This is a genomic window from Nostoc sp. CMAA1605 (assembly GCF_021596505.1).
GTDB lineage: Bacteria > Cyanobacteriota > Cyanobacteriia > Cyanobacteriales > Nostocaceae > Trichormus.
The window spans coordinates 1-57,671 of the sequence record NZ_PJIZ01000032.1; the positions used below are offsets into that span (position 1 = coordinate 1).

Genomic DNA, 57,671 nt, shown 5'->3' on the forward strand with positions numbered 1-57,671 from the left:
ATTCCCTAACTACCGCCTATATTCATCACCACAATCACCAATTAGCTGATACAAATTGCGTGATTTTTGGGATATGGTATTGATGCGATCGCTATCTTCAGTATCTAAGTGAAAACTAAAGACTTTGGCATTATCTTCTAGATGTTCGGCTATTCCTAGTCTGGCACCAACTATCACTCCACCAACTGCTGGTTTATCTAAAATATATCTCACAGCCACGTTAGCAATACTAACTTGGTGTTTATCAGCAATTTGTTTGAGAGTATTGAGCAACTCTTGAAATAATTGCCAACCACCCCAAGCGTCTATCATATTTTTGTATTTGCGTAAGCTGACTGTAGTTAAATCAAGACTTCGTGCTTCTGGTTTACCCAAATACTTTTCTGATAAAAATCCGCCGCAGAGTGAACCGTAAGTAAATAGTTTGATGTCATGTTGTTGACAAAATCTCACCATATTTACTTCAGGACGACGATCAACTAAAGAAAATTGTACTTGATTAGAGACAATTTTGATGCCTGCTTCAGTAATAATTTGCAGGTGTTCAGTGTCAAAGTTAGTTAATGCTAAATGTTTAATTTTGCCCTCAGTTTGCAGTTCTGCCATATATTTGAGAGCATCTAAGTAATTGCTATCTTGATATTCCCACCAATGAAACTGCATTAAATCTAGAGATTCTACAGCCATTCTTCTCAGGGAAATGTCAATATTTTCTGTTACGAATTTCTTCGTCATTTTCCCAGGACGAGGAACCCATTTAGTAAAAGCTTGAATTTGAGATAAAGCTTCTTGTCCACGTTTAGCAGCAAACTGACGACGAAATTCTCCCACAAAATCTTCTGCTGGGCCGTAGTGGTCTGCTAAGTCCCAAGTTGTAAAACCTGCATCCACATATTGAAACATACTCTCAATGGCAGCTTGAGGATTAATTCTGCCATGTGCGCCGGATACTTGCCACATACCGTTTAATATCCGACAGATGTTTAAATCAGGAGTAAATTGTAAACGACTTTCTACAGGTAATTTCATATTTAAATTTTGCTTGTTAACTATTAATTGTTGACTAAGAGATTTCCAGAAAATAAATTATCCAATTTCCTAGAGCGAATATTTTAATTTTTCCCCCTGCTCCCGTTCGGCTGACGCTCACGGCGGAAGCCTGCCCCCTGCCCTCCTGCTCACCACAGCGATGGTATATTTATTAGTTGGAAGTCCCTAATTATCGCCATCCTTTTTCTGCTTGCTCTAAAACATAAGCAGCAACATTTTGAATTTCTTGCTCAATGAGGCGGTCTTTGTAAGCTGACATATTATTTTTACCATTAGTTACAATATCTGTAACAGCTTCTATGGAGTCCATACCATATCTTTTGAGTGTCTTTTTTTGTAAGTTCTTACCGCGTCTGACAATGTTACCCCCATTAATATGACAACCAGCACAATGAACACTGAATATTTCCGCACCATTTGCTGTATCTACTGCATTGACAGGTGAAGGAAAATTAAAGGTAATCAATAACATGATAAATACTAATGTAAATATTTTTTTCACAGTTATTATTCCTATTCATGAGCATAACTATTAGCCAGGGATTATTTTCTCATAAATTGGCGATCGCCTGCACTGTTATTCTTAAGACTACTAGCAAATCTAGAACGAAGTTGAGGTTCTGAGTATTTTAACTTCTATCTAAAGGAAGTAGCTGCCATCAAATTCCCGCATCATAATATTCTTAGCAGACCTTGTTTAAAGAAGTTTATCCAAATTATCTCAATAGCAAGAATTGAAAATGGCTAATAATAATATCAAAGAGCAAATTCAATCTGATTTGCAGCAAGCAAAAGCAACTGGTCAGTTAAGAACTGAACGTATTCGTGAGATTGTCAAATCAGCAGTTGCTCAAGTAGCTTCTGAGTTTAAAGAAGGTTCTCACGAAATTCGCACACTTGTCAAAGATGCAGTTTCCGCCGTAGTGGAAAATCTGCAAGATAAAGGTACTGAATTAAAAGAGGAAGTAACCGCATCTATAGAAGGTGCTATTGAGGGAGTCAACACTAAAAGACATGAGGCTATAGTAAAAACTCAGTCAGAATTGCAAAGACTCCAAGCGCAAATAGATAGCGAAGAAGAAAAGATTCAGCAGGATGTTGATGGCATTCTCGCAGAAATTGCAGAAACCGGTAAAGAGAAAACTGCTAATACGAAAAGTGCCATTGATTCTGCCATTGATGCTATCAAAGATAGTGAAGAAGCAGCATTATTAAAGAAACGTTATGCACAATTACAAGCACAACTAGCAATTGTGCGTGCTAACTTAGCTGCACGCTACGGTGGACGCGCTGATGAAGTCCAGCATTATTTAGAGGAAGCTAACAACTGGTATAATCAAGCTCGTCCCCAAGCTGAGGCTTTAGCTACACAGGTAGAGCAGAAGCGATCGCAATTAGAACTTAAACTAGGTGAAGCTGGTACAGCTATAGCCAGAAAAGAACGTCAAATCAAACAAACATTGCGAGAATTACTACTAGCAACGGCAGATTTATTCAAAGATAAAGAGCCGAATAAACAAGATAAGGAAATAGTTCATAAATAGGTTTTCGACAATCTACTGAATAATTTCCTATATTGAAATCCCCGACTTTAAATAAGCCGGGGATTCCAATTCATCCCCTACAATGACTCAAAATCTTAGAGAATTCCAGAAAATAAACTATCCAGATTTAAGTAGCCATCATGAACTGCGTACACCAGAACAGATGTTTTCCCCCTGCTCCCTGCCCCTGCCCCCTTGCCATCAAGGTGATAGTATATTTTTTAAATTGGAACTCCCTTAGTAAACTCCTCTCTCAGCGTTTAATTGTTCTTCGCGTTTAGCAATTACCCAAATTGCATGAATACTACCAGGAAGCCAACCTAAAAGTGTCAGTAAAATATTAATCACTAAGGTCGGCCCCACTCCAACAGTTAGGAAAACACCTAATGGTGGTAGCACTAAACCAAGAATAAAACGTAATAATTTCATAAGTTTGTTGTTAAGTCTCAAGTGTATTTACATTGTCTTGAACCAACCAACTTAGTTACTCCATCTCAGGAATTATCTTCTGATTTGGTTCACTAAGTTTAAAGATGTGTAGTGTTAGCTTGATGGTAATTCGCCTTTAGTATCCACATTAGGATTCAAAGCGAGATTTCTTTCAGCAAAATACTTGCTAATAAATGTATTAGCAAAAGATAAAACAACAGGCCCCAGAATAAACGCAATCAGTCCATGAACACTGAAACCAGGGACTAGCAAGGCTGCTAATGAAAAACAAATACCGTTAACTACTAGAGAAAATGCTCCCAGAGTTAAGAAATTGAGGGTAAGGATAAGGTTGAGAGAACAGGTTTTACTGACCCATTAATTAAACCAATCACTAAAGCGGCAATTAATGCAGCCGGAAAATTAGCAATATTTACACCTGGTACAACTAAATCTACAATTAGTAGACTTAGTGCTGTAGCTAAGGTTATTAAAAAAGTTCCCAGCATTTCGTTACCTTATAGATTTAAAAATGATTTACGACTCCTTCTAGTATCTTCAATTGGTTAAATGTATGCCATCTATTACTAGGCATATTGAGTTTCTGCCAATGGGATGATTTATATGATTGATGTTGAGTATGCTGGAAACGCGTATGATGTCGCAGTCAATCTAAAATCCAAAATCCAAAATCTAAAATTGTTTGACTGCTTTCATAGAAAGACTAATACGCCTTAATTTCTCATTTACTTCTAAGACCCGCACTTTTACCACTTGTCCCACTTTGACTACTTTTTTCGGGTCATCAATAAATCTGTCAGCGAGTTGAGAGATATGTACTAAACCATCTTGGTGAACACCAATGTCAACAAATGCGCCAAAGTTGGCGACATTGGTGATAACTCCCTCTAGTTCCATTCCCTCTTGTAAATCACTGATTTCTTTAATTCCTTCTTTAAAGGTGGCGTACTTAAATTCTGCGCGGGGGTCTCTACCCGGCTTTTCTAATTCTTTCAGAATATCTCGCAGTGTAGGTTCACCAACTTGCTCATTAACGTATTTCTTTAAGTTGGTTTTTTGCAGTTTTTCCGCAATTTGTGTGACTTGATTTAATGGTACATTTAAATCAGAAGCGATCGCCTTCACTACAGGATAACTTTCTGGATGCACAGCTGTATTATCCAAGGGGTTCTCTCCCCCACGAATACGCAAAAATCCAGCCGCTTGTTCAAAGGCTTTCGGGCCTAATTTCGCTACCTTCAATAACTGTTGGCGATTTTTAAACGCTCCGTGCTGATTGCGATAAGCCACAATATTATTAGCAATTGTGGGAGTAATGCCAGAAACAAAAGTTAATAATTCTTTAGAGGCTGTGTTTAAATCTACACCAACATAGTTCACACAGCTTTCTACAGTCTCATCTAATTTCTTTTTCAATAACTTTTGGTCTACATCATGCTGATATTGTCCCACACCAATTGATTTGGGGTCAATTTTGACTAATTCGGCTAAAGGGTCTTGTAACCGTCGACCAATACTAATAGCACCCCTGACTGTAATATCTAAATCAGGAAACTCTTCAATTGCTACTTTACAAGCAGAATATATAGATGCACCAGACTCATTAACTATGACTTTAATCGGTTTTCGGTCTAGTGTTTGTAATACTTCCGTGACAAATTCATCTGTTTCACGAGAAGCTGTCCCATTACCAATGGCTATCAATTCAACTTTGTATTTTTCAATCAAATTTTTGAGAGTTTGTGCGGCTTTGTGGCGTTGTTCAGCTGCTTGATGGGGAAATATCGCCTGATATTCTAAAAATTTACCAGTTTGTTCTAAAATTGCGACTTTACAACCTGTTCTAAATCCAGGATCTATGGCTAAAGTCGGTTTCATTCCCGCAGGTGCAGATAGTAATAATTCCCGTAAATTAGCTTCAAAGGTTTTAATAGATTCTATATCTGCATAGGTTTTCTTTTCCGTCATCACTTCCCCGATAAGGGAATTTTTCATCAAGCGATTAAACGCATCTTTTAACATTGCTTGATAAAAATCGCGAATTCCACGCACTTTAGTTTTAATTTCCTGGGATTCTAGATAGGAGAGAACAAAATCTTCCTCAAAGCTAATATCAAAGCTTAATATTCCCTCAGCTTCGCCTCTGCATAAAGCCAACATATTATGAGGCGCGACATTTTTGACTTTAATTTGATAATTCCGGTACATTTCAAATTTAGTTGTACCTTCTGGATAATCATCTTTAATTCGGGAGACGAAAACCCCATCTTCTAGGAAATATTCGCGAATATAAGCACGTAAATCGGCTTTTTCTGCTACTTCTTCCGCTAAAATATCAGCCGCACCTTTTAAAGCTTCATCGGCGGTTTTAATTCCGTTAGTTTCCGAAATATATTTTGCGGCTTCTTCTTCCCATAAGGCGGAAATAGGATTTTTGACATTTAAAGCTTTGATAAAATCCGCCAATGGCTGTAAACCTTTCTCTCTGGCGATAGTTGCACGGGTGCGACGTTTTGGGCGATATGGTAGGTATAAATCCTCAAGTTCTGTTTTTTGTAAGCAAGATGAAATTTTGTTTTCTAACTCGTCGGTTAGTTTACCTTGTTCCGCGATCGCTTTTAAAATTACTGACTTTCTTTCCTCTAATTCTGATAAGTAAGTATACCTATCAGCCAATTCCCGCAGTTGGATTTCATTCATTTCTCCAGTACGTTCTTTGCGGTAACGTGCAATGAAGGGAACTGTCGCACCCTCAGCCAAAAGTTCTAGCGCGTTTTCTATCTGTTGAGGTCTTAGTTCTAGTTCAGTGGCCAGTAGATGAGGAATGTTGAGCATTACGTGTTTGAGCAAAAAAATAAAGTCCTAGAGGTAATATGCTAAATCGTTGTGCCAGTAACAGCACTGAATGTTAAGCTAATTTACTATAAGTATTTTGTAAACTTCACAAAATACATAGTTATTTTAAGTAATGTATTGTAAGCTGATCTGCTAAGTTGTAATATTAACCACAAAGAGAAAAATAACTTCAACAAGTTTTTATCAAAACTTCACATATTCGCTGTAGAGGTAAGTAGAAATGCCCTTGTTTTTTTTGATTCCTCTGGCCACAGGTCTAGCAACAGGATACATATCCCAAAAATGTCGCGATGAAACAGGCTATATTATCAGTTTATTTACGATTCTGAGTCTGATTTTGAGCCTGATTTTAGCACCTTGGCAAATACAACTTTTTCTCCTGATTGCTGTTCTAGTCAGCACCAATAGATTTTTAAAACAAAAAAATTAAGCCTACCTGAGAAAGACTTAAAAACTGCGATCGCTACAAATATAGTCTTTCTCCCAAAACTAGTAAAATATACCTAAAAATAAGAATTATCCCCAACTAAAGCATAGCTTCACTAACTAAAACCCAGTGCTTCATCACTTCACACCGCAAACTAAGTAGAACGACGTGAAAAAACCAAACTATGTGAAGTAATGTAAAAAAATTGGACTCTAGTTCGTAGTGAGGACTTTAGTCCTCTAATAAGGACTGAAGTCCTCTCTACGAGACGCTTGCGCGTAGCTTGCTTCCCCGGAGGGGTACACTACAAACCTTGAATTATCTACACCGTTCTACTTAACGTCAGTGAAGCACTTCCAATTAAAACTATTGCACCCTTGAAGCTGTGACATCCATAGGTTGCATAATTTCATTTGGCGAGCAAAACTTTCAGTAGTGCTGAGTAGTGAGTGCTGAGTGTAACCCCATAGTAAAGCGAGGGGATTGAAATCAGGACGTATTTTTTCTTGCACTATGGTTTCCAGCCAAAATTCCCCATCTAAAACCCCAAATTGGTTCAAGCTCACTTGAGATGGAAATTATACTAATTATGGCTGACTGCACAGGAGTAATGCTATTTTTTGTAAATCGCTCACAAAACCACTAACTGCATCAGTTATCTAATTCCCTATGCAAACACCAACGACAGAGAATTGGTCTAATCCCGATGGCACCAATGTATCTATGCTAGAGCAAATCACCCCACTCATTCTGACTTATAATGAAACTCCCAATATTGGTCGCACCCTTGATTGCCTGACTTGGGCAAAAAAAATTATAGTTATTGATAGCTACAGCACTGATACAACCCTAGAAATTCTCAAATCTTATCCCCAAGTCCAGGTCTTTCAGCGTGAATTTGATACCCACGGCAAACAATGGAACTACGGTCTAGAACAAGTCCAGACTCCTTGGGTACTCTCTTTAGATGCAGATTATCTAGTCACAGATGATTTAATCTCTGAAATTGCCACCTTACCAGTCGATGGGCAAATCGATGGCTACTTTGCTCAATTCAAATATTGTGTATTTGGTCAACCCGTTCGCAACACTAGAATTCTTCCTCCCCGTCAAGTCCTGTTTAAAAAAAGCAAAGCCATCTATATTGATGATGGACACACACAAGTTTTACAATTAACAGGTCAATCTACCCTACTATCTGCTTATATCTATCACGACGATCGCAAACCTTTCAGTAGATGGCTATGGGCGCAAGAACGCTACACAGTCCTAGAATCTAAAAAAATCTTAGCAACTCCCGTAAACCAATTAGACTGGGTTGACCGTATCCGCAGAAAAAAAGTTTTAGCTCCCTGGATGGTATTTATCTATTGCTTATTTGTTGAAGGCTGGATTTTTGACGGTTGGCGTGGTTGGTATTATGTCTTTCAACGTGTATTAGCAGAAACTATCCTCGCCATACGGTTGATTGAAGCCGAAAACTTAAAAAATCATTAACAAAATTTTTCCACCCATAATTTTGATCCCAATCAATTTAGGCGAGTTGCAACACACATCAACGATAATGCAGCCTCTGGGGAATGAGGGTTTATACCTGATAATCTTTGAGCTACGCGATACTTCCAAAAAGGCTTACCATAATCACCCTGTAATGCAGCTGCACCCACCTGATGATTATGAGGATAAACCTTAACCGCAAAACCCATAGGTTCGAGCATTTCGTAAAACATTTTTGATGTCACACCATCACAAGCTTTGTGGTGTACTTCTGTTGCTAAACCCCAAGATTGTTCCTCAGCAGTAGAATGTCCACCTCGTTTCATATATCGATAAATTGGCAATCGCAATTGCCACAATAATGACCCTAAACCTTTAAACTGATAAGCACTCTTTTGCGGATCATGATCTGTAATTAAAAGTCCACCAGGCCTGACTAACTTAGCCGCTTCTTTTAACACCTGAGCCATATCATCGCAATGGTGTAAACACGCATTTACAACCACAATATCAGCAAACTCAGACTTTAACGGTAACTTGTGAGCATCCGCCAAAATAGCTGTATATCCCAGTTTAGAAGCTATTTTCAAAGCCCCCAAGGAAACATCTACACCAAGTAATAACTCCGGTTCACCACAAAACTCTTTTAAAGACGCATAGACATTTCCAGGGCCACAACCAATATCCACAACTATTTTGCCCTGCCAACTACCAATTACTTCTCTCCACAGTTCAATGAAATTTTCATCTCTGTGACACGCTTCAAAGTAATTCAAACCCCATTCTGGATGTCCGAAATAGTAGCTGTTAGCCTGAATTGCTGGAGTTGGGTTGAAAATTTTGCAAACAACAACATCTTCATCACATCTTTCAATTTCTTCTGGATGGGCAAAGTACTGAAAATAGTTTTTAATTGCTTGCATCAACATAAAGTCTCTGACTACCTAACAGTATGTCTACTTAATTTAACTGTTGCCAACACGAATATACCAAATTGTTTTTGCAATTACCCATGCTTTATTGAAAATAAACAAGAATTTTATGTATAATCGTAGTTGACATTTGTTTCTAACTATGTGTTTATCAAAAAAACACAAATGAAATTAATAATTTTATGAAGTAAATACCTCTATTGGTAGATTGCATTATTGCATTATTTATAGTTTACAGTTTTGTCGAAATCAAAACCAAAATAGTTAATTGAATTACCTTTAAAAACCTAAAATAGAACGCAAATGCTACAAAAACAAGATTTACGCAACTATTATGCAGAGCAAATTTTCAATAAGCTCACAACATATAAGTCAGTTTTAAAAGCAGAATTTGCCATTACTGACAGGATTAATAGTTGCTATATAGACAATTTATTAAATGAAGACGAGGTTATTGAAATCTATAAAGCCTTTCCTCATAAAGAGGAATTATTGCAGCTTAAAGATATCAGAGAACATAAATATGTAGGCATCCAGTTGAATAAATACAATCCAATTCTGGAAGAAATCATCTATGCCTTCCAGGACAAGAGAATTGTAGATTTAATCGCAGACATCACAGGCTTTGAAAAACTCACGGCTGATGAATATCTCTATGCTGCTGGTTTTAGCCTGATGGAATACGGTTGCTTTCTCAATCCTCATCTGGATAATTCCCATGATAAAGATATTAAGAACTATCGAGTTTTGAACTTACTATATTACGTAACTCCAGATTGGCAAGAAAGTTATGGTGGTAACTTGGAACTTTGGGATCGAGGGTTAAAACAACCTGCTAGAACTATCCACAGTAAATTTAATCGCCTAGTAATTATGGTGACAAATCGGACTTCTTTACACTCTGTTAGTCCGATTAATCATCATGGACGGCGTTGTTGTGTATCCAACTATTACTTTTCACCAACACCAGCCACACCAGAAAAATATTATCACGTCACTTCTTTTAGGGGTCGTCCAGAACAACAACTCAGAGATGTCGTTTTACGAGGAGACGCTACTTTACGGAATATGGTGCGGAAGATTTTTAAGAATAAACTCAAGAAACCTCATTTCTATCAGAAATAGACTCGAAATATTAGGAATTACGCCTGATGTGAGTTAGGAAAACCTTCCATATCCAAAAAGTAGCCGATGCTTGCAGCTAATGAGACTCAGTAGGGGCCGGTTCACCGAGATCATCGTTAATTGTTCATGATACTTGATTAACCCGCCCCTACAAATATCTATGGAATTACCCGATTTTAATTCACATTAGATAAAAAAATATCCAAACTGTAGGGTGTGTCAGTGTGAGAAAACCTAACTATACCAAGAGGTTATTCATACTGACGCACCCTACTAAGCTGTTTATTTGGGACAATTGATTTTTTGGTGTTCTCTAATCTCCCTTAACCCTGGGATTGCTTCCCTACACTTCGTTTCGGATCGCAATGACATTATCGGCGTTGCGTTCGCCCTGGACTTACGATTTTTCCTAATCTTGTGTAATCTTTCTTTTCTTAATTGATTGGGCTGGATTACCGGCATAAATGGTCATCGGCTCTAAGGATCTGCCAGTTACCGAGCCTAATGCTAAAATAGCCCCACGACCAACAGTTACACCAGGGCCAATCACAGACTTAGCCGCAATCCAACTACTCTCTTGAATCAGGATGGGGGCTATCATCAATTGGAAATCAGGACGACTCCAATCATGATTGCCTGTACACAAATAAACACCTTGAGAGATACAAACATGACTTTCTATGGTGACATGAGCTAAGTTATCTATCCAAGCATCTTCTCCAATCCATACATAGTCACCCACAGTCAACCGCCAAGGAAACTTGACTCGCACTCCTGGCTTAATCCGCACACCTTGCCCAATTCTTGCACCAAACCACCGCAACACTAAAACCTTGATGCTTGATATAGGTAACAAATGACTTTCTACTAGAGGCGAACCGAAAAAATACCAAGAAAGTTGTTGCCAAAATGGTACACCAGGGCTGTATTCACCAACACTGTAGGTATCTAAACGCATAATTTTTCTCGGAAAATCACTGATACTATGAGTGAGAGCCTATCTAACGCCGTGTGCAACTTTTCTTTCAACCTAACCCCCAACCCCTTCCCTTGTAGGGAAGGGGAGCAAGATTTAAAGCCTCTACGCCACTTGCTTTAAGTCGGGAAACCCGCCCAACGCAGTGGCTCCTCCTTGTAGGCTACGGTGTACACACAAGCGATCGGATAACTATCAGTCCTCTGTTTACCCCACCCTAACCCTCCCCTTGGAAATGGGAGGGAACTAGATTTTCTTGTTTCCCCCATTTCCAAGGGGAGATTAAGGGGGGTAATTCTACTTGTGTGTACACAGTAGCCTACTAGTGCATCTGTAAGTAGCAAATTTATTGATGAAGATGCACTTTATTCCGTACAGTAGAGACGTTGCATGCAACGTCTCTACATCATTCATTCGGCGCAACTTAACAGAGAATTGGTAATAAGAACTTATTTATCAAAGTAAACATCAAGTAGGTTGGTTTCCTTGCTTCAACCCAACACCAATATTCATTGTTGAATTTCCGAGATTTATGTTAGGTTGTGCTGCGCTTAACCCAACATACACCCGATGCACTGATAATTTTATGGAGATTATTATATTTATATATAATATTTATCATAAATACTCTGATTGAGCCTAAAACCTTTACACTGCAAAGCTTTGGAGACTGTCACCTGTCAACTGCTCAATTAAAACTTTAAATTGTGACACCTCATTAAAACCTCTTATAGAAACACTTAAGAAAGCTGAACTCTAGCTTTTCTGATTCTTAGCTTTTTCACTAAGACAATTTAAATCCCTGGTGCAAAACTTGGGTGAGAGTTTTGCGTTTAGCGAGACTATCACCGGAACACAAAATAGAATTGATCGTTGTTATTTGATGTTAAGTTAGCTCAAGTGAGTTTAAACTTTTGCAAGTTCCTTGTCTTTTTTGGCATAGCGTTTTTTGAGGAAAGCACCAAAACCAGCACCTAAAGCTAGACCACCCATTGTTAGGGGTTCGGGTACAGCAGTTGCTGTCAAGCTATAGCCTCCAGTACCCGAATTAAACTCCCCGGAGATGCGAGCCAAACCAGATGTATTTGTACCAAATGTCCAGTAACCTTCTGCATTGTTAACTGTCATTAGTGATTGTAAACCTGAACCAGTTCTTACGAATGTAGCAGAAGTCAGATTGAACGTTAGTTGCTGAGGACCTGTTCCATCAAATGTCCGTAACCCAAAATTTAAAAATGGTATTACACCACCTGCTGGCAGTTGATATGAATTGAAGGTGCCAACTATCGGTACAGTCTGAGTAGCAAGAAAGTCTAGATTTAAAGCCGAGATGGTAAGCGTGCCTGTATCAAGCTCAGGGTCAAATTTATCGAATCCTGGCTGTATGTCAGTTACAGACACAGTGTTAAAATTGACAGTGAGATCCTTAGTCGTTGAGTCTTCAACGCTACTCCATCTACCACCTACACTAACCGAACCAGGAGCAATACTAATTGCCATTGCAGAAGACGGGGCAAAAGCAACAACTGCTGCTGTTGTAGCAGCAAATGTTGCGCCAAATAAGGCAGATTGAAGATGTTTCATAAGTTTCTAGTTGATTTTGATGTATCTGGTATGCAAAAGCTGATACAAGAATCAATCAATCATGTATAAAATGGCACTTTTGATGCAAGTATCATTTTAATTGCATAAATTAATTGATGTAATACTAGTAACAGTGAATACCATAGTTTCATAACTACAGTATAATCACAATAGTCACTTGTATAATTCATCAAATCTTTGCAGGAAATAAATATTAAGTTTAATTTATTTTTTAATTCCTAAAAAGAAATTATACATTTACTCCTATATGAGAATTAAAATATCCAAAATCTTTGTTATTCCTTAACCTTGTTTTGCAAAAATATACTTATAACTTTTCTTGCCCACTTAGTTAAATCACTATATATGTACTAAATCAACGTGCGCCTCCAATGGAGACATACGTTAATTTATAATCAAAATGTAGGGTGCGTCAGAAGTAGATATCCCAAGTACACCAAGAAAATATCTATACTGACGCACCCTAATAAGAGTTAGTATTTGGTGTTCCCTCAAGTCTTGAAGCCGTTAATTAGGCGCTCTTACCCCATTCGTTCCAAATGCAGAATAGTCGGCTGTCGGGAAGGCACTGGCATTACCATCTGCCCTATAATGAAATTTCTGAACAGGAACAACTTGCTTCAAAGTAACTCCCAGATCAGGAGCAGGTGATGTCCTAGCGTTTTTCCCATAAGCATCCGTATATACTACAGAACTTGGAGAATCATTAAACTGAAGACCTGAAAAGTGAGTATTGGAATGCACAGTTCCTCGGAAGGGCGAACGGGGGTCATCCCAGGTAACTCTACTTCCAGCAGCCAGAACTTCTTGACACAAAAGCGTGTTAGCAAGAGGATGGCTCGAATTATAGCAAGCATCCACCGTTCTACGGATTTTTGTTGAGGATGACGCATCATAAAAACGGGCAGGATTTGTAACATTAAAGTAAAAACTTTTGCCAGCAAAAGCGGTAAGCCAAAATTCCGTGTTTCTTCTAATAACATCTGAAGATTGTTCCTCTTTTGTACCCCGTAAATAACATTCCGTCGTGGGAATAGCGCGATGAAAACCCCCGCTTGGCTGGTTAATAGGGTTTGGTGTGATTCCAGGTAGGACTGGGAGGGTACATAACGGAGCTTGAGACTCTATGAACTGTCCAGGTCTACCAAACAAAGCAAAATGTTTTAAGTTGAAGGGAGCTAGCCCATCACATTTACCAGACGCAAACATTTCATGAGCCGTATTTGTCAGCGCATCTGGTGAATGTGTACCCATATGTACTTTTAAGCTGACATCACAGGTTTTTGTTTCACTGCTATTGTTGGCGTTGTACATACGCCAGTTATTAGCCACAAGCACCTTATGTCCAAAGTGATCTTCATGTCTATGAACAGATGGATTAGATGGATTATTCGCTGCTAATTGCTCGTTAACATAACCAAAAGCTGGCATACCCGCAATATTAAATACTTCTGAACTGCGCGGATCATCCCCATGTTCATGACCATATGTACAATAGATATTTGTTTCTGGGTTAAAATCTACAGGCGGATGCCAGGTGGGGTAAACCTTACCATCCTCGCCTCTTGTCCAATAGGTATCGTGCATCCACTTAGGACATTCCCATGTTTTACCAGGAGACCACATCCCATAGGATTTAGCCAGAATTTCGGAAACTGCTGGTAGTAGGTCTTTTGTCCGTACTGGTTTACCGGAGATTGCCAATACAGGCGCGCCTTTGTTGACAGCATCTGGTTGGACTTTTTGTATCTCGTCAATTTTCTGCACCGTATTCTGCGCCCAAAAAGCAAACCAATTAAAGCGCATCTTGCTGTTAGTTCCTGTAAACCTGATGACAAGGTTTTGTGTTCCTTTAGCAAGACTGCTATTTAAAGGACATGGAACTGTACGATAAATTGACTCAGAACCGGTACTATTGATGTTACACTTTCCTAATAGGGTGCCGCTAGCTGACCCACTACGGACTTCAACACCGTTTGTCCCAGAAGGCAAAGCGATACGTAGCATCAATGCTTGCACACCACTGCCTAAATCAAGGTTGTTATATACCGCATAGTTACCATTTGATGCCTTGGTTAGTTCCTGGGATACTTTGGTGAAACCAACAGAAGATGGATTTTCGCTACGCTCCCAGTAATCTCCCCAAACTGTCTCTAAACCAATACGAGAGGCAAAACTGAGCGCGTCTATACGGTGAAATACTGGCCAAGGCACGATCGCACTCGACGGAATTGTAGATATAGAGGTTGCTACTTCATATCTCAGTGGCACGTTCACAGGAGTGCGTGCATGGCTAATACCAGAGAAACTCAATAGTAATGCGATCGCAGCATATGCGAAAAATTTGACAATTGTATTCTTTGTCATTTAGGAATCCATTTGATTACTGAACTTAACTAATGCAGGCACGAAACAGGTAACACAAAAGAGCGAAGTTAGAGGTTTAACCAACTTCGGGAAAATCAAATGAGAGTCCTAATATTCCACTGAAATTCAGTAGCATTTGCTAAATCACAACAGGACTAAGCAATACCAGTATTCTGGCTGCTACTACGCGTGCTTAATGATTAATGCACGACACACAAGATAATATATTACAAATCGAGGTAATCACCTCAGCATTTCTTTGGATTAGAAGATGCTTTATGAAACTTTTGTCTGAAAACTTACATGGACTAAGTATTTACAGGAACGAAGTGTAGGGAAGCAATCCCAGTGTCAGGGAAGATCACGCCGCGATCGCTCGTTATGACAGAGTTACTTTAGAAACTTCTAGAAAATCAACTCTCCAAATTTATCGTCTTCAACACAGATGTTTTCCCCCTGCCCTCTTGCCCTCAACGTGATAGTATATTTTTTTAATTGGAAGTCCCTTATTTTTGCGTAAGTCCTGGAAGCAACTAACTGCACTTTAATTCTGAATGAGGAGCTATATGAGAATATACTCTAAGATTAAATGAAGATTTGATGAAAAATTTTCAGCAAGTGTTGTATTACTTGTACATTTTATGCAAAGTTATTTACATATACTATGTAGCTACTAAGGTATAGCAAATTTATGTTAACCCAGTGCATCTGACGAAAAAAATCGATTAAACGTCGAAAATTTCTTGATGGAATGCTGTCTATGGATGTATAAAATTTAGCTATATTAAGGAGGGCAGTCAGACTCTTTGCAATCTAGGAAATCACTTAAATTATTTCTATGAGTGATAGCATCAGCATCAATTCAAATATCTAATTGGGATAGTGTTGTATCAAATCTCTAATCCCTCAAAGTGTTTTTAATGACTCGCTTCATTGTAGTGTTTTCCCCTATCGTGTAAGTCTAGTTGGGCTTCTAACCAACAATATACATATGTTTTGCAAGCCTAAACTGGCTGCGATACATAGTATTATGTATGCAAAAATATTTGCACTCAAAAAAGTATAAATAAATCAAATAATTACAGGATTTAGACTATAAATAATGTTTAAACCTGGAAGATTCTTAATATTGCTTTTACTTTGCAATATAGTAGTCATCATGTTTGATTGTTGAAGTTACTTCTATAGCTAGGAAACTCTTAAAAGCAAAGATGGAATAGAGGTATACTGACTTTGCATAAATCAAATATAACTTCTCTATGTAGTTTGTGTAAACCTAACTAATTTTTACGATGAAAGCGATGCAAAATAAGTTATCTATATCACTAAAAAGTGTTGAATTATGGTTATTAGGAATAGCTGGGTCATTAATAGGAATTAACTTAACACTAGTTGCAAGGAAGGATGATCCAACAAACTTTTACATCAATGCCTTATTTTTGTTAGTGGTATATCTATCGCTCAAAGATAAGAAACATAAACTAAATTTAAATAGTGATTTTTTCTCTAGCTTGATGGGTGTATTTTTTATAATTGTAATATTTATAATTAGTTTGTTGCAAATAAATATTGGCATATTATCATTACTCCCACCCTTGATATCTGGCATTGGTCTAGCCCTACTAGCTTCTGGCTATAGAGGACTAAAGCAATACTATCAAGAGTTGTGGCTCTTGAGTTTTCTAACCATACGATATTTCCTATTGAATTTCCCAATAGATATATCAATTTTAACTGCTAAATTATCTACAGCTATACTTTGGTATACGGGTTTTAAAGTCAGTCGCTCTGGAATTGTTGTTAATTTGCCTACAGGAAGCATAGAAGTGTATTCTGGTTGTTCTGGAGTAGATATAATCGTAGATTTATTAAGCCTAGTAGTATTGTTTATTTTTATGTTTGATATTAAGTTAAAGCAGAAAATTATGTTACCAATAATATCTACGACGCTAGGATTTATTGTTAATGGTTTCAGAGTTGCACTGATGGCTATCTTAGTAGCGCAGGGTGATCAGCAAGCCTTTAAATATTGGCATGAGGGTGATGGCTCTCTGATATTTTCTATGATTGCTAGTTTCTTCTTATGCTGTTTCTGCTGGTTTCTACTCAGTAGAAATGAACAAGAAAGTAAAAATAACGCAACTTCCTTAAATTAATGTACTGGAAAGAAAATCGAATTAAATTTTTAGCTTTAATATTTGGTGCAGGGATATTAGTTTTAGGAAAGTCAATTTTATTTCCTAATCCTGATGAACCTACAGCTAATAATTTCATTTTCCCTCAAGAAGTACCTTTAGAAGAATGGCAGCCTAGTGTAGTCACACCAGCTAAATCTTTGGTGAAGGACAATCCAGATTTATTGGCGCAAAAATATTACAGGTATTCAAAAAATGATTTATCTCTAGATATTGAAATGCGCTATTTACAGAATTTTTATCATGCAGATATTGGGGTATATCTCCAGCGCAATCTCGGTATCACATCGTCTAGCGTAGTACGTTATCAGAAAGAAGTTGGGTACTACGGATTAGGAGTAGAAAAACAGACAGCTTATCTTAGCACTTGTATAAACCCACGAGGAGGTACTACCTTCACTCATCCACAGTTTAGAGATAATCGCTTTTCTCAAGATATCAACCTGAATCGTTTAATACCTATTTTGCTAGGGCAAGAAGCCCTGCTAGATAAACGCTGTTTGTGGGTATATTTATCGATGCCTTTAAAAAATTCTTCCCCTGAAGAGTCTTACCAAGTATTAGAAAAAGCTTGGTTCGCATGGTACAAGTGGTGGCAACCACGATTTCCTAAGTAAGTCGGTGCGACAAAACCAAACTACATTAAGCAATGTAAAAATTGGGAAATTCGTTTTGTAGTGAGGACTTTAGTCCTCAAATAAGGACTGAAGTCCTCACTACCAACCTTGAATTATTTACACCGTTCTACTTAAACCTTGAGTTTTAACAACCTTAATTTTTTAATTACCTGAAACTTATGGCTGAAACTGACATCCGTGAATCTAACACCCGCGAACCTGAAATCCGCGAATTTGTAGAATCAGAATTTACCAAACTAAGTAAATTGGTAGGGACTATACAGCCTCTACTAGAGCTAGTTAGTCTTTGGCGTTTACTGGGCTATGGTATGTTGTTTTTGGCACTATTAGACATCATTGAAATGTTTGTGCCACCAAGCTTTATGAATCCTAGTTGGGAATTTCAAACAATGGGAAGGTTGGTAAACCAAGTAGGTGTACCATTAATTGCTACATTATTTGTATTTTCCGGTAAATTAGCAAAAAGAGGTAAATGGGAACTACCTTTATTAGCTTTATTATCTCGTTTAGCTTTGTTAGTAGCCTTACTATACCTGCTATTAATTCCTCTAGGAGTATTTAACACGGTACGTTTGTATAATACTAATCTTGAGCAAATTAAGACCGGTTATGAGCAAAGACTTTCTCAGGCGAATCAAGTTGAACAACAGTTAAATCAAACTTCATCAACACAGATAGAGGATTTAATTAAGAGGCAGGGTGGTTCATTAAATGGGAGAAATCCTGAAGATGTAAAAAATCAAATTCTCTCTCAATTGACACAAGCCAAGCAACAACTAAAAACCCAAAAAGAAACTAATCAGTCTTCGGTAAGTTTGAATTTAATTAAAAATTCCGTCAAGTGGAATTTAGGGGCTTTGATATCAGCAGTTTTGTTTTTTATTATCTGGAAGGAAACACGCTGGGCAAGAAGAAGAACAGCCTAGTGGCGTGGCAACTCTAAAATAGTGTATTAGATGTAGGTTGGGTTGAATAATGAGACTCAACCTACAAAATTTATTGAACTGGTTGAGCTAGTAGCTAGGGATAAATTACGCCTGATGTTAATTAGAAAAACCTTCTATATCCAAAAAAAAGGCCATGCTTGGAGCTAATGAGACTCGGTAGGGGTGGGTTCACCGATATCATCGTTAATTGTTAATGATATTTGATTAACCCACCCCTACGAATGTCTATAGAATTACCCGATTTTAATTCACATTAAACGTAAATTGTAATATATGTGTATTTTATTTATATCAGGGAGTGTAAATATTTGGAATTAAGAAAAATAGAGAACACATTAAAATTTAGATAGGAGTGTTTTATGTCACGGTTATTTAAAATACCTAATTAGACCACTGACACACCATTTAGAGAATCTAGCCTTACTGTTGGCTTCATCCAAGTGATTGCAGTTGTGATTAAACTGCTACTTTTGCTTTAGCTTCTTTTTTGCCGTACTTGCGCTTTAACACGCCTAATCCTACAGTACCTACACCAAGACCAAGCATAGTGATAGGTTCGGGAACGGGTTGAGTAGGAAGTTGTGCCGTGAATAAGGAAAGATGAGATAGATTGGGTTGTTTGCCACCGTTGTTAAGTATACCAACAGTAGACCATTTTCCGTTTGTCACAGCCTGGGTGATGTTTTCAAACAGATACACGGAAAAACCTGTACCAGCTTTCAGACTAATAGCAAAGGGTCCTGAGATACTATTGGAACTCCATGTTCCTGTTTTAGCGTCGTCAAAACCATCAAAAACCCCTTGATTCCCAGAGGCTTCATCTTTGCGAACCAAAGTCCAGTTGTAGCTTGTGCCAAACAGAGTGTTCAATTTACTCAGTAATGGATCACCATTTCCTGTTACATCATTGTTATAAGGCCAAGCTGTGGAATCAGTTTCCAATTCACCCCTACAAGCAGTTGCACTAATATCGTTAGAACCAGATGTGTAAGTAACATCTGTCACTTGACATATAGCAGTAGTGATAGCATTAGCTGGTGAAGCATTTGCACCAACCGCAATGCTTGCTCCTAATAATAGAGCAGACAAAACTGAAGTATGTTTCATCATCTTTTAGAAACCGAAAATACAGTGTTTTCAACATATAGTGAAACTACCAGTCAGTCAAATAGATATATTTGATAACTTCATCAAATACTTGTCAAAATTACATAGTTAATTACTCTAATATTCAATTATTTTTGAGAAAATTTGCTAGTTATTTAATAATAGTGGTGCGTTACGACTAAATATCATTTTTTAACACGCTCAAATCCTTGCAAAGCCCTAATACACCTTACTAGCGTGTCAAGCTTTAAATTTTGCATTAAAGAATTGATTTTATCCGCGTTTATCGGCGTTTATCTGCGTTCAACTTCTTCCAGAAAATTCACCATTTAAGGCTTGCCACACCACTACTTAATAATTTTTCTTCCAAGCTGCTAGCTATTTTCAGGCAGAAATAGGGAACAGTAAACATTTGCCAGTAAAATTTCTGGCGAAATAATACAACACCCTACAGCGTCAGGACTGATAATTGATAGCTGATATAAGTAGAACAGGAAAATAATTCAAGGTTTTTCGTGAGAACTTTAGTTCTCTCTGCGAAACGCTCCGCGAACAAAAAAGGACTAAAGTCCTTACTACAAACTGATATTATTTTTAAATTGCTTAACTATTACTAACTACACCCAAAATATTCAACGGTAAAATTCTTAAATAATCTAAGGCTTGCTCAATTACAGAGGCATCTGTTTTACTTATCCTCACCACCACCAATACCCCATCTGTATGGGGTGATATGACACTAACATCAGATAATCCAAAGAAATGGGGAGCATCATAAATTACTAAATCATAATCATTCTGGAAGTCTGTCATTAGTTGCCTCATTTTATCAGAAGCAAGTAACTTGATCGGATCATCTGGTGCTGGCCCCGCAGTGATTAAAGATAATTGCTCCATAGAGGGTAGTTTCTGAATAACTTCACTGACTGGTAAATTTGTTGATAGTAGACTACTTAATCCCCATAGATTTTTTAAATTTGCTAGGTTGTGAATCATGGGTTGGCGAAGATTGGCATCTACCAGTAGTACCCGAAATCCCATTGCTGTAGCTGTTTGCGCTAGATAAAAGGCGACGATTGATTTGCCATCACCAGCCATGACTGAACTAATGACTAAAGAACGCACTTGGGCATTAGGTTTAATTTGTTGAATATTGGTATAAAGGAATCTTAACGCATCTAAAAAATCGTTGGAATAACTGCTATATTCTTGTGCGATCGCTACATTTGCATCTTCAGTATCTCCACTATCTTCTAGTGAGGATCTGAATATTTTAAGCTGAGGAAACTTTGATTTGGTAGTACGAGATTGAATGGCTTTGACTTCGTTATCAAAAGGAACATTCCCTAATAAGGGGAAGTTTACTTTCTTTTTCAGCTTCAGTACACTATGATAAGTGTTGTCTGTTTTCTCCAGTAAAATAGCTACTCCTAAACCAGCCGCGATACTGCCAAATAATCCTATAATTAAATTACGTAATCTGTTAGCACCAGCAACCAACTTTGGCTGACTAGGTGGTTGAACTAACTGCCAACCCAACTCTGTTTGCGATATTTGAATTTGCAAAGTTTCGCGGGTTGATAAAAAACGATTCAGACTTTCATTAGCAAATTGTAATTTACGCTGAATTTCTGTATACCTGCGGATTAAAATTGGTACTTGCTTACGCTGTTGTTCTAGTTGCCGTGCTATTTGGGTAACTTCTTGCCCTTGTACTTCTAAAGCTTGAATCTGAGTATTTAACTGTGCTGCTCTTACATTCAAAAAACGCTTTTCTTCTTGCAACAATACTGGCAACAAACTATCTCTTTTTTCCTTCAAAGTTTTCAACCTGGGGTTTTCTTCCTGCAACAGTGTTGATTCTGTAGCGATTAAAGTATCTAATTGTGTGACTTGACTTAAGAGTTGTTGATACAAAGAAGCATCATTAAGTACAGTTTTTCTACCTTTTTCTGTCTGTAGCAGACTTAATTGATCACGCAGTTGAGTTAACTGTAAATCAATATTTTGCTTGTTGCTAGCTAAAGAACTGGCTTGGCTATCCAATGAAGTTCCGTAGCTTTCTGGATCATTAAAATTATATCTTTGGCGGAAAAATTGCAGTTCTTGCTGGATTTGATCAACTCGGTTTTGAATAGATGGTAATTGATCATTAATAAATTTAATTCCTTGACGCAATTTAGTCTGCCGTCTTTCTTGACTATATTCTAAATAGTCTTTCGACAGTAACTCTAATACTTTTGTTACTTCATTGGGATCGTTGCTGCGATACTTTGTCTCTATAATTTTAGTTTCTCCTACCCGATTAATAGTTAGAGATTGAATGAGGGACGGATAGGAGATATCTGGATAAGAAATTCTCAATTTCTGGAGTGTATTTCGCATCACTTCAGGACTTTTTAGGACTAGAATTTGGCTATCGTAATCTAGTTGTGAGTTGTTTGAATTTTTCTCTTGAACAATAGTTACTACATCGCTATCATTACTAACTGGTTCGGCCAACATGAAAAAATTGCTTTCATATTCTATTTTTGGTTTACTGAGCAGAACATTGATAGACACAGCTACCATCACAGTTACGGATACACCGACGATAACTAGCGATCGCCTCTTGACTACGTTTAGCCAATCCCTGATACTAAAATTCTCTTGTTCTTCCTCACTCCAAGGAACGGGAACTGGTTGAGGTTGAGGTAATAAAGGTTGAGATGCCCCATTTTGTTCAGAGTTGACTGCTTTGTAAGGTTGGTTACTCATTATGTTTTAATTGTTTGTTTAATTATTTGTAATAAGTTTGCTCTAGTCTCTTGCACATAAGATTTACATATACCAATGATGAGTTTTTATTACCTATAAACAAAGACAATAATTTCAAGATACGAAAAGTGATTTAATATACAGTTTATTGTTGTAAACTTTGCAACTTGAAATCAACCCCATCTACTACACAAATATTAATTTATATAACACTCTTGTATTATAAAGATTTCATTATTCTACTTATCGTTCACCCCGTCAGCTACTTTAATTAAGTATAAATTACTAGAATGTTTAGCTGGCAAGCCATGATCAAGAGCATTGCATCGCCAAGGATGAGAGAGCGATTAGTATTTTAATTCACCACTTACCACTCACCAGTTTCAACCGAGAAAGTTTCATACTAATTAAAACTATTTTTTTATGAAGAAGGGTTTGAAAAAGTTTAGATGAAAATAAAGTTTAGATGAAGAATACCAGTCAACTTTAAAACATGGTATCTTGTATCTCGTAGTCACACTTAAGTAATACTGAAAAATTTCGGAGATACAATAGTCACTATATTCCCAAAAAATAATTACGGTAAGAATCAGACTCCCAGTAGAAGCAACAGATTCATAAAAAGGTGATCATCATAACTAAAAGACTTTCGGCTTGTAGATTAGAGTTGACTTACTGCACTCTCGAATATTGAATCTTTTGCATCTAAATAGCTAGTAACCCAAAAAGCAAATTTTCACAGATAATCACCTTCGTAAAAATTTGCATTGCCAATCCCTAAAAAGTTCTCTAGAGGTTGCCTTAAAAGTGTTAGATATGCGACTTTAAGGCAAAATGTCTTCTTCCATCTAGTGATTTTTCATGATTTTGCTTTTTTGTTTATTACTTGTGTTCCCTAAAAAGTAAAAACTGGAATTATTGAGCTAGATACAATAGCTGAAACAACATCAGCGATACAAGCACTATTAAAGTGCTATTACTGGTATCTTAGTAAAGCTATTAGCTTCAGCAATTATAACTAAATTTATAAGAAGCGACTCAAGGGAGAAGAGTAACATCCATTAATGGCTTGAGCAGTTCGGTAGTGTGTTCAAAAGAAATTGTAGTTTGTCACATAGGACACAGCCGATGAGACTAAATGAATGGATTAATAAAAAAATTGTACAATCCATTTCTATACCTATAGAAAATCAATATACAACTCCTGTAAAAACACCCAAATTCATTAAATTATGTGTTGTTAATCAGTTTTTCCCTCCAGATTATGCTCCGACAGGACAGTTGATTGAGGAACTAGTTAAACAGTTGGGGCAACAAGGAGTCAATATTGAGGTGTTCACTAGCCAACCTGGCTATGCGTTTCAATCTCAGACAGCGCAAGGACTTGAGTGGGTAGACAGAATCAGAATACAGAGATCCCGTACTGCTCAAATGTGGCCAGGAAGGATTCGTGGTAAAGCTGTTAATGGTGTCCTCTACACATTACGGGCTTTACTGCATATGTTTAGAGCGTGGCGGCGTAACAATATATTATTAGTCACTACAGCCCCTCCATTTTTACCAGTTATAGGATATTTAGCATATTTATTGTTTCGATTACCTTATGTCTGCATAGTTTATGATCTTTATCCAGATATTGCGATCGCTCTTGGGGTAGTTTCCCAAAGCAGTTGGCTAGCGCGCTTATGGCATGAAGTTAACAAGCGAGTTTGGTTAAATTCTCAAGGGGTTGTCGTACTGAGTCCAGCGATGAAGGAACGCATAGTAACTCACTGTCCTGAAGTTGCTGATAAGGTGTCGGTGATACATAGCTGGGCTAACCCAGATGCAATTGTACCAATTCCCAAGGAAGAAAACTGGTTTGCTCATGAGTATGGTTTAGTCAATAAATTTACCGTACTGTACTCTGGAAATATGGGTCGCTGCCATGATATTGAAACAATGTTAGAAGCTGCAAAGCAATTGCAGGATGAGCCAATTCAGTTTGTCTGCATTGGTGGCGGGGCTAAACGCAAGGAATTAATCAATAAGGTAAATCAATTAGGTTTGAACAATTTCACCTTCTTACCTTATCAAGATAAGGAGGTACTGCCCTATTCCTTAACAGCTTGTGACTTATCATTAGTGAGCGTAGATACAACGACAGAGGGTTTAGTAGCCCCTAGTAAATTTTACTCAGCCTTAGCATCTGGGCGACCAATTGCGGTGATTTGCTCCCAGTCTTCATATCTCAAAGAACTAGTAGCTGATGCTAATTGCGGTAGCACATTTGACAATGGAGATGGGGAAGGGTTAGCACAATTTATTCGCTTTCTCAGACGTGATCCCCAAATAGGTGAACGCATGGGTAAAGCAGGCCGACAATATTTGCGATCGCACTTTACCCCAAAAGTCATCTCTCAACAATACTTACGTGTGTTGCAACAGGCAGTATCATCAGAGCAAGTCATGAAAGTATCTGAAGGTAATGTAAAGTAATCATATTGTGGTTATTAAAGTTTGGTAATTTACCAGAAACATCAAATAAATACAGACACAAATGTTCAACTACATGGTATAAAATTCACATGAGACAAATACGAAGTTCAGAGCTTAATTGAAACACATAGATTTCAACTATCAGTTCTGGAAAGCGTGTAAAATCTCTGACTGAAATTTACATATTAAGTAACAGAAAGAGATAGACTCATCATCGTAATTGAATATTTAGTTGGTCTTTTTGAGGAGTTGGGCTTCGATGGTCTTATTGATCTCAGTCCCTCCAAACTAGCCTTCCTTGATCATAGTTATCTATAACAGGAGGTGGAATTGCAGAGAAGGTGTGACCGAAATCGGAAACGTTCAAAACGCAGAGCGATTTACTGTCCGATTCATGGCTGCTATCTTGATAGCGTCAGCCAGAAATATAGAATCTTTGCTGACCAAGCCAGTCAACTACAACAACGAGGTATGAGCCGACGGAGTGCCTTGATGTTAGTAGCGAATCAAACAGCAGTTCTCATAGAAGGAGAATGGCTAGAAGCTTTTTGGTGTGAACAGTGTCAACAGACTAAATGGTATTACGTTCGTAAATCTGATGAGCGTACTTATGACATTTCCTTAGCACCGCCAGAACTATGGCAACAAGCAACAGGAGTAATTCACTCCGAGGGAAACCCTTCTGTGAGTGAATTTACCCGCCGCAGTGCTAGGGATCTTTCCTATCAAGGTCTTAACGGTTTCCAGTTTGTAACCTAAGCCGATAAAGCTATTTTAAAATATTAATCTTCAATCAATAACCTATGAGTAGTACAAATATTAGCTCTAAATCAGAGTTGGTGATTGAAGCTGGGCGCACCGAGCAGCAGTATTGGAAAGATATCTGGCGTTATCGAGAATTATTCTATTTTCTCGCCTGGCGTGACATTTTGGTAAGGTATAAACAAACTGCGATCGGGATTGCTTGGGCATTAATTCGCCCCTTTCTAACGATGGTAGTGTTTTCAGTCGTGTTTGGAAAGTTAGCACAATTACCTTCCCAGGGTGCGCCTTATCCGATTTTAGTATTTTCAGCAATGTTGCCTTGGCAATTTTTTGCTAATTCTCTTTCCGAGTGCAGCAATAGTTTGATAGGTAATGCCAATTTAATTTCCAAAGTATATTTTCCTCGCCTAATTGTCCCTACCAGTGCAGTGGTAGTTAGCTTTGTAGACTTCATGATTTCGGGGATAATCTTACTAGGATTAATGGCTTGGTATAACTACATTCCAACTTGGAGGATTATCACCTTACCATTTTTTATTGCCATTGCCTTTGCCGCTTCAATGGGTGCAGGATTATGGCTGGCTTCTTTAAATGTTAAATATAGAGATTTTCGTTATATCGTCCCATTTATTGTGCAATTTGGATTATACATATCACCAGTAGGATTTAGTAGTACCATAGTTCCTGAACAGTGGCGGTTTTTATACTCCTTAAATCCAATTGTTGGTGTAATTGATGGTTTTCGTTGGGCGATTTTAGGGGGAGAATCGAACTTGTATTTACCTGGATTTTTGCTATCTTTGGGTTTAGTATTTCTATTATTTGTTAGTGGGATTTGGTACTTCCGCAAAATGGAACGAACATTTGCAGATGTGATCTAATTTTAAAGATAACTGTCTGGACTCTCCAGCCTTCACCTACAATAAAGTAGATAATTCTGGCAATCAAAACTGGTATGTACCAAACTGACCCACCTCTTCCCCCCAGTGAAGTCCTACCGACAATGTACGACCTTCCCAGCGAAGACCCAGAGGAGCCTGGTTTGCCCGACGAATTTCACGACTTTCAACCCCAACTTTTGCGGGAAACCTGCCAACCACCAACTTATCCCACTGGGGAAATGTTCATTGGTACAGACTTAAATTTATATTACGATGCTCGCAATCGCTTATGGCATAAAAGACCAGATTGGTTTTTAGTATTGGGTGTATCTCGCGCTCAACAACAACAAGAAATGCGTCTTAGCTACGTTGTTTGGCAAGAAGCAGTTGCACCATTTTTAGTAGTAGAGTTACTCTCACCAGGTACAGAAGCAGAAGATTTAGGGCAAACATTAAGGGATGCCAATAAACCCCCGACAAAATGGCAAGTGTATGAACAGAATTTACGCATTCCTTATTACGTTGTGTTTGACCGCTACCAAAATTTGTTGCGGGTGTTTGAATTAACAGGAATGCGATATCAAGCAGTAGCAATTGCCGAGCCGAAATTTTGGTTTGAGGAATTACAGTTAGGTTTGGGGGTTTGGCAGGGACAGTATCAAGAAACAGAAGGTTTATGGCTGCGTTGGTATGATGTTGCAGGTAACTGGATTCCCACTTTCGAGGAACGAGCCGAACAAGAAAGGCAACGTGCTGAACAAGAACGGCAACGGGCGGAAAGATTGGCTCAAAGATTGCGAGCGATCGGTGTAGACCCAGATACTTTAGAGTCATTTTAGGATTCGCACCGATAAGTTTTGTGATAGGTGTGCAATCAATTAAAATCCTAATTTATTAACAAACTAATATATATTAACTGATATCTAAAAACCTTATGTCTGACACTGTAATTCGGGTAGAAAATCTAGGTAAAAAATATATTATTGGGCATCAAACCCAGGAAAAATACACCGCACTAAGGGATGTGATAGCTAATGGTGCTAAAGGTTTATTTAAGTCATTACGAAATCAAAAATTTAAACCTGCAAATTATCAAGAAGAGTTTTGGGCTTTAAAAGATGTCTCATTTGAGATTAAGCAAGGTGACAGAGTTGGAATTATTGGCCGCAACGGGGCAGGGAAATCTACACTTTTAAAAATTCTCAGCCGTATTACTGAACCCACTCAAGGAAACATCAAAATTAAAGGCAGAGTTGCTAGTTTGTTGGAGGTAGGTACAGGCTTTCACCCAGAGTTGACTGGAAGAGAAAATATCTACCTCAATGGCGCAATTCTGGGGATGAGTAAGGTAGAGATTAAACGCAAGTTTGATGAAATTGTAGCTTTTGCAGAGGTTGAAAAATTTTTAGATACCCCAGTCAAACGATATTCATCAGGAATGTATGTGCGGTTGGCGTTTGCGGTAGCGGCGCATCTAGAACCGGAGATATTGATTGTAGATGAAGTGTTAGCAGTAGGTGACGCTCAATTTCAAAAGAAATGTCTAGGAAAGATGGAGGAAGTAGGAAAAGAAGGACGTACCGTTTTGTTTGTGAGCCATCAAATGGCGACAGTCACAACACTCTGTCAACGTGCTATATGGTTGCTCAATGGTCAAGTACACCAAGAAGGAAATTCAGATTGGATAACTAGTAAATATTTAATTCATGGATCTGAACTATCAGGAGATATAACCTTAACAGCCCAAAACCAAGATCCGCGTTTTTACTTTAAACGGATATCATTACTCAATTCAAACAATAAAATTACTTCTGTATTTGATGTCAAAGAAGCAATTAAAATTTGTTTAGAATATTGTTCGATAAAGCCTGCTAAAAATTTAGAAATAACTATTAGAGTTTACAATTCTAGCGGTATACCGATTTTTAGTATCAATCGTTCTTCATCATTAAAAATTGAAGTCAGTCCAGGTAACTATATTGCAGAAATTGAGTTACCGGCTAACTTTCTTGTACCTGATACTTATACTATTGATATTGGCGCACACGTACCAAAGGTTGAGGTTTTGTCACACTATCAATCCTCAATTAGTTTTGAAATAGAAGAAACAGGAAGTGATATGAGTTTATATAAGGGTTCAGCCTTTGGAGTGGTGTTTTTAGATTTGAACTGGCGAGAAGATCACATATCAGTATGCCGATAGAATGCAACACGAACTTACAGAGTAATACTTGGTATGGATTATGCTTATGTTATTATTTGTGATTTTCTGTGATTTAAAATCTTTAATTCTTTCAATAGAAAAAATATATTAAATAAAGCTAAGTAAACGCGAAATTCACAGCATTTAAATGTTGGGGTTAATAATTTTGATGAAATACATTGCCTATATTCTAAGGAAAATAGCAAACAAATTAGATAGAGGTACTGTTAGAAGCAGTAGAAATTTATGTATTAAAACAGGTGATGCTTGCACTCTAACATCCAATGTAAAAGTTTACAATCATCCCTGCAATCCAGAAGCCATTATTTTAGGTAATGGAGTAATGATAGACGGTACTTTAGAAGTTTATAAACAAGGTAAATTGTTGATTGATGATAACACATTTATAGGCAATTCTAGAATATTTTGTACAACTAATGTATATATTGGTAAAGGATGCTGGATTGCAGACCATGTGTTTATAATGGATAGTGATTTGCATCCTATATCCCCCAAACGTCGTTTAGAGGATGCTATTAATTTTTCAAAAGGTATTTTTCCAGATGTTTATAGAGATATACCAAATGCACCTGTTTCCATAAACAATTCTGTATGGATAGGTGTAAATTCTACGATATTAAAAGGTGTAACAATTGGTGAAGGTGCGGTAGTTGGAGCAGGTTCAGTAGTAACAAAAGATGTTCCACCGTGGACAATTGTCGCTGGCAATCCCGCACGAATCATTAGAGAAATTCCAGAAGATGAGCGATAAAATGCTAACTTGGGAAGAAGCGGTTCAATGGTTAAGAAATCAGCCTGAACAACGCGAACTAGTTCAACAGTGTTATTACGATGATCCTCTAGAATCTGCTGCTGAACGCTTTAGTCAAAGTGAAGAATGGGCTGCCTTATATCAACTCTTAAAGCCAAAAATTCCAGGTAAAGTTTTAGATATAGGAGCAGGGAGAGGAATTTCCAGTTATGCCTTTGCCAAAAGAGGTTGTTCTGTTACAGCATTAGAACCTGATCCGAGTGATTTAGTGGGTGCTGAAGCAATTCGCAATTTATCTAAAAGTACAGGTTTGCCTATTCAAGTCGTTCAGGATTGGGGAGAGAAATTACCATTTACTGATAATTATTTTGATATTGTCTATGGTAGAGCCGTTTTACATCATGCACAGGACTTAAAGCAATTATGTGGAGAAGCAAAAAGAGTATTAAAACCTGGTGGTTATTTTATCGCTACTCGTGAGCATATCATTTCCTGCAAGGAAGACTTGCAACAGTTTTTAGACTCCCATCCGCTTCATCGTTTTTATGGTGGAGAAAACGCTTATCTTCTAGAAGAGTATACGACGGCTATTTGTTCAGTCGGCTTGCAAATGATTAGCTCGTTTGCTCCATTAGAAACTGTTATTAACTATGCACCCATGACTCAAAGTCAATATCAAAACCAACTGAAAAATTCTTTAGCAATCCGTTTTGGACAGCCATTGGCTAACTATTTAAGCGCATTAAAACCAGTTCAATATTTTTATGGTAAGTACGTATCACAAAAATTAAATACTTCTGGCCGTCTATATTCGTTTTTAGCAGTTAAGCCATAATGGCAAGTAATAAGATTGCTCTAATTACAGGTGTTACTGGGTTTATTGGCCGCTACATAGCCCGTCATTTCTCCGAGCAAGGATGGTCTGTTATTGGTATTGGTACTTCCCCACCAGAAAACGCCCCCTTAGCCAATTTGACAAAATACTACTGCCTGAGATTACCAGATTTATATTTACACGAAATATTACAGCTACATTATCCCTCAATTTGTATTCATTGTGCCGGACGGGCTTCCGTTGGCTTATCTGTTTCTGAACCCGGTTCTGACTTTTATACAAATTCTGTAGTTACCTTTGAACTCCTTAATTCACTACGTCTTCATACTCCCAATTGTAAATTCATTTTTCTTTCCAGTGCCGCAGTCTATGGAAATCCTCAATCACTACCCATCAATGAAACACAAACAGTTGCTCCTATCTCACCATATGGCTTTCATAAACTAATGTGTGAGCAAATGTGTTTAGAATTTACAAAGGTGTATGGTTTACCAACTGCTAGTATGAGAATATTTTCTGCTTATGGTCCTGGTTTACGTCGTCAGGTGGTCTGGGATATTTGCCAAAAGGCAATAATCAAAGGTTCTCTATTATTACAAGGTACAGGAGAAGAAAGTCGAGATTTCATCCATGCTCTAGATATCGCCAGAGCATTAAGTGTAGTTGTTAAATCCGCACCAATGGAAGGAGAAGTATATAATTTAGGCTCAGGTAGAGAAGTAAAAATTTCTGAACTGGCTACAATAGTACTAAATTCTTTAGAAGAAAATTTAACACTTCAATTTGATGGAATTGTTCCCCTTGGCAATCCTCTGAATTGGCAAGCAGATATTTATAAATTGAAATCCATTGGTTTTATTCCCACTGTTGAACTAGAACGGGGAATTAAGACTTTTGTCAACTGGTGTCGTGCTGAACTGGTAGGTGTATGAATCAACCTCTAAGAATTGGTTTGTTGATGCAGGGGGGGCGTGCTTGGATAGGTGGTAGTGAGTATATCAAGAATATTATCTTGGCACTATCAAGTCTACCAGATGAAGCGCGTTCAACGTTTGAAATATGCTTATTCTACAATCAAGATTTTGAACCAAGTATTCAAAATCAATTAAAGCCTTATTTAGATATTACTTACAATCTAGGCAATGAATTAAAGCCTTTTACATTGACTAATCGTTTAAGGTGGAAAATAAGACGGTCTTTATTTAAACAATCAGATCCTCGTTTTTCAGATTTATTGAAGGCAAATAAAATTAGTTTTGTTTATCCTTATTTAGTTCCTAAAAACGAAAATTTACCATATCAGGGATGTCCTTGGATTGCCGACTTTCAACATAAATACTTACCCCATTTATTTACACAATCAGATATAGAAACACGAGACAGAGGATTTGCAAAGATAGCTAACTTGAGTCCAAGAGTAGTGTTGAGTAGTAAAACAGCAGCAACAGATTTTAAAAAATTCTTTCCAGACACTCAATGTCAAACAGAGGTTTTACAATTCAGGACTTCTCTACCTGCTAGTTGGTACGAATTGGATGCAATCGCAGTACAACAAAAGTACCACCTACCAGAGCGATTTTTTCTAGTTAGCAATCAGTTCTGGCAACATAAAAATCATTTAGTTTTATTAGAAGCCTTAAAAATACTAAAATCCAATTCTATATATCCAGTAATTGTCTGTACTGGCCATCTTTATGACTACCGTAAACCTGATTACATAGATACCATACTACAAACTATCTCTACTTATGGACTAGCAAATCAGGTTTACTTACTAGGTTTAATACCCAGAATCGATCAGATTCAACTTATGCGTTATTGCCTAGCTGTAATTCAGCCTTCTCTATTTGAAGGTTGGAGTACGGTAGTAGAAGATGCTCGTTGTCTTGGTAAAAAAATGATTCTCTCTGATTTTCCAGTTCACTTAGAGCAAAATCCGCCAGGAAGCATATTTTTTGAGCGAAACTCGCCACAGCAACTAGCCAATTTGATTGCTGAATGGTGGGAAATGCTGCCTCTTGGAGTGAATTTAGAAGAGGAAACTTTAGCACAGGAAAGAAATCAAGAAGATGTGAAAAATTTCGGATACCGCTTTCTAGAAATTGCTAGGGGCTAAAAGAGGAGGATGATTTTTATATCTTTATGGCGATCGCCCTACTAGAGTACCCCCTAGAACTACAAGCCAAAAGATACATAGAGCTATACCAACAGGTTGTGAATGATAAATAGGATGAATAAGCAAGGACAATGAAAAAGCATATTCTTTTAGTTTCTTTCCTACCACCGATGGAGGGAACTGGTAGTCCTATTATTTTAAAAAGGCATTTAAGCCAACTGGAGCTTCAAGGCTGGAAAATATCAATTGTAGTACCAGAATCTTCTCTAAAGAGTGCTAATAAATTTTCCAATTCGTGGCAAATTATTCCTTTAACTGGTCGTAAATGGTGGTGGCCTCCTGTTAAGCGAGCAATTCCAGGACTAGTAAAAATGCGCCTACCTCTCTGGCGATGGGAGTGTGAGCAATACTTGGGAAAAGAGCGACCTTCAGTAATTTTGGCATTCCTTTGTGATATATATCCTTTATTAGCGTTGCATTTGTCACAAAGTTGGAATGTTCCCCTATCAGTCATCATTCATGATCAAGAAGAATTATGGGCAAAATCTGAAAAAGAAGCTTATCTTATTCGGCAACGCTCTATAGCTGTACTAAGAAAAGCAGCAAGAATTTGGCCAGTTTCGCCAGAGCTTGCACAAGTTTACAATCTTGACTGTACAAAAAAAATTTCTGCTCTTTACCCGATTCCAGAAAAAAACAGTTGCAATTTTGTTGAATGGAAAATTAATTTCCAGTCTCACCCTGTTGTCGCTCATGCTGGAAGATTACATCCATTTCAATTTCCTAATTTTCTCATTCTTGCTCAATCTCTGCAAAAAATAAATGGAACACTTTTAATTATTGCTCCTAGTAATAATCCTACTTTAGCTAAGTTACTTGATATATGCCCAAATGTAAAATACCATGAACCTTTTGAGCAAAACAAAGATGTCATTAATTTTCTATCAGGTAAAGCGAGCTGTATATTGGTATCCTACTCCTTCTCCCTAATTGAACAACCTTGGGCAGCAACTAGCTTTCCAAGCAAGCTGATTGAGTTTTCCAAATTAGGTTTGCCAATACTGATTATGTCACCTTGTTCTACAGCGATATCTAACTGGGCTAAAAAAAATCAGTGGCTTGCACACATTACTCGGCTAGATGAAGCAGATATTTTTAACACGATAATCAAGCTTACAAAACGAGAAACTTGGATGAAAATGTCTGAGCAAACACAAAAATTTGCTCTTCATGAATTTTGCCCAGAGCGTATTCATTCACAATTTGTTTCTGAGTTACCTGGTAAATCATAAAACAAATTAATGAAAAATTCAAATATCGGATATAGATATGGATAAAGTAATCATTCTTTCACAAGATTTTAAATATTCTAACATGATTACTTATGATGCTGGACCAGGTTATGCAGAACTAATGGGTTGGCAATATGACTATCTGAATAACATTCAATTGTATTCAAATAGCATTATTATTATTGATAATCGTATTTCAGAATTAGAATGTTTCAAACTTCAAGAATACATATCACAGAATAAAAAATATAATTTTTTATTAAAAATTGTTGATCCTTATGAGGAATGGTGTCGTAATCATCACTACTATCGTTTTCTATTTGAAATTAAAAATCATCAAAACGTTTTCTTTCTAAGTGTATATAAACCTGCGGAATTAACTAAAGAAATAAATGATTTAACTGATAATACAAAAATGGTCTTTATTCCTTATGCCTTCAAGGATACTTATAAACTAAAAAATTCACTTTCTAGTAGAAAGAAAAAAATAGTTTTTTCTGGAAACCTAGACCCCAATGTTTATCCTTATCGTTATGATTTTCTTAAAAAAATCAAAAGGAATCCCTTACTTTGGAATAAAATTTGTTTATTAAAACATCCTGGTTATCCTGATATTAATCAAAAACTATTACATAACGTGGTTGGAAATAAGTACATTGAGTTTTTATCTCAATTTAAATTTATGTTCATTTCCCCATCTCGTTGTGGATTAGAATTTCTGAAATATAGTGAATGTGCCTATGCCCAATGTGTTCCTATAGGAAAAGCACCTTTAAGTTTTAGTAATAAATTACAAGATTGTTTTATTAATATAGATTTTTCGGATTTTTATAAATCCATTAATTATATTTTTTCTATCCCTGTGTCTGAATTACAGAATATAACAGAAAATTACTATTACACATTTGAGCAAGAAAGAAATCCTGAGCTTTTAAATTCTCAGCTTGATACTTTCTTGGAACAGGTAATTGCATGAAGTTACTATTCATCATCCCCGAATATCCACCTTGCTCTGGTGGTGGAATTGCCACTTTTTACAGTAACCTTATACCAGAACTTTCTCGTCAAGGACATCAAGTCCATATATTAGTCGGTAGTGCTTTATCGCCAGCAATAACTGGCTATCAAGTAGACAAATTAACCGTAGACTTTCTCAACCCTCAAGCAGTAAGTGCTAATATAGCAAGATTTAATCGCTATAATGCCATTCCAGAATTTCAACGTCATCTTGCGGCTGCATGGACAGCATGGGAACAGGTAAACAGAAGTGAAGGCTATGATTTAGTGGAAACCACAGATTGGGGTATGTTGTTTACTCCTTGGATTGTCTCAGAAGATAGTCCACCTACTGTTGTGCAACTTCATGCCAGCATTGGTCAAATAGATTTTTATGACCCTCAATTGGATAGCCAACTTCAAAGTAGTTTGATTCGTTTATTAGAATTAAATTTGCTCTCATTAGCAGATGAGTTACAAGCTAATAGTCAGTTTAATGCTAAGACTTGGCAACACCTGACGGGTAGAAATGTTACTTATATTCCTCCCATGTTGTCTTGTCAACCTGCTATTAAAACATTAGAAAAATCTGCTCATGGTTTAGTAGTAGGGCGGATTCAGCACTGGAAAGGCCCTACAATTCTCTGCGAAGCCTTAAGATTGCTGGGAGCAAAATCCCCTATTATCGACTGGATCGGTCGTGATACAGTGTATCGGGATTCAAAAACTTCAATGTCTGCCTATCTTACACAGACATATTCTGATATCTGGGGGAAAAAAATTCAGCCATTGGGAACTTTCTCCCCAGAAGAAACTCGCCAACGCCAAGCAATGGCAAACTTTATACTTATACCGTCTATTTGGGATGTATTTAACTACACCTGTGTAGAAGGAATGGCTCAAGGACAGACTGTATTGTGTTCTCAGGGGGCTGGATCAGCAGATTTGATTACTGATGGAGTCAATGGACTAACATTTAAAGTTGGTGATCCGCAAAGTTTAGCAAACAGTTTGGATACTTTATTGAGTTGGAGCGATGCACAACGAAAAGAAATTGGCAAGGTGGCTCAAGAAACTGTTAAAACAAAACTTGCACCTGCTAAAATCGCCCAACAGAGAATTGAGATTTATGAAAAAGTAATAAACAATGGTAGATTTTCAACTCGTCCTAATTCTTGGTTAGTTGATGCTGTTTCTCCTGCCAAGCCTTTAGAAAAACCATTAGCATTTCTTGATCGTTTACCTTTGCGCGAGTTGAGTAATTATCTAGTTAAGCGGAGTCTGAAAAAATTTCTGACTTGATAGCTATGACTTATCCTTCCTTAGCTTTATGTATTCCTGCTTACAATGCCACAGCTTACTTCCCACGATTACTTGAGTCTGCCTTAGCACAGACAATTCCCTTTGATGAAATCTGGGTTTATGACGATTGCAGCACTGATGATACAGGTAAAATTGCTGCTGATTTTGGAGCTAAAGTTATTAGAGGAGAGATCAATCGCGGCTGTTCTCATGGTAAAAATGTCTTAGCAGAACACACAACTTGTGAGTGGATTCATTTTCATGATGCCGACGATGCCTTATATCCTAACTTTGTAGAACAAGCTCGCAAATGGATGGTTTTAGACAACTCGCCAGATGTTGTTTTATTCAACTATGAATGGCGGCGAGATGATACTGGAGAATTGATTAGTATTCGTCAGTTTGATGATGCTGAATTAAGGCGAGATGCGATCGCCTACACAATTCGAGAACAAATTAATCCTTTTTGTGGATTGTATCGTCGTTCAGCATACCTACAGGCAGGGGGTTATGACACTGATCCATTAGTTCTTTATAACGAGGATGTAGCATTTCATTGTCGGATGGCGATCGCAGGCTTAAAATTTGCATCCGATCCAGCAATTACATTGATTAATTACTATCGAGCAAATTCTATGTCTTCTGCTAATCAAATTAAATGCCTTAAAGCGCAATTTCATGTCATGCGAAAAATTTCTGAATCCTTAAAAGGTCAATACTCTGATGAAATTGCCCAAAGGCTTTGGGCAATTTCTGGATCTTGTGCAGCTCATTTAGATTGGGGAACTGCCGATGCCTGTGTAAATTTAGCTATATCTATTAACGATAAAAAGCCCAAGAATATAAGTAATTTATTTACAATTCTATGTATTTTTAATCCTTTTTTTGCAATTCGTTTACGCGAGTGGTTAATTAGATTTTTAAAACCACAACTACGCCAAGGAATGCCAAAATTGTTTTCTAATTTTGATTATATTCTAATTAAAAATTAAGTGATATGAATCCTTTAGTCTCTATTATAACTCCTTGCTATAACGTTGAACAATGGCTGCCAGATACAATTGAATCAGCCTTAGCCCAAACTTGGTCAAATATCGAAATTATCCTAGTAGATGATGGCTCTAAGGATAACACCTTAGCAATAGCTAACAGTTTTGCTTCATCTAAGGTCAAAGTCATTAGTCAAGAAAATGCCGGACAAAGTGCAGCAGAAAATCGGGCTTTCCAAGAAGCTCAAGGCGATTTTATTGAATATTTAGATGCTGATGACTTGTTAGCACCTGACAAAATTGAGCGTCAAATTCAGCTTTTGGGTGATAGTAATTCTGAGTTTGTCGCATCGGGAGAATGGGCAAGGTTTTACAAATTTTCGGAAGAAGCTTTATTTATTCCTCAACCTCTTTGGCGAGATATGTCACCTGTTGACTGGCTAATTTGCGCCTGGGAAGGACATTACATGATGCACGGTGCTGCTTGGTTAGTTCCACGTAAGATTGCCGAAAAAGCAGGGTCATGGAATGAAAAGTTATCTCTCATCAACGATTTTGATTATTTCAGTCGCATTTTGCTAGCTAGTCAAGGAGTTAAGTTCTGTCAAGGAGCCAAAACTTATTATCGGTCGGGAAATACAAGCAGTCTGAGTGGTTCTAAATCTCGCAAAGCATGGGAATCTGCTTTTTTAGCTCTAGAACTTGGGACTAATAATTTATTGCTGAAAGAAGATAGTCAGCGTACACGCCATGCTTGTGCTACTGTTTTTCAACGCTTTATTTATGAGGTGTATCCTGATGTACCAGACCTACAAGATAAAGCAGCAGCCAAGGTTCAAAATTGGGGTGGTTCTGATTTAACACCTTCAGGTGGGCCAATGTTTAAATTAATGTCTGGTTTTTTAGGCTGGAAATTGGCAAAAAAAGTACAACAGCAAGTTTACAAATATGGTTATGCCAAAGCTGGTCTTGGTTGGAAACTCTCGAAATTAAAACAGAAAATTATTTTTAATGCTTAAAAGAAATAATTCAATTTTTCGCCTATTCTTTTTAAGAATTTCTATATGAATTTAGTTATCTAAATATATGCTGGAAACTAAATATTCTCAATCAGTCACCCTTTCACATCCTGCTCCTACTCCTTTTGTCCAACAGGTTGGTAGAGCGCTGTTTGAAACAAACCTCTTAAACCAATTTACCACCACAATTGTTTATAAACCGGATGCTCAATGGTTAAATTATCTTAATTCAGTAGCAAAGTTATTAAAAGTTGATTTAAGTAAACAGCTATCACGCCGTTCTGTTACAGAATTTCCTTTATCTTTAGTCAAAGACTATCCTTGGCATGAAGTCTTTCGTCTGTTAGTAGGTCGCTTAGATAAAGATAAAAGACTCACAGATGTAGTATTCCATTGGGGAAACAAAAATTTTGACCAATGGGTTGCGCGTTCTGCTTTAGCAGGTGCTAAAGCTGTGTATAGTTACGAGACAGCTTGCGTGGAAACCTTTCAAGCTGCCAAAAAACATAACATGGCTTGTATTTATGATGTACCTGCGCCAGAACATGATTTTGTCACTCATCTTCTCAATGAAGAAATTAAAAATTATCCAGAACTGAATACTTCTTACTGGAAATATGTTCTGACTCTTCAAGAGAGTCGCACTCAATGGCGCAGGCAAGAATGGAATTTAGCTGATGTTGTGATTGCCAATTCCGAATTTACTAAGGCTTCCTATGCGGCGGCTGGTTTGGATGTAGAAAAAGTTCGAGTTGTACCTTATGGCGCGCCGCCCATCACCACTGAGGTTTCTCAGGGTAGCTCCGCAGCAGAGCCTCTGCGATTTTTCTGGGCTGGAACTTTCAGTATTCGCAAAGGCGCTCATTACTTATTAAAAGCTTGGAAAAAACTGCAACCAAATTCTCAAGCCCGTCTGGATGTGTTTGGTGCTTTGGAATTACCCAGTTCTTTGGTTCAGGACTTACCAAAAGAAATCAAAATTTCTGGAACTGTCCCCCGTTCTGAGCTTTATGAACTCTATCGCCAAGCTGATGTGCTGGTATTCCCGACTTTATGTGATGGCTTTGGTATGGTTGTGACTGAAGCGTTTGCTCAGGGTTTACCAGTGATCACTACCAACCGGGCTGGTGCGGCTGATTTGGTAAAGCATGGTGTTAACGGCTTGATTATTCCCGCCGGAGATGCTGATGCTTTAGCTGAGGCTTTGGATTGGTGTTTAACCCATCGACAGGAACTCAAAGCTATGCGAAAAGCGGCGCTAGAGACTGCTGCTAGTTGGCAATGGTCTGATTATCGCCGCACTTTGATTGAAAAGATGTTGGATGGACTCAAGGCGGCTGGCTACACCCTATGAGACAGCAACGGATATGTCTAGTTAGTCCTGGTCACGTTGCTTCTAACCCGCGATTAGTGAAAGAGGCGAATGCTTTGCATGAAGCTGGCTTTCAAGTCAGGGTGGTTGCTGGAGATTATATGGCAGCGATTCGCCCCTTAGACCAAACTATCTTGTCCCAAGCTTCTTGGGCTTGGGTGCAGGTGGGATTAGGTGCTAGACCGAGTTATTTAGCGCGTAGGCTGTGGCAGAATGTTGCCCGCTATATGACAAGGACTGGCTGGATTCCCCACATATCGATCGCTATTTGGGCGCATAGTACGGTCAGTTTTCAACTTGCTAAAGCGGCGGCGGCTGAACCTGCCGACCTTTACATAGCGCATAATTTAGCAGCACTCCCCGCAGCTGCCATAGCTGCCCAATATCACCAGGCGCGATTGGGTTTTGATGCTGAGGACTTTCATGTGGGTGAGTTACCTGATACACCAGAGTATCAGGCGGAAATTGCGGTGCGTGATCGCATTGAACGCACTTTTTTACCCCTATGTCATCACTTAACTGCTGCTTCACCAGGAATTGCTGCCGCCTACGCTGAACGCTACGGGGTAAAAATGCAGCCAATTCTCAATGTCTGTCCCCTGTCAGAAGCACCGACATCACCCTGTGAACCCCAAACCTCACAACCCTCGCTTTACTGGTTTTCCCAAACTATAGGCCCTGGTAGGGGACTGGAATCAATTATTCAGGCAATGGGGCAAATGCGGACTCCTGTACATCTGCATCTGCGTGGTCTTGTGGCTGCTGGATATGCACAAAAACTGACGGAATTAGCCCAAAGGGTAGGAGTAGGCGATCGCCTCCACTTGCTTCCGCCTGCACCTCCATCTGAAATGGTGCGCCTAGCCGCCTCTCACGACCTGGGCTTATGCTTAGAATTAACTCAACCCTTGAATCGAGCTATCTGTCTGACAAACAAAATTTTTACATATCTTTTAGCAGGTTTACCCATACTCATGAGTAAAACACCTGCTCATGAAGAAATTTACCCACAAATTTCAAAGGTGTCGATACTGATAGACATAGATAATCCTACAGCAATAGCTATTGCTTTGGATGAGTATTTTTTAAATCCTAGTAAATTGCAACTAGCTCGTGACCAAGCTTGGAAGTTAGGGCAAGAAATTTATAATTGGGACGTAGAACAGCATCACTTTTTACAAGTTATAGAAAAGACTTTAAGATAATTTTCTATCTGTGAAATTTAAAAATAATTCAAGTTATTAAATGAAAAAAAGACGATTTATATCGCTTGAACAAGCTTTTAATTCGCAAAAAAATAGTTTAATCTCAGAGGGTGACAAGCTACCTATAAAGGTTGGTGCATAAGGGAGAGGGCATAAAAGCCACGCTGAAAATAGAGTCGTTTATGGGGTTTGAGGGCAATCAGACTCAAGACCCAATCAGCCCATAATTCCATCCCATAACGCCATCGTTGTCCGTAGAGTCCAAAGCTAAAGTGACTCTGGCGTGGGGTCTGGTCTTTGTGTGATTGGATACGTCCAGCATAGATATCTATGCCTAATTTTTTCATTTGTTGCCCCTGCATTGTCGCCAAACTATAAGCTAAGGCAATCAACAAGACTAAGGCTAAAAAACGGGTGTCATTAACCTTGGTATCTTCCAAGTTATAGCCACTTGTTTTATAATCCTTGAACATTTGTTCAATACCCCAACGACAACGATAGACTGCCAATGCTTGTTGTAATGTTGGGAGGTTAGTTAAGATATACCAAGGTTCTTTTGCTCCCTGATTATTATATTTTCGTTTCCAATAGATAGCCAGATTAAATAGTCCAATTCCATCCCCTTTATTGCACCTCACTCCCTGATAGAATTTAGACATTCCCGGTTGGAATCCCAGATTTTTTAGAACTTGATACTCCTGATTCAATGCTGTTTGGAAATGCAGGTCTTTTTTCTGCCTCAGAGCGAAGAATACACCCCTTTCATCCAGCCATTGAGCCAGTTTAGGACTGTGAAATTCTCGGTCTCCTAATACTAAAACCGGATAGTTTTTCAATAAAGTCAGCACTGTTTTTAGGAGACGTTTTTGAGTGTGAAAATTACTGTTTCCTACCTGTTTTAAAACCTCCCAATACAAAGGAAGAGCATGAGTTCCCCAGACTAAGCTCACCATAAATACATTTCTTCCCTGCCATTGGGTTCTGTCAATTGCGATGAGCCAATATCCATATTTATGGTGTTTGAGTTTCTGGAGACGACGACGCTGGTCTCGATTTAAGTTTCGTCCCCTTTGTACTTGTCTTATCCAATATTTTATCAAGGGAAACCATAAAAGTTTGACATGGAGTTGCGGCAAGTTCAAAAAGCGTTGTATGTTGCGTTTGCGACTGCCATATTGAATCGGTTGGGGAAAAACACTCGCTAAAACGGAGAGTTTGACCTGACGATGAACTTGTAGCAATAACAACAAAAGCTGTAAAGTTAGATACTGGGTTTCATTCAGATGGGTACGCAGGGTTTTTTGGTAAGATTCAGGAAACATATTTTTTCCAGGGAGCCGCAAAAATGCTCCCTATTTTTTGTCTCCACTATCTTCTCAAAGTTTTGTCCCATCTAGCTTAGAGTTGCCTTGTCACCCTCTCAGTAGTTTAATTTTTTTGCGTTTATTTTTAGCAATTTTAGTGATTTTTTCTCATAGTTATGAATTGGGTGGATATGGAATAGAACCTTTTAAAACCTTATATAAATTTACTTTGGGAGATATAGCTGTTCATGGGTTCTTTGGTCTTAGTGGGTTTTTAATCACTGCCAGCTTTATGAATACATCTATATAAATTTGATAAAATCATTGACTCAATTTCTTTGATAAGTTGGCTCAAATATGTAGGTTTAATATTATATTCGCTTGATCTACTTCATGTGCCTTTTCAAGGAAGAGTCATAAATCTAGGGTCAAGGTTTATTCCCGTTGACACCTTAATGATGCTCCTACTACAAGTAGTAGGCTGGACTGTGGCAATTTAGTGTTAGTATCATATTTTACAAGTTAGTAGAAAAACCTTTAAATAACAGGCGATATCAACAAACAATAGCTAAATCATAGCCATGAAAATTCTGCTCACTGCCGATCCCGAACTTCCAGTACCACCAAAACTATACGGTGGTATTGAACGTATTGTTGATTTACTTGTCACAGGATTGCAAGCTCGTGGACACACTGTGGGACTGGTGGCTCACCCTGACTCAACATCACCTGCAAATCAGTCCTTCAGTTGGTTGGGAAAGCGATCGCAAAACAAATTAGATGCACTGCAAAACACATTCACCCTATGGTCAGCAGTAAATCAGTTTCAGCCTGATATTGTCCATAGTTTTTCCCGCATCTTCTATTTATTACCCCTGTTACCTTCATCTGTTCCGAAGGTGATGTCTTATCAACGATATCCCAGTCATCGCACCACTAGTTGGGGTGTCAAACTTGCTCAGGGTTCTTTGACCTTTACAGGTTGTAGTGATTATATCTGTAAGATTGGACGCAATGCTGGCGGCCTTTGGCATACCATCCACAACTGTGTAGAACTGGAAAAATACACTTTTCAACCAAAGGTAGCCGCCGATGCACCCCTGATATTTCTCAGCCGAGTAGAACGGATTAAAGGAGCGCATACAGCGATCGCTATTGCCAAAAAAACTGGACGCAGCTTAATTATTGCTGGCAATCATTCCACAACTGGAGAAGCTGGTCAATACTGGCAAGAAGAAATAGTTCCTCATTTGGGAAAAGATGGTATTGAGTATATTGGCGCTGTCAACGATGTACAGAAAAATGAACTTTTGGGACAAGCTGCTGCCATGATTGTACCCATAGAATGGGAAGAACCTTTCGGAATTGTTTTTGCTGAAGCTCTGGCTTGTGGTACTCCTGTCATATCTTGTCCCAGAGGCGCATTACCAGAGATTGTGCGTCAAGCCATTGATGGCTACTTGATTAATAGTATTGAAGATGCTGTAGTAGCAGTAGAAAAATTACCAGATATTAACCGTTATCAATGCCGTCAACGTGTAGAAAAATATTTTTCTGCTGATGTAATTGTCGAGAAGTATGAGAAACTATACCAAAAACTTTTTACTTAAAATCTAATTTGGATATTTGAATTTTTCATACTTTATACTTGATATTTGAAGTTAATGAGTTTTTTGAGCTAAATTATAAAGCTTACAGGTCAATTTACCATGAATATATCTGGAATCTCAAATAAATCTTTAATCGGAAAAATTTTGCGCTGGCCACTGAAACTCATTCCTCAGACAACAGTCTTACCTATTCTACAGGGTAGGCTCAAAGGGAAGCGATGGATCACTGGTTCAAGTCAACATGGTTGCTGGTTAGGCAGCTATGAATACGATAAGCAAATTCTATTTGAGCAAACTATTAAAGAAGGAAGTATCGTATTTGATTTAGGCGCACATACAGGATTTTATACACTTTTAGCTTCCACATTAGTTGGTGCTAAAGGAAAAGTATTTTCATTTGAACCAATGCCTACGAATATTAAGTATTTAAAACAGCACTTGCAGTTAAATAGTATACCTAACGTTACTGTGGTGGAGTCGGCTGTTTCAGATAAAACTGGCATTGATTATTTTGAATTAAACTCTTCTACCTTTCAAGGACAGTTATCATCGAAAGGTAGTTTACAAGTTCAAACAGTTAGTATTGATAATTTAATTGCTAAAGGAGAAATACCTGTACCTGACTACATCAAAATTGATGTAGAAGGAGCAGAAATGAAAGTGTTTACGGGTGCTAAAACAATGCTAAGTAATGCTCATCCAACTATTTTCTTAGCAACTCATAGTGATGAACTCCATCAACAATGTATTGAGTTTTTAACTTCATTAGGATACAAAATTAAACCTATTGGCAATAAGCCCTTGGAAGAATCTGAGGAAATTATAGCCTTCTATTAAAAGTCACAAATTTTGGCATTAGAGGTTAATAAAATCACAGTTCATACAAAAATTGGACTAGGTGTAATGTGTTCAAAATTGAGACATAAAGTTTTAATCGTCAGCCCCCATTTTCCACCAATTAATGCTGCTGATCATCAAAGGGTAAGAATGTCATTACCCTACATGGAAGAATTTGGTTGGGAACCACATATTTTGACAGTGCATCCTGATCACATTGAAGGTGTTCAAGACCCCATACTGACAAAAACAGTTCCTCCCCAGATTCCGACTACATACACAGGAGCATTACCTGTTCAACAAACTCGACGTATTGGGATGAGCAATTTGGGCCTGCGATGTTTTCCCTATTTACTTCAAACAGGCGATCGCTTGTTGCGGCAACAAAAATTTGATTTGGTTTATTTTTCGACAACCGTATTTACTACTATGGGGCTGGGTAGTAGATGGGAGCGTCTCTTTAACGTACCATACATTCTAGACTTTCAAGACCCTTGGCTGAGTGATTACTATAAACAAGCAAAAACTGTACCACCAGGAGGACGCTTCAAGTATGGATTTGCTCAACTCCAAGCCAAAATATTGGAACCGAGAGCTTTAAGTAAAGTTGCTCATGTAATCAGTGTCTCACCAGCATATCCCAAAGTTTTACAACAGCGCTATCCATATTTACAACCAGAAAAGTTTACTGTACTACCTTTTGGCGCTCCAGAACCTGATTTTGCCGCCCTTTCTCAGCTTAACATTCAACAGAAAATATATAACCCCAATGATGGTAAGCGCCATTGGGTGTATGTTGGTCGAGGCGGTGATGATATGGCTTTGGCTGTCAGGTCTTTATTTTTGGGTATTCAAGCGCACCGTAGCCAGAACCCAGAAATTTGGCAGTCAGTGCAGATGCACTTTGTGGGAACTAGTTATGCTCCTGGTAATCTAGCTGTCAAAACAATAGAGCCAATTGCCCAAGAACTGGGTATTGCAGATTTAGTAACCGAACATCCCCATCGCATTCCTTACTTTGAGGCACTACAAGTTCTTGTTGATAGCGACGCTATTCTACTGATTGGTTCTGATGATCCCAGTTATACAGCTTCCAAACTATATCCCTGCATTTTAGCTAAGAAAGCAATCTTGGCAATTTTTCATAACCAAAGTTCTGTAGTTGATATTTTACACAGTTGTCAAGCTGGTCATGCAGTAACCTTTACTTCCAACAACCAGCCTATAGATTTACAATCCGAAATTATTTCTCAAGTCAATAGTCTATTATCCCTGCCCAAAGGATTCCAACCGAAAACTGACTGGTTAGCCTTTCAACCCTATACAGCCAGAGATATGACACTTCAGCAGTGCAAAATCTTTGATCAGTGTCTTGTTAATTACCGAAGCAACAAGACTTTATCAAGTGTTTTTTGATTCTATGTTTTTCTGAAAAAGCCAAGTAACTATAAATCAGGTTTATGATAATAGTAATTATTGTCAGTATTAATTCATGATTTATTATACATACTGTAGTTACAATACTCACTGGTAATGGTCTGCTGCTAGTATTAACTTGATATAATTTATGACTTCCAAGTTTAAGTTAGAGTCACCTATAGGATTTAGCAAGGTTCAGAAGCGTTGGATGTTGAAAGGCTTTTGGATTGCTCTAATCTTGGTGGTAGTGAAAATTATTACTGCTGATGCACCATCTCCTAGTAAAGCTGGTGCATTATTAATTGCGGTAATGTCTTTACTACCCACCTATTTATGGTGTGCTGATCGTGCTAAAGGACTGCCACTATTTCCAATTCTGGCTTTAACCTACCTAGCTTCACATGCTTTCCCTTTAGTTTCCAAGAACCCTAATGTTCTTCAATACAGTGAATCACTACATTTTAATGCAGCTATAGTTGTTGCTATTTTTCTGGTAACAGGAACGATCACATGGATGACATTAGTTAAACGCGAACCGCAGGGTAAATCTGTAATTAAAGTATTTAAACCAACACAAATAACTCCCTTTTTCCTACAAATCATCTTCTGTTCTATCTTATTTGATCTTTTACAGAATACTGGGTATATATGGCAGATTATCCCTGGACAAATTTATACAACACTGAAAACTGCACTACCAGCTCTTACTAACCTTGGATTAATGATACTAGGCTATCAATTAGGTGCTAAATGCTTGAGTCGTCAACAGACGATGATATTTCTGGGTCTAATAACTTGTTTGGTATTTCAAGCTGGTGTCGGCCTTTATCTCAACATAGGAGGCGTGTACACTGTCTTAACCAGTTTAGGTTGGATGCTAGGCAGTGGCAAGCTTCCTTGGCGATTACTATTAATCACTTTCCTGCTGATATCATTCCTCAATTTAGGTAAATCAGAAACTCGCGCGGTTTATTGGAATAAAGGAGCAATTCAGCCAGGGCAATATACAACTGTGTATGTTACCTGGATTAATAATTCCTTGAAACAAATAAATGCCCATGAAGACAGCCTAAATAAGCCCAAACAAAAGTCAGAAAGTCTTAATGATAGAGCAAGTCTTATACATATGTTGATGAAAGCAATTTCTGAAACTGGCACTATGAGGGAATATATGAACGGAAGAACTTATGCAATTATTCCTCAGTTATTAATACCTAGAGTACTTAACCCAAATAAGCTTCGTGGGGGTGAAGCCACTAATATGCTAAACATTTATTATGGCAGACAAACATACGAACAAACTCTTACTACTCAGATTTCTTGGGGTATGTTACAGGAAGCTTATGCCAACTTTGGCGCGACAGGTTGTGCTGGTTTAGGGGTCTTTTTAGGAAGTTTATATGGTTATGTTACTCGTTTCGCTATGAAAGTTCCCATCACATCCTATCGTTTTTTAATTTCACTAGCTTTTATAATGTTATCAGCAAAAAATGAATTGGTTCTTAGCTCTTTTCTGAGCGTATTGTCTCAAATTTTAATGCTTTTATTTGCTATGAGACTTGTCTTAATGAAAAACACTACATATTATCATTACTCAAATACATATAAAATTAGCTATTGAAAATATACGATTTAATTTTTGCATACATAGTATAATATATATTTACTACCCATTTATGCTTTATTAGCTCTTCCCTGCTGTCAATTCAGAAATCAAAACCGAATATCATATTTTTACAATAGGCAGGCGGCTACATTATTTTAATAACCAATTTCATTCCAATTAAAAAGTATTGAAATAATGTTGAAAAATCGTATTAATTCATTTTATGTGTTACGAGGAATACTTAGTCATATAATTAATGCAAAATTATCAATTTATTGCAGAGTTATCGGTTACTTTGATAATGGAACGATCAGTGAAACTGTAGAAGTAATTGATAACAAACTAAAGCTAATTAAACGCTCTGGATATGGATTCAGAAATTCTGATAATCTCAGAACAAGATATTTACTAAATTGGACTTAAATATATGTTTTCATAATAAGATGATGTTATCGTAGCTTACAAATAATTGAGCCTCACTACTTATTACATAGAAAATTAGGAGTTTCAGTCGTTATGTTTTCATACTTGTATGACAGATTCTTTATTAAAAAACCCTACATTCGTAGGTTTGTAACTAAGCTCATTGAAGGAGATAAAGAAAAGAAGGTTGAACTGCTTGGCTGTAGCATTCAAGTTAATTCTATAAAAGAAAATGGTTATTTGCGTGCATCCCGTATGGCAAAATTTTCTAGCCTCTTCCGCGATGAGTTACCAATAATTATTCATCTTGCTGCATTACTAGCTCATGCTGATGCTTTTGTTGATATAGGCGCAAATGTTGGAATTTTTTCTGCATCACTTGCAAAAATAAAACAAATTTATAAAGATATAAACTTTTATGCTTTTGAAGCAAACCCAGATACATTTCTGCGCCTTAAACAAACTACTGATGGTTTACCAATAACAGCGCACTGTATAGCTCTTGCTGAACGAGAAGGTGAATTAGAATTTTTTACTGGCGCAGTATCCCACGTCTTTACTACTATTGAGAATAGCTACTCAGATTTAACACAAAAAAAAGTAACTGTACCCTGCCGTCGTCTTGACTCATTTGACATATTAGGAAAATGTATAATTATCAAGATTGATGTAGAAGGTCAGGAATTAGAAGTACTTAAAGGTGCAGAAGGTTTGTTTAATTCCAATCGCGTCATTGCAGTTTATTTAGATGGTTATAAAAATAATCAAGTAGAAAGTTGGTTAAAAGGATACGGTTTCAATTTTTTTGACGGAAAAAGTCTCAAAAAAATAGACGGAGAAGCTTTCAGCCTGTTGGCTATCAAAATGGCACCTGACACTACGTTAATTCCACAGAATTAGAAGGTTTCAAAAAGAAGTTACACATCACTTGGCTTAAGTCAGTAATATTTGCTACCTTTTTTAATTTAGAAGTAAAAAACACATCAGAAGCCGCAGTTAATAGTAAATCAGTGGAAACGAAACGGCAACGATGATATTGATAGACGCGGGCTATGACGCAGGAAAAAAGATACATGGGCGCAAACGCCATCTGAATATGGATATGTTAGGGCCAGTTTTGCGAGTCTTGGTAACTTCTGCTGGTCTTCCAGAACGCGAAGGAGCGAAAAAAGTTCTCCAACGAGTTCACCAGACTGGTCATCAGGTAAAACTGTTGAAATTATCAAAAATAATGCTGAAAAATCGTATTAATTCATTTGATGGGCTAAGAGGAATCGCTATTCTATTGGTTGTGATATATCATTCGCAAAATACTATTAAGTTTGATAGCGATATTTGGAATATATTATCAATATTCATAGCAAATTCTAGCTTAGGGGTTAGGATATTTTTTGTATTAAGTGGTTATTTAATTACCAGGATTCTTTTAAAAGAAATTAATGAAACTGGTGTTATTAATTTGAAGAGATTTCATGTACGACGAGCAATCAGATTATTTCCTAACCTCTATTGTTTTGTTGGTGTAGTTTTTTTAATCAATGTAATTGCTAATTTAAATATTACGCCCCAAGACTTTATATCTGCATCAACTTTTACATGGAATTACTTTGGCGTTTTTGCAGCTATTGCTAATGAAAAACTTGGAGGAACTTGGTTTTTTGGACATTTATGGACTCTGGCATTAGAAGAGCAGTTCTATTTGTTATGGCCTCTATTTCTATTATTTTTAAACAAGAAATATCTACGTAAGTTTTCCCTATGCTTAGTTTTGTCAATGCCTATTGTGCGTGTAGCTAGTTATTTTCTCTTTCCTGTAACTAGAGGATATTTAAATATGATGCTACATACATCAATTGACAGTATTATGGCGGGCTGCTTTATGGCTATCTTGACTCAATCTCCTATATATAGCAACCGCATTTCTAAAATCAAGGCTTCTTCTATCGCTATGTTAGTTACATGGCTAGTATTTATTTCTCCAATTTTGGATTACTTAATTGGGGGATACTTAATTTCTATTGGTATAACTTTAAATGTTATCTGCTTGGGAATATTAATTGTTTGGATACATAATAATCCTAATTCTTATCTCAGTAAATTATTGAGTAACCCAATTCTAGTGTACATAGGGCAAATTTCTTACAGTATTTATATATGGCAACAATTATTTTTAACTGATCAAAATACTACAATTACAGGAATATTCCCTTATAATATTGGATTTAGTATTCTAGCAGGTATGGTTGCTTATTATTTAATAGAGAAGCCTACCTTTAATCTCAAGGACAACAGTAAGATTCTAAGCAATTTAGGGTTAGGCAAATAAGTTATTTACTAGTTAAAAAGATATTGGGTAATGAAAAAATTAGCAGTTGTCTCTACACATCCGATCCAATATTATGCTCCCTGGTTTCGCCATATTACTCTTAACAATAATTTGTCTATTCGAGTTTTCTACCTTTGGAACTTCGGCATTACTCCAAAAGTTGATGTAGGTTTTAAACAAGTTATTCAATGGGATATTCCACTTTTAGATGGCTATGAGTACGAATTTGTACCCAATGTTAGTACCAATCCTGGTGTTCATCATTTATTAGGGTTACAAAATCCTTCTTTAGTCTCTCAGGTGAAAGCCTATCATCCTGATGCGGTACTTTTGATGTGCTACAACTACGCTAGTATTTATAGCTTTTTGATGAACTGGAAATCTCGTGAGATACCGTTGTTGTTTCGGGGTGATTCCCATCGCCTTCTAAAACCTACTGGCATCAAAGCATGGGCGCGGCGGCAATTTATTAACCTGGTTTATAGACGTTTTGCGGCTTGTCTTTATGTGGGCAAAGCCAATTATGAGTATTTTCAATATCATGGCGTACCGAATAATCGTTTATTTTTTTCTCCCCATGCTATAGATAACGATCGCTTTTTTGCTCAAGCTGATGATGCCCAACAGCAAGCGATGCTTTGGAAGCAAGAATTGGGTATCCCATTGGATCATGCAGTAATTTTATTTGCTGGGAAATTTGAAAATAAAAAGCGTCCTTTAGATTTACTACAAGCTTTTTTGGCAGCCAACTTGTCTCAAGTCTCGCTGTTATTCGTCGGTGCAGGTTCTCTAGAGGCGGAATTAAAAGCTGTCGCAGCACCACACAAAAATATCTACTTTGCGCCTTTTCAAAATCAAACCTTGATGCCTCGTACCTACGCGATCGCTGATTTATTTGTGTTACCCAGCTACGGGGCTTCAGAAACTTGGGGATTGGCAATTAACGAAGCGATGTGTTTATCTCGTCCAGTTATTGCCAGCAGTCATGTAGGTTGTGCTGAAGATTTGATTCATCACCAACACAATGGGCTGGTATTTTCTGCTGGCGATGTGTCAGCTTTAGCTAGTAGCCTGCAAGAAGCATTCTCTGATCGCCAGCGTTTGCAAATTTGGGGGCAAGAAGGCAAAAAAATTGTCTCTCAGTACAGTTATCCTCAAGCAACTCAAGGATTAGAAGAGGCACTTGACTACGTAATTTCATCTATCACTCCAAGTCAGCGTCAGGTTCGTGATTCGGTTAAAGTTAGGTAAACAAAAATCTCCTACATAAGTTTCTCAAGCTGAATTTTTGTTAGTAAAAACAATCAAGTGATTAAACAAAATTTTCCTAAAAATAAATATCATTTTCACCTCTGGTTTCCTGCGCTATTCAACTCAACAGGCGGGATTCAACGTTACTCCTCTTTGTGTTTAACAGCATTTCAAGGTCTTTACCCTGATGCGGCCTACGACATTGTGATTAAACACGATACAGATATACCAGCAAAGTCAGCTAATTTATGTTTTCATACGGCTGGTCATTGGCCTCTAGCCTTACGTACTCCCACCCTGGCGGCACAAATGATTGGTCTTGGGCTTGTACAACGTCCCAACTTGATTTTTTCCACCCATCCCAACTTTAGTGTTACAGGTTACTGGTTGAAAAAGTTAATAGGCACTCCCTACTGGGTTGCAGCACATGGTATCGATGCTTGGGATATCCAAAATCCCTCGGTCAAGAAAGCCCTAGAAAATGCTGACCTGATTTTAGCCGTAAGTAGCTATACGCGCGATCGCCTCCTCCAAGAACAAAACTTAAAACCAAATCAAGTTGTCGTTTTACCCAATACCTTTAATGCTGATAATTTTCAAATCGCACCCAAGCCAGACCATCTCCTCAAACAATATGGCTTAAATCCTCAACAACCAGTGATTCTCACCGTCACTCGTCTTGCCCAATCGCCCCAGAGGTGCAAGGGTTATGACAAAATTTTGCAGGCTCTACCCCAAATTCGTCAAATTATTCCCAATTTGCATTATGTTTTGGTTGGGTCAGGAAATGACCGACCCAGAATTGAACAACTAATATCCCAACTGCAACTCCAAGACTGTGTAACATTAGCTGGGTACATTCCTGATGAACAACTGCGAGATTATTATAATCTTTGTGATGTTTTTGCTATGCCAAGTAAAGGTGAAGGATTTGGCATTGTTCACTTAGAAGCACTGGCTTGTGGTAAAGCTACCTTGGGAGGTAATAAAGATGGGGCTGTTGATGCCCTTTGTCAAGGTGAATTAGGCGCACTTGTTGACCCAGATGATATAGAGGCGATCGCTTACAATATAATTCAAATTCTCCAGGGTACATATCCTAATCCTCTGTTATACCAACCAGCAGAACTGAGACATCGGGTAGTCAACAAATTTGGTTTTGAACGCTTTCAAAAAAGCATTGATTATTACCTAAAAGATTATATTTTGGAGAATTGACTTTCTCTGCTTTTTTAAGCTGAATTTATTTTGATAAACAGTCTCTAACATCGCAGCTAACCTCTTTTCCACCAACCTCTAAACTATCTTGAACTACTATTTTTAATAACATTAATATGAAAGTATTACATATTATTCCTTCAGTAGCATCAGTCAGAGGTGGGCCAAGTCAAGCAGTAGTAGAAGCCGTGAAAGCATTAATAAATGCTGGAGTGGACGCAGAAATTGCTACTACTAATGATAATGGTGATGATTTACTTTATGTGCCTATTGGTAAACTGGTTGAGTATAAGCAAGTGCCAGTACAGTTTTTTAGGCGCTTTTCCCCTAAAGTTAACTCCATCAGAGAATTTGCCTTTTCTCAAGACCTAACTACATGGTTGTGGCAGAATGTTTCTCAGTATGATTTACTTCACGTCCATGCTATTTTTTCCTATCCTTCTACAATAGCAATGACTATTGCTCGTCTGCAAAGAGTGCCTTATATTGTTCGTCCTTTGGGACAACTTTGTGAGTGGTCATTGCAACAAAGTTATCAAAAAAAGCAACTATATCTGAAACTTATAGAGAGGGCTAATCTCAATTATAGTAAATGTATTCATTTTACTTCAGAACAAGAACAACAAGAAGCCGCACCGTTAAAACTGCGTTCACCATCCTTTGTTGTCCCGCACGGTCTCTACATTCCTCATATAATCCCTAATGCGCGTCAGCGTTTGCGGCAACAATTAAATTTACCAGATGATGAACCCATTATTTTATTTTTATCCCGTCTCCATGCTAAAAAAGGGCTAGATTATCTAATTCCAGCTTTGAGTAAACTATTAGATTATCACTTTACTTTTGTTATAGCAGGTAGTGGAGATGCTGATTATGAAAGTAAAATTAAATCTCTGGTAATAGCTCATGGTCTGCAAAACCGCACTCATTTCACAGGATTTGTAAAGGGTGAGAAGAAAGATTTATTACTGCAAGGGTCTGATTTATTTGCACTTACTTCTCATTCGGAAAACTTTGGTGTAGCTGTTTTAGAAGCTTTAGCTGCGGGGATTCCTGCTATAATTACACCTGGCGTTGCTTTAGCTAATATGGTAACACAGGAAAATTTAGGTTATGTTGCCGAGTTTGATATAACTGCGATCGCAACTTCTATCAAACAGGCTTTAGATGCTCCCCAAGAGGCAAAACAAAGGGGCGATCGCGCTCGGAAATTCATCAGTGAAAACTACACCTGGGATTGTATTGCCTCAAAATTGATTTCAGTTTATACAGAAATAAAGAAAATTCCCACTTTTACTGCTCTCAATTAGTACAGATGTCAAATAATATTAATGGTTTGAAAAATTAACACTAACATTTTAAAATGTATTTTGTATTTTAGCAATCTATTTATATCACAAACATTAATTTAAATTTATTGAGCAATGCTAGAAGAAATTACTCCCCTAATTCTCACATATAACGAAGCCCCAAATATCGGTAGGACGCTCGAACATCTTACCTGGGCTAAGACAATCATAGTTATTGATAGCTATAGTACAGATGAAACCCTAGACATATTATCTTCCTATCCACAAGTTAAATTTTTTCAAAGAAGATTTGATACTCACGCTCAACAATGGAACTTTGGTGTAGCTCAAGTTGTATCTCAATGGGTGCTTTCATTAGATGCAGACTACATCATTACAGATGAACTTACTGCTGAAATTGCTGCTTTACAAGTAGATGAGCAACTGAATGGTTATTTTGCCAGATTTAAGTATTGTATTCTTGGTAGACCCTTGAGAGGTACAATACTTCCCCCACGCCAAGTTTTATTTCGTAAAAATAAGGCAATATATATAGACGATGGACATACTCAACTTTTGCAACTAACTGGGAAGTCTGCTATGTTGTCCAATTATATCCATCACGATGATCGCAAATCCTTGACGCGTTGGCTATGGGCCCAGGATCGTTATATGGTGATTGAGGGTAAAAAACTACTAGAAACTCCAGTCAGCGAACTGAGTTTTGGAGATCGCATCCGTAAACAAAAAGTGCTAGCTCCCTTCATTATCTTATTGTATTGCCTGATTCTCAAAGGTGGAATCTGGGATGGCTGGACTGGTTGGTATTATGCTTTTCAGAGAATGCTAGCCGAAATCTTGTTATCTATTCGTTTAATTGAGTTAGAAAAATTGCATAATCAGCAAGAATAGACTAATGTGGCTCACATCATCCAAGCATTCAGTCTAGTTATGAAATTATCACCATACCTACTCAAACAAAATTGGATGTTGTTTTTAGTGGGTTTTATTCTCGCTATACTACTCACTATTCCTGTCCGATTAGCGATCACTTACTGCCAAGTTCCCCAACCTCAAGCTATATTAACTCTTGGCGGTGGTGCAGATAGAGAAGAATTCACTGCTTCATTTGCCCATTTTGATCCAGATTTGAAAATTTGGGTTTCTTCTGGCTCTCCCCCCAAAAGAGCAAGAGAAATTTTTCACTCCGCAGGTATTGATAAAAATAGACTCTATCTTGACTACCAAGCGACAGACACAGTAACTAACTTTACCACCTTAGTAGATGCTTTTCAACAACAGCAGATACAACACCTGTTTCTGATTACTTCTAAATTTCATATGCCTAGAGCCAAGGCGATCGCTACTGTAGTCCTTGGTAGTCGAGGTATTGCTTTTACTCCTGTCTCTGTACCATCTCAGCCAAAAGAATCAGAATCCATTCTACGAATTATTCGTGATGTCGTTCGTTCCATTCTGTGGATATTTACGGGTTATACAGGAGCAGAATTTTAACCTAGCTTCACAGTGCTGGGTGCTGAGTAAAAATGCCCGTAAAAGCTTCCCCAGCCTCCCACACCAAAATGATTGTCTGTTTTTTTAGTTGGAAGTCCCCAATAAATCTGGACTAGGTATTTTGCTTTCCAGTGTTTTAGGTAATTTCAACCCCAAAACCACAATCATAATGCTCATGTAAGCAATTAAAGACACCCATAAGAGATGATTGTTTTGCAGATACCAAGCTGTAGCGGCTAGTGGTGCAAAACCGAATCCAAAGGCTAAAAGTACGGCGTTACGGATAGTTGCGCCTTCTTTTAAACCGATAAAGTATCCTTCTAACATAAAAGCGATCGCAGTTAAAGCTAAAAGTGGCAGTAACCAAATCGCATAACTGCTAATGTGTTCGTTAACTTCTGTATGACTGGTTAGAATACCAAATATTGTATCTGGGAAAATCACAGCAGCGATCGCAAAACCCAGGGAAATAAATAAACTGGTGATTACAGAAATAGTTAACAACGGTAACATCTTCTCTGTTGTGCCTTTACCCTGAAAATTTCCGGTTAAAGTTTGTGTAGTCAGACCTACGCCTTGAATGGTGAACTGACTCAATATAGCAATTTGCAACAATAACCCATTTTCTGCTAAGGTAATTGTCCCCATTGTGGCACTCAAATTAGTAAAGATGGCATAGGTGGAAATCAAGATTAAGAATCGCACCAAAATGTTTGTCTTGAGAACAACAGTATCTTTCAAAGCCAGCCAATCAAACACCTCTTCTAAGGCGGCGCGTAATTTTGACCATTCAATGGTGAAGCAAACACCCACTAAACCAGTCAACAGTGCTAAATATTGACTGATTGCTGTTGCTAGTCCTGCACCCATACTTTCCCAACCCCATTGGACAATCATTAAATAGTCCAACAGCACATTAGAACCATTGCCAATTAGAGATATGAGCAACACCCAGCTATTCTTTTCTCGTCCCGTGAACCAACCAATTAAAACAAAGTTGAGTAACACCGCCGGAGCTGCCCAAATTCTCGCATAGAAATAATCTGTTCCAGAACTTTCAATTTCTGGTGAACCGCTTAAAATCCAAAAGCCTAACTTTTGGATAGGGTATTGCAGCAACAGGATCACTAACCCCAGTCCTAGCGCAATTAAAGCACTCCGCATTCCTACTAATAATATGGTTTTATGATCATCCATGCCCACAGATTGAGCGGTGAGAGCATTGACACTAGAGCGTAAGAACTTTAACACGCGATAAAGATAGTCAAAAAGTATTGTGGCGAGGATAACTCCCGCCAGGTGACGGATATCTGCTAAATGACCTAAAAAGGCGATATCAACAATCCCCGCGAGAGGAACCATCATGTTGGAAAGCACGTTAATACTTGCCATTTTGTAAAATCGCGGTAAAAAGTCGTACTGGAGTGAGACTGCTGCAAATCTCATAATTTGACTGTACTGGAGTTATTGATGGAAATTGGAACTATTTTAGTGTAGTTGACTGGTAAACAAAAAAGTGTTGTGGGGAGTTAAGGCAACGGTGCAGCGATTTCGAGTCAGGCTTTGTCAGAAATTATTATTTACAGTCCCAGGTGCGATCGCTATTCTCCAGCTTACGTAATTATTGGGGTATTGTTTGTATACAGTGTAGTGTAACGCAATCTCATACTAACTCACTATGTCAAGATACCCAATCTCTCCAAGAAGTCGGGTATCTTGTTGCTTACGAATGATTTAGGACTGTTATATTGACATTACAAGCAAGTGCAATACCTAAAAACAAAAAAGATAAAAATTGCAAATACTACTCCTGCATAAAACACACTACTGATTCCCCCAAAACCAAACACTATTCCCATTAACAGTGGCCCTAAAGTTTGTCCTAATCCGAAAAATGTCCCATTCACAGATAAAATCGTCGCTAAATATTCTTTGGGAGCTAAATCAGCTAATAGTGTTTGAATGCTGGGAAATCCAATACCTGAACCAATACCAAAAATTGTAGTTGGAATTAGTAAAAACCAAATACTTGGCATGAAGGGAACAAGTGATAAAGCTACAGCATATAAAATAAAAGATGCCCTAATTAACGTTGTCGGTGAATACTTTTTGCTTAATTTTCCCAATTGGGCAGATGTGATTGTAATTGCCACAGAAACGCTAGATAATAATATG

At 37.8% G+C, this 57,671-nt stretch carries 47 protein-coding genes and 2 pseudogenes (1 of these 49 running past the window's edge); 35 read left to right on the plus strand and 14 right to left on the minus strand.

Going from position 1 to position 57,671, the window contains the following annotated elements; genetic code table 11:
* Positions 1–9: 9 nt before the first annotated feature.
* Both CV014_RS13145 and petJ read right to left on the minus strand, forming a co-directional pair.
* Entirely contained in the window at positions 10–1,029 is a 1,020-nt protein-coding gene (locus CV014_RS13145) for an aldo/keto reductase (RefSeq protein WP_236142443.1), read from the minus strand.
* Between the two features lie 190 nt (positions 1,030–1,219).
* Positions 1,220–1,552: a cytochrome c6 PetJ gene (petJ, locus tag CV014_RS13150; RefSeq protein WP_442946908.1), complete on the minus strand. Its 333-nt coding sequence runs from the start codon at positions 1,550–1,552 to the stop codon at positions 1,220–1,222.
* A 238-nt stretch (positions 1,553–1,790) separates the two neighbouring features.
* Here petJ and CV014_RS13155 point away from each other — a divergent pair, with 238 nt between their 5' ends.
* On the plus strand, positions 1,791–2,594 hold the full coding sequence (locus CV014_RS13155) for a histidine kinase (protein WP_236142444.1): 804 nt from the start codon (positions 1,791–1,793) through the stop codon (positions 2,592–2,594).
* Between the two features lie 237 nt (positions 2,595–2,831).
* Here the strand turns inward: CV014_RS13155 and CV014_RS13160 are convergent, their stop codons facing one another.
* The 3 genes and pseudogenes from CV014_RS13160 to CV014_RS13170 all read right to left on the minus strand — a co-directional run bounded on the left by CV014_RS13160 (position 2,832) and on the right by CV014_RS13170 (position 5,879).
* On the minus strand, positions 2,832–3,023 hold the full coding sequence (locus CV014_RS13160) for a YqaE/Pmp3 family membrane protein (protein WP_103138415.1): 192 nt from the start codon (positions 3,021–3,023) through the stop codon (positions 2,832–2,834).
* Between the two features lie 114 nt (positions 3,024–3,137).
* A pseudogene (locus CV014_RS13165) lies at positions 3,138–3,532 on the minus strand (phage holin family protein).
* Positions 3,533–3,716: 184 nt separating this feature from the next.
* The gene (locus CV014_RS13170) at positions 3,717–5,879 is read right to left on the minus strand and encodes a Tex family protein (RefSeq protein ID WP_236142489.1); all 2,163 of its coding nucleotides are present in this window, start codon (positions 5,877–5,879) and stop codon (positions 3,717–3,719) included.
* 241 nt (positions 5,880–6,120) lie between these two features.
* Between CV014_RS13170 and CV014_RS13175 the strand changes: the two genes are divergently transcribed.
* Positions 6,121–6,330 carry a hypothetical protein gene (locus CV014_RS13175; protein ID WP_236142445.1) on the plus strand — a complete coding sequence of 70 codons (210 nt, stop codon included), beginning with the start codon at positions 6,121–6,123 and terminating at the stop codon, positions 6,328–6,330.
* Positions 6,331–6,996: 666 nt separating this feature from the next.
* Positions 6,997–7,824 carry a glycosyltransferase family 2 protein gene (locus CV014_RS13180; RefSeq protein ID WP_236142446.1) on the plus strand — a complete coding sequence of 276 codons (828 nt, stop codon included), beginning with the start codon at positions 6,997–6,999 and terminating at the stop codon, positions 7,822–7,824.
* Between the two features lie 32 nt (positions 7,825–7,856).
* On the opposite strand, the gene CV014_RS13185 is transcribed toward CV014_RS13180, so the two are convergent.
* Positions 7,857–8,753 (minus strand): class I SAM-dependent methyltransferase, encoded by an 897-nt coding sequence (locus tag CV014_RS13185; protein WP_442946909.1) that lies wholly within the window; start codon positions 8,751–8,753, stop codon positions 7,857–7,859.
* A gap of 306 nt (positions 8,754–9,059) precedes the next feature.
* On the opposite strand from CV014_RS13185, the gene CV014_RS13190 reads away from it, so the two are divergent.
* Positions 9,060–9,881, plus strand: coding sequence for a 2OG-Fe(II) oxygenase (locus CV014_RS13190; RefSeq protein ID WP_236142448.1), 822 nt, complete (start codon positions 9,060–9,062; stop codon positions 9,879–9,881).
* 409 nt (positions 9,882–10,290) lie between these two features.
* On the opposite strand, the gene CV014_RS13195 is transcribed toward CV014_RS13190, so the two are convergent.
* The 3 genes from CV014_RS13195 to CV014_RS13205 form a co-directional block, all read right to left on the minus strand.
* Positions 10,291–10,839: a WcaF family extracellular polysaccharide biosynthesis acetyltransferase gene (locus CV014_RS13195; RefSeq protein ID WP_236142449.1), complete on the minus strand. Its 549-nt coding sequence runs from the start codon at positions 10,837–10,839 to the stop codon at positions 10,291–10,293.
* A gap of 924 nt (positions 10,840–11,763) precedes the next feature.
* The gene (locus CV014_RS13200; protein ID WP_236142450.1) at positions 11,764–12,441 is read right to left on the minus strand and encodes a PEP-CTERM sorting domain-containing protein; all 678 of its coding nucleotides are present in this window, start codon (positions 12,439–12,441) and stop codon (positions 11,764–11,766) included.
* Between the two features lie 528 nt (positions 12,442–12,969).
* On the minus strand, positions 12,970–14,829 hold the full coding sequence (locus CV014_RS13205; protein WP_236142451.1) for a carbohydrate-binding protein: 1,860 nt from the start codon (positions 14,827–14,829) through the stop codon (positions 12,970–12,972).
* Positions 14,830–16,121: 1,292 nt separating this feature from the next.
* Here CV014_RS13205 and crtA point away from each other — a divergent pair.
* The 3 genes from crtA to hpsJ-A all read left to right on the plus strand — a co-directional run bounded on the left by crtA (position 16,122) and on the right by hpsJ-A (position 18,588).
* Positions 16,122–16,985: a cyanoexosortase A gene (crtA, locus tag CV014_RS13210; protein ID WP_236142452.1), complete on the plus strand. Its 864-nt coding sequence runs from the start codon at positions 16,122–16,124 to the stop codon at positions 16,983–16,985.
* Positions 16,985–17,641: a cyanoexosortase A system-associated protein gene (locus tag CV014_RS13215; protein WP_236142453.1), complete on the plus strand. Its 657-nt coding sequence runs from the start codon at positions 16,985–16,987 to the stop codon at positions 17,639–17,641. The genes crtA and CV014_RS13215 overlap by 1 nt, the downstream gene beginning before the upstream one ends.
* A 179-nt stretch (positions 17,642–17,820) precedes the next feature.
* The gene (hpsJ-A, locus tag CV014_RS13220; RefSeq protein ID WP_236142454.1) at positions 17,821–18,588 is read left to right on the plus strand and encodes an HpsJ-like protein, cyanoexosortase A-associated; all 768 of its coding nucleotides are present in this window, start codon (positions 17,821–17,823) and stop codon (positions 18,586–18,588) included.
* A gap of 477 nt (positions 18,589–19,065) precedes the next feature.
* Here hpsJ-A and CV014_RS13225 read toward each other — a convergent pair whose 3' ends face one another.
* Both CV014_RS13225 and CV014_RS13230 read right to left on the minus strand, forming a co-directional pair.
* Entirely contained in the window at positions 19,066–19,719 is a 654-nt protein-coding gene (locus CV014_RS13225; RefSeq protein WP_236142455.1) for a PEP-CTERM sorting domain-containing protein, read from the minus strand.
* 600 nt (positions 19,720–20,319) lie between these two features.
* The gene (locus tag CV014_RS13230; protein WP_236142456.1) at positions 20,320–22,473 is read right to left on the minus strand and encodes a GumC family protein; all 2,154 of its coding nucleotides are present in this window, start codon (positions 22,471–22,473) and stop codon (positions 20,320–20,322) included.
* A gap of 1,128 nt (positions 22,474–23,601) precedes the next feature.
* Between CV014_RS13230 and CV014_RS13235 the strand changes: the two genes are divergently transcribed.
* The 16 genes from CV014_RS13235 (at position 23,602) to CV014_RS13310 (ending at position 40,698) form a co-directional block, all read left to right on the plus strand.
* Entirely contained in the window at positions 23,602–24,951 is a 1,350-nt protein-coding gene (locus tag CV014_RS13235; RefSeq protein ID WP_236142457.1) for a glycosyltransferase family 4 protein, read from the plus strand.
* Positions 24,952–25,281: 330 nt separating this feature from the next.
* On the plus strand, positions 25,282–25,710 hold the full coding sequence (locus CV014_RS13240) for a hypothetical protein (protein ID WP_236142458.1): 429 nt from the start codon (positions 25,282–25,284) through the stop codon (positions 25,708–25,710).
* A gap of 44 nt (positions 25,711–25,754) precedes the next feature.
* Positions 25,755–26,597, plus strand: coding sequence for an ABC transporter permease (locus CV014_RS13245; protein ID WP_236142459.1), 843 nt, complete (start codon positions 25,755–25,757; stop codon positions 26,595–26,597).
* Between the two features lie 74 nt (positions 26,598–26,671).
* Positions 26,672–27,436, plus strand: a complete 765-nt coding sequence (locus CV014_RS13250; protein WP_236142460.1) for a Uma2 family endonuclease — start codon at positions 26,672–26,674, stop codon at positions 27,434–27,436.
* 95 nt (positions 27,437–27,531) lie between these two features.
* Positions 27,532–28,800 (plus strand): ABC transporter ATP-binding protein, encoded by a 1,269-nt coding sequence (locus CV014_RS13255; RefSeq protein ID WP_236142461.1) that lies wholly within the window; start codon positions 27,532–27,534, stop codon positions 28,798–28,800.
* 484 nt (positions 28,801–29,284) lie between these two features.
* The gene (locus tag CV014_RS30625; protein WP_442946910.1) at positions 29,285–29,572 is read left to right on the plus strand and encodes an acyltransferase; all 288 of its coding nucleotides are present in this window, start codon (positions 29,285–29,287) and stop codon (positions 29,570–29,572) included.
* A 1-nt stretch (position 29,573) separates the two neighbouring features.
* Positions 29,574–30,407: a class I SAM-dependent methyltransferase gene (locus tag CV014_RS13265; protein ID WP_236142462.1), complete on the plus strand. Its 834-nt coding sequence runs from the start codon at positions 29,574–29,576 to the stop codon at positions 30,405–30,407.
* Positions 30,407–31,339: an NAD-dependent epimerase/dehydratase family protein gene (locus CV014_RS13270; RefSeq protein WP_236142463.1), complete on the plus strand. Its 933-nt coding sequence runs from the start codon at positions 30,407–30,409 to the stop codon at positions 31,337–31,339. The genes CV014_RS13265 and CV014_RS13270 overlap by 1 nt, the downstream gene beginning before the upstream one ends.
* On the plus strand, positions 31,336–32,523 hold the full coding sequence (locus tag CV014_RS13275; protein ID WP_236142464.1) for a glycosyltransferase: 1,188 nt from the start codon (positions 31,336–31,338) through the stop codon (positions 32,521–32,523). The genes CV014_RS13270 and CV014_RS13275 overlap by 4 nt, the downstream gene beginning before the upstream one ends.
* 131 nt (positions 32,524–32,654) lie before the next feature.
* Positions 32,655–33,815, plus strand: a complete 1,161-nt coding sequence (locus CV014_RS13280) for a hypothetical protein (protein ID WP_236142465.1) — start codon at positions 32,655–32,657, stop codon at positions 33,813–33,815.
* A 37-nt stretch (positions 33,816–33,852) separates the two neighbouring features.
* Positions 33,853–34,791 carry a hypothetical protein gene (locus tag CV014_RS13285; protein WP_236142466.1) on the plus strand — a complete coding sequence of 313 codons (939 nt, stop codon included), beginning with the start codon at positions 33,853–33,855 and terminating at the stop codon, positions 34,789–34,791.
* Positions 34,788–36,113, plus strand: a complete 1,326-nt coding sequence (locus CV014_RS13290; RefSeq protein ID WP_236142467.1) for a glycosyltransferase family 4 protein — start codon at positions 34,788–34,790, stop codon at positions 36,111–36,113. The genes CV014_RS13285 and CV014_RS13290 overlap by 4 nt, the downstream gene beginning before the upstream one ends.
* Positions 36,114–36,118: 5 nt before the next feature.
* Positions 36,119–37,105 (plus strand): glycosyltransferase family 2 protein, encoded by a 987-nt coding sequence (locus tag CV014_RS13295; protein WP_236142468.1) that lies wholly within the window; start codon positions 36,119–36,121, stop codon positions 37,103–37,105.
* 5 nt (positions 37,106–37,110) lie between these two features.
* Positions 37,111–38,121 carry a glycosyltransferase family 2 protein gene (locus tag CV014_RS13300; RefSeq protein WP_236142469.1) on the plus strand — a complete coding sequence of 337 codons (1,011 nt, stop codon included), beginning with the start codon at positions 37,111–37,113 and terminating at the stop codon, positions 38,119–38,121.
* Between the two features lie 67 nt (positions 38,122–38,188).
* On the plus strand, positions 38,189–39,475 hold the full coding sequence (locus CV014_RS13305) for a glycosyltransferase family 4 protein (protein WP_236142470.1): 1,287 nt from the start codon (positions 38,189–38,191) through the stop codon (positions 39,473–39,475).
* Positions 39,472–40,698: a glycosyltransferase gene (locus tag CV014_RS13310; protein ID WP_236142471.1), complete on the plus strand. Its 1,227-nt coding sequence runs from the start codon at positions 39,472–39,474 to the stop codon at positions 40,696–40,698. The genes CV014_RS13305 and CV014_RS13310 overlap by 4 nt, the downstream gene beginning before the upstream one ends.
* A 122-nt stretch (positions 40,699–40,820) precedes the next feature.
* Here CV014_RS13310 and CV014_RS13315 read toward each other — a convergent pair whose 3' ends face one another.
* Positions 40,821–42,020 (minus strand): IS4 family transposase, encoded by a 1,200-nt coding sequence (locus CV014_RS13315; protein WP_236141326.1) that lies wholly within the window; start codon positions 42,018–42,020, stop codon positions 40,821–40,823.
* 563 nt (positions 42,021–42,583) lie between these two features.
* Between CV014_RS13315 and CV014_RS13320 the strand changes: the two genes are divergently transcribed.
* The 12 genes and pseudogenes from CV014_RS13320 to CV014_RS13375 all read left to right on the plus strand — a co-directional run bounded on the left by CV014_RS13320 (position 42,584) and on the right by CV014_RS13375 (position 55,496).
* The gene (locus tag CV014_RS13320) at positions 42,584–43,612 is read left to right on the plus strand and encodes a glycosyltransferase (RefSeq protein ID WP_236142472.1); all 1,029 of its coding nucleotides are present in this window, start codon (positions 42,584–42,586) and stop codon (positions 43,610–43,612) included.
* A 99-nt stretch (positions 43,613–43,711) separates the two neighbouring features.
* Positions 43,712–44,449, plus strand: coding sequence for an FkbM family methyltransferase (locus CV014_RS13325; protein ID WP_236142473.1), 738 nt, complete (start codon positions 43,712–43,714; stop codon positions 44,447–44,449).
* Between the two features lie 66 nt (positions 44,450–44,515).
* Complete coding sequence (locus tag CV014_RS13330) at positions 44,516–45,865, plus strand: glycosyltransferase (RefSeq protein ID WP_236142474.1); 1,350 nt, start codon at positions 44,516–44,518, stop codon at positions 45,863–45,865.
* A gap of 151 nt (positions 45,866–46,016) precedes the next feature.
* A complete protein-coding gene (locus CV014_RS13335) occupies positions 46,017–47,489 on the plus strand; it encodes a hypothetical protein (protein ID WP_236142475.1) in 1,473 nt (490 codons plus the stop codon).
* A gap of 267 nt (positions 47,490–47,756) precedes the next feature.
* Positions 47,757–47,897 (plus strand): annotated as a pseudogene (locus CV014_RS13340) (transposase); the annotation flags it as partial.
* Between the two features lie 93 nt (positions 47,898–47,990).
* Positions 47,991–48,797, plus strand: coding sequence for an FkbM family methyltransferase (locus tag CV014_RS13345; protein ID WP_236142476.1), 807 nt, complete (start codon positions 47,991–47,993; stop codon positions 48,795–48,797).
* Between the two features lie 130 nt (positions 48,798–48,927).
* Complete coding sequence (locus CV014_RS13350; protein ID WP_236142477.1) at positions 48,928–50,223, plus strand: acyltransferase family protein; 1,296 nt, start codon at positions 48,928–48,930, stop codon at positions 50,221–50,223.
* A 30-nt stretch (positions 50,224–50,253) separates the two neighbouring features.
* Positions 50,254–51,474: a glycosyltransferase family 4 protein gene (locus CV014_RS13355; protein ID WP_236142478.1), complete on the plus strand. Its 1,221-nt coding sequence runs from the start codon at positions 50,254–50,256 to the stop codon at positions 51,472–51,474.
* Between the two features lie 57 nt (positions 51,475–51,531).
* Positions 51,532–52,692 (plus strand): glycosyltransferase, encoded by a 1,161-nt coding sequence (locus CV014_RS13360; RefSeq protein WP_236142479.1) that lies wholly within the window; start codon positions 51,532–51,534, stop codon positions 52,690–52,692.
* Between the two features lie 116 nt (positions 52,693–52,808).
* Positions 52,809–54,002 carry a glycosyltransferase gene (locus CV014_RS13365; RefSeq protein ID WP_236142480.1) on the plus strand — a complete coding sequence of 398 codons (1,194 nt, stop codon included), beginning with the start codon at positions 52,809–52,811 and terminating at the stop codon, positions 54,000–54,002.
* Between the two features lie 114 nt (positions 54,003–54,116).
* Positions 54,117–54,893 (plus strand): glycosyltransferase family 2 protein, encoded by a 777-nt coding sequence (locus tag CV014_RS13370; RefSeq protein WP_236142481.1) that lies wholly within the window; start codon positions 54,117–54,119, stop codon positions 54,891–54,893.
* A gap of 75 nt (positions 54,894–54,968) precedes the next feature.
* A complete protein-coding gene (locus CV014_RS13375; RefSeq protein ID WP_236142490.1) occupies positions 54,969–55,496 on the plus strand; it encodes a YdcF family protein in 528 nt (175 codons plus the stop codon).
* A gap of 84 nt (positions 55,497–55,580) precedes the next feature.
* Here CV014_RS13375 and gntT read toward each other — a convergent pair whose 3' ends face one another.
* Positions 55,581–56,942: a guanitoxin biosynthesis MATE family efflux transporter GntT gene (gene gntT / locus CV014_RS13380; RefSeq protein ID WP_236142482.1), complete on the minus strand. Its 1,362-nt coding sequence runs from the start codon at positions 56,940–56,942 to the stop codon at positions 55,581–55,583.
* 308 nt (positions 56,943–57,250) lie between these two features.
* Positions 57,251–57,671: the final stretch of an MFS transporter gene (locus tag CV014_RS13385; protein ID WP_236142483.1), read on the minus strand. It continues 773 nt past the right edge of the window; the window shows 421 of its 1,194 coding nt (coding positions 774–1,194); its start codon lies beyond the right edge, outside the window; it ends in the stop codon at positions 57,251–57,253.

Bases quoted from the DNA above. Each gene is read 5' to 3' on its own strand.
- CV014_RS13145 (WP_236142443.1), bottom strand. From the start codon at position 1,029: ATGAAATTACCTGTAGAAAGTCGTTTACAATTTACTCCTGATTTAAAC.
- CV014_RS13155 (WP_236142444.1), top strand. From the start codon at position 1,791: ATGGCTAATAATAATATCAAAGAGCAAATTCAATCTGATTTGCAGCAA.
- CV014_RS13160 (WP_103138415.1), bottom strand. From the start codon at position 3,023: ATGAAATTATTACGTTTTATTCTTGGTTTAGTGCTACCACCATTAGGT.
- CV014_RS13170 (WP_236142489.1), bottom strand. From the start codon at position 5,879: ATGCTCAACATTCCTCATCTACTGGCCACTGAACTAGAACTAAGACCT.
- CV014_RS13175 (WP_236142445.1), top strand. From the start codon at position 6,121: ATGCCCTTGTTTTTTTTGATTCCTCTGGCCACAGGTCTAGCAACAGGA.
- CV014_RS13180 (WP_236142446.1), top strand. From the start codon at position 6,997: ATGCAAACACCAACGACAGAGAATTGGTCTAATCCCGATGGCACCAAT.
- CV014_RS13185 (WP_442946909.1), bottom strand. From the start codon at position 8,753: ATGTTGATGCAAGCAATTAAAAACTATTTTCAGTACTTTGCCCATCCA.
- CV014_RS13190 (WP_236142448.1), top strand. From the start codon at position 9,060: ATGCTACAAAAACAAGATTTACGCAACTATTATGCAGAGCAAATTTTC.
- CV014_RS13195 (WP_236142449.1), bottom strand. From the start codon at position 10,839: ATGCGTTTAGATACCTACAGTGTTGGTGAATACAGCCCTGGTGTACCA.
- CV014_RS13200 (WP_236142450.1), bottom strand. From the start codon at position 12,441: ATGAAACATCTTCAATCTGCCTTATTTGGCGCAACATTTGCTGCTACA.
- CV014_RS13205 (WP_236142451.1), bottom strand. From the start codon at position 14,829: ATGACAAAGAATACAATTGTCAAATTTTTCGCATATGCTGCGATCGCA.
- crtA (WP_236142452.1), top strand. From the start codon at position 16,122: ATGAAAGCGATGCAAAATAAGTTATCTATATCACTAAAAAGTGTTGAA.
- CV014_RS13215 (WP_236142453.1), top strand. From the start codon at position 16,985: ATGTACTGGAAAGAAAATCGAATTAAATTTTTAGCTTTAATATTTGGT.
- hpsJ-A (WP_236142454.1), top strand. From the start codon at position 17,821: ATGGCTGAAACTGACATCCGTGAATCTAACACCCGCGAACCTGAAATC.
- CV014_RS13225 (WP_236142455.1), bottom strand. From the start codon at position 19,719: ATGATGAAACATACTTCAGTTTTGTCTGCTCTATTATTAGGAGCAAGC.
- CV014_RS13230 (WP_236142456.1), bottom strand. From the start codon at position 22,473: ATGAGTAACCAACCTTACAAAGCAGTCAACTCTGAACAAAATGGGGCA.
- CV014_RS13235 (WP_236142457.1), top strand. From the start codon at position 23,602: ATGAGACTAAATGAATGGATTAATAAAAAAATTGTACAATCCATTTCT.
- CV014_RS13245 (WP_236142459.1), top strand. From the start codon at position 25,755: ATGAGTAGTACAAATATTAGCTCTAAATCAGAGTTGGTGATTGAAGCT.
- CV014_RS13250 (WP_236142460.1), top strand. From the start codon at position 26,672: ATGTACCAAACTGACCCACCTCTTCCCCCCAGTGAAGTCCTACCGACA.
- CV014_RS13255 (WP_236142461.1), top strand. From the start codon at position 27,532: ATGTCTGACACTGTAATTCGGGTAGAAAATCTAGGTAAAAAATATATT.
- CV014_RS30625 (WP_442946910.1), top strand. From the start codon at position 29,285: ATGGATAGTGATTTGCATCCTATATCCCCCAAACGTCGTTTAGAGGAT.
- CV014_RS13265 (WP_236142462.1), top strand. From the start codon at position 29,574: ATGCTAACTTGGGAAGAAGCGGTTCAATGGTTAAGAAATCAGCCTGAA.
- CV014_RS13270 (WP_236142463.1), top strand. From the start codon at position 30,407: ATGGCAAGTAATAAGATTGCTCTAATTACAGGTGTTACTGGGTTTATT.
- CV014_RS13275 (WP_236142464.1), top strand. From the start codon at position 31,336: ATGAATCAACCTCTAAGAATTGGTTTGTTGATGCAGGGGGGGCGTGCT.
- CV014_RS13280 (WP_236142465.1), top strand. From the start codon at position 32,655: ATGAAAAAGCATATTCTTTTAGTTTCTTTCCTACCACCGATGGAGGGA.
- CV014_RS13285 (WP_236142466.1), top strand. From the start codon at position 33,853: ATGGATAAAGTAATCATTCTTTCACAAGATTTTAAATATTCTAACATG.
- CV014_RS13290 (WP_236142467.1), top strand. From the start codon at position 34,788: ATGAAGTTACTATTCATCATCCCCGAATATCCACCTTGCTCTGGTGGT.
- CV014_RS13295 (WP_236142468.1), top strand. From the start codon at position 36,119: ATGACTTATCCTTCCTTAGCTTTATGTATTCCTGCTTACAATGCCACA.
- CV014_RS13300 (WP_236142469.1), top strand. From the start codon at position 37,111: ATGAATCCTTTAGTCTCTATTATAACTCCTTGCTATAACGTTGAACAA.
- CV014_RS13305 (WP_236142470.1), top strand. From the start codon at position 38,189: ATGCTGGAAACTAAATATTCTCAATCAGTCACCCTTTCACATCCTGCT.
- CV014_RS13310 (WP_236142471.1), top strand. From the start codon at position 39,472: ATGAGACAGCAACGGATATGTCTAGTTAGTCCTGGTCACGTTGCTTCT.
- CV014_RS13315 (WP_236141326.1), bottom strand. From the start codon at position 42,020: ATGTTTCCTGAATCTTACCAAAAAACCCTGCGTACCCATCTGAATGAA.
- CV014_RS13320 (WP_236142472.1), top strand. From the start codon at position 42,584: ATGAAAATTCTGCTCACTGCCGATCCCGAACTTCCAGTACCACCAAAA.
- CV014_RS13325 (WP_236142473.1), top strand. From the start codon at position 43,712: ATGAATATATCTGGAATCTCAAATAAATCTTTAATCGGAAAAATTTTG.
- CV014_RS13330 (WP_236142474.1), top strand. From the start codon at position 44,516: ATGTGTTCAAAATTGAGACATAAAGTTTTAATCGTCAGCCCCCATTTT.
- CV014_RS13335 (WP_236142475.1), top strand. From the start codon at position 46,017: ATGACTTCCAAGTTTAAGTTAGAGTCACCTATAGGATTTAGCAAGGTT.
- CV014_RS13345 (WP_236142476.1), top strand. From the start codon at position 47,991: ATGTTTTCATACTTGTATGACAGATTCTTTATTAAAAAACCCTACATT.
- CV014_RS13350 (WP_236142477.1), top strand. From the start codon at position 48,928: ATGATATTGATAGACGCGGGCTATGACGCAGGAAAAAAGATACATGGG.
- CV014_RS13355 (WP_236142478.1), top strand. From the start codon at position 50,254: ATGAAAAAATTAGCAGTTGTCTCTACACATCCGATCCAATATTATGCT.
- CV014_RS13365 (WP_236142480.1), top strand. From the start codon at position 52,809: ATGAAAGTATTACATATTATTCCTTCAGTAGCATCAGTCAGAGGTGGG.
- CV014_RS13370 (WP_236142481.1), top strand. From the start codon at position 54,117: ATGCTAGAAGAAATTACTCCCCTAATTCTCACATATAACGAAGCCCCA.
- CV014_RS13375 (WP_236142490.1), top strand. From the start codon at position 54,969: ATGTTGTTTTTAGTGGGTTTTATTCTCGCTATACTACTCACTATTCCT.
- gntT (WP_236142482.1), bottom strand. From the start codon at position 56,942: ATGAGATTTGCAGCAGTCTCACTCCAGTACGACTTTTTACCGCGATTT.